Annotated in this window: 63 protein-coding genes, 1 tRNA gene and 6 pseudogenes (2 of these 70 cut by a window edge); 30 read left to right on the plus strand and 40 right to left on the minus strand. The window is 63.4% G+C overall.

What is annotated here, in order from left to right; all coding sequences use genetic code 11:
- On the plus strand, window positions 1-607 hold the end of the coding sequence (locus J0I42_RS09815; RefSeq protein ID WP_291654647.1) for a hypothetical protein. 617 nt of this gene lie to the left of the window's left edge; 607 of the gene's 1,224 nt are visible here — the last part of the coding sequence; the start codon falls outside the window, past its left edge; its stop codon occupies window positions 605-607.
- Between the two features lie 341 nt (window positions 608-948).
- Here J0I42_RS09815 and J0I42_RS09820 read toward each other — a convergent pair whose 3' ends face one another.
- The 9 genes from J0I42_RS09820 to J0I42_RS09860 all read right to left on the minus strand — a co-directional run bounded on the left by J0I42_RS09820 (window position 949) and on the right by J0I42_RS09860 (window position 6,942).
- Window positions 949-1,413: a hypothetical protein gene (locus J0I42_RS09820; protein WP_291654648.1), complete on the minus strand. Its 465-nt coding sequence runs from the start codon at window positions 1,411-1,413 to the stop codon at window positions 949-951.
- Entirely contained in the window at window positions 1,410-1,856 is a 447-nt protein-coding gene (locus tag J0I42_RS09825) for a hypothetical protein (protein WP_291654649.1), read from the minus strand. Before J0I42_RS09825 ends, J0I42_RS09820 begins: the two co-directional genes overlap by 4 nt.
- 1 nt (window position 1,857) lies before the next feature.
- Window positions 1,858-2,298 (minus strand): hypothetical protein, encoded by a 441-nt coding sequence (locus tag J0I42_RS09830; RefSeq protein ID WP_291654650.1) that lies wholly within the window; start codon window positions 2,296-2,298, stop codon window positions 1,858-1,860.
- A gap of 238 nt (window positions 2,299-2,536) precedes the next feature.
- Window positions 2,537-3,250, minus strand: coding sequence for a hypothetical protein (locus tag J0I42_RS09835; RefSeq protein WP_291654651.1), 714 nt, complete (start codon window positions 3,248-3,250; stop codon window positions 2,537-2,539).
- A complete protein-coding gene (locus J0I42_RS09840; RefSeq protein ID WP_291654652.1) occupies window positions 3,247-3,729 on the minus strand; it encodes a hypothetical protein in 483 nt (160 codons plus the stop codon). Before J0I42_RS09840 ends, J0I42_RS09835 begins: the two co-directional genes overlap by 4 nt.
- On the minus strand, window positions 3,726-4,751 hold the full coding sequence (locus tag J0I42_RS09845; RefSeq protein ID WP_291654653.1) for a hypothetical protein: 1,026 nt from the start codon (window positions 4,749-4,751) through the stop codon (window positions 3,726-3,728). Before J0I42_RS09845 ends, J0I42_RS09840 begins: the two co-directional genes overlap by 4 nt.
- A 220-nt stretch (window positions 4,752-4,971) precedes the next feature.
- A complete protein-coding gene (locus J0I42_RS09850) occupies window positions 4,972-5,532 on the minus strand; it encodes a hypothetical protein (protein ID WP_291654654.1) in 561 nt (186 codons plus the stop codon).
- Between the two features lie 115 nt (window positions 5,533-5,647).
- Window positions 5,648-5,863: a hypothetical protein gene (locus J0I42_RS09855; RefSeq protein ID WP_291654655.1), complete on the minus strand. Its 216-nt coding sequence runs from the start codon at window positions 5,861-5,863 to the stop codon at window positions 5,648-5,650.
- A 425-nt stretch (window positions 5,864-6,288) separates the two neighbouring features.
- Complete coding sequence (locus J0I42_RS09860; protein WP_291654656.1) at window positions 6,289-6,942, minus strand: hypothetical protein; 654 nt, start codon at window positions 6,940-6,942, stop codon at window positions 6,289-6,291.
- A 460-nt stretch (window positions 6,943-7,402) separates the two neighbouring features.
- On the opposite strand from J0I42_RS09860, the gene mobF reads away from it, so the two are divergent.
- The 3 genes and pseudogenes from mobF (at window position 7,403) to J0I42_RS09875 (ending at window position 11,748) form a co-directional block, all read left to right on the plus strand.
- Window positions 7,403-10,012, plus strand: coding sequence for a MobF family relaxase (gene mobF / locus J0I42_RS09865; RefSeq protein WP_291654657.1), 2,610 nt, complete (start codon window positions 7,403-7,405; stop codon window positions 10,010-10,012).
- Window positions 10,013-10,507: 495 nt separating this feature from the next.
- Window positions 10,508-10,678, plus strand: a pseudogene (locus J0I42_RS09870) (ATP-binding protein); the annotation flags it as partial.
- 29 nt (window positions 10,679-10,707) lie between these two features.
- Window positions 10,708-11,748: pseudogene (locus J0I42_RS09875) on the plus strand (IS110 family RNA-guided transposase).
- 447 nt (window positions 11,749-12,195) lie between these two features.
- Here the strand turns inward: J0I42_RS09875 and J0I42_RS09880 are convergent.
- Together J0I42_RS09880 and J0I42_RS09885 are read right to left on the minus strand one after the other, a co-directional pair.
- A complete protein-coding gene (locus tag J0I42_RS09880) occupies window positions 12,196-13,044 on the minus strand; it encodes an IS3 family transposase (RefSeq protein WP_366509823.1) in 849 nt (282 codons plus the stop codon).
- Complete coding sequence (locus tag J0I42_RS09885) at window positions 12,993-13,343, minus strand: transposase (RefSeq protein ID WP_291654658.1); 351 nt, start codon at window positions 13,341-13,343, stop codon at window positions 12,993-12,995. Before J0I42_RS09885 ends, J0I42_RS09880 begins: the two co-directional genes overlap by 52 nt.
- A 180-nt stretch (window positions 13,344-13,523) precedes the next feature.
- Here J0I42_RS09885 and J0I42_RS24105 point away from each other — a divergent pair.
- The 4 genes and pseudogenes from J0I42_RS24105 to J0I42_RS09905 all read left to right on the plus strand — a co-directional run.
- Window positions 13,524-14,326 (plus strand): annotated as a pseudogene (locus tag J0I42_RS24105) (IS110 family RNA-guided transposase); the annotation flags it as partial.
- 1,068 nt (window positions 14,327-15,394) lie between these two features.
- Entirely contained in the window at window positions 15,395-15,757 is a 363-nt protein-coding gene (locus J0I42_RS09900) for a hypothetical protein (RefSeq protein WP_366509824.1), read from the plus strand.
- A 49-nt stretch (window positions 15,758-15,806) separates the two neighbouring features.
- On the plus strand, window positions 15,807-15,941 hold the full coding sequence (locus tag J0I42_RS23985; RefSeq protein ID WP_366509816.1) for a hypothetical protein: 135 nt from the start codon (window positions 15,807-15,809) through the stop codon (window positions 15,939-15,941).
- A gap of 321 nt (window positions 15,942-16,262) precedes the next feature.
- Entirely contained in the window at window positions 16,263-16,559 is a 297-nt protein-coding gene (locus tag J0I42_RS09905; RefSeq protein WP_291654660.1) for a hypothetical protein, read from the plus strand.
- A 146-nt stretch (window positions 16,560-16,705) separates the two neighbouring features.
- Here the strand turns inward: J0I42_RS09905 and J0I42_RS09910 are convergent, their stop codons facing one another.
- From J0I42_RS09910 to J0I42_RS09940, 8 genes are all read right to left on the minus strand, one after another.
- Entirely contained in the window at window positions 16,706-17,464 is a 759-nt protein-coding gene (locus J0I42_RS09910; protein WP_291654661.1) for a metallophosphoesterase, read from the minus strand.
- A 194-nt stretch (window positions 17,465-17,658) separates the two neighbouring features.
- Window positions 17,659-17,955: a SemiSWEET family sugar transporter gene (locus J0I42_RS09915; protein WP_291654662.1), complete on the minus strand. Its 297-nt coding sequence runs from the start codon at window positions 17,953-17,955 to the stop codon at window positions 17,659-17,661.
- A 9-nt stretch (window positions 17,956-17,964) separates the two neighbouring features.
- A complete protein-coding gene (locus J0I42_RS09920; RefSeq protein WP_366509818.1) occupies window positions 17,965-18,141 on the minus strand; it encodes a hypothetical protein in 177 nt (58 codons plus the stop codon).
- A gap of 372 nt (window positions 18,142-18,513) precedes the next feature.
- The gene (locus J0I42_RS09925) at window positions 18,514-18,699 is read right to left on the minus strand and encodes a hypothetical protein (protein ID WP_291654664.1); all 186 of its coding nucleotides are present in this window, start codon (window positions 18,697-18,699) and stop codon (window positions 18,514-18,516) included.
- A gap of 380 nt (window positions 18,700-19,079) precedes the next feature.
- Entirely contained in the window at window positions 19,080-20,060 is a 981-nt protein-coding gene (locus J0I42_RS09930; RefSeq protein ID WP_366509819.1) for a cysteine desulfurase family protein, read from the minus strand.
- Between the two features lie 294 nt (window positions 20,061-20,354).
- Complete coding sequence (locus J0I42_RS23990) at window positions 20,355-20,606, minus strand: PilZ domain-containing protein (protein WP_366509825.1); 252 nt, start codon at window positions 20,604-20,606, stop codon at window positions 20,355-20,357.
- Between the two features lie 109 nt (window positions 20,607-20,715).
- Window positions 20,716-21,093, minus strand: a complete 378-nt coding sequence (locus J0I42_RS09935; RefSeq protein ID WP_291654666.1) for a response regulator — start codon at window positions 21,091-21,093, stop codon at window positions 20,716-20,718.
- A 279-nt stretch (window positions 21,094-21,372) separates the two neighbouring features.
- Window positions 21,373-21,618 carry a hypothetical protein gene (locus J0I42_RS09940; protein ID WP_291654667.1) on the minus strand — a complete coding sequence of 82 codons (246 nt, stop codon included), beginning with the start codon at window positions 21,616-21,618 and terminating at the stop codon, window positions 21,373-21,375.
- Between the two features lie 125 nt (window positions 21,619-21,743).
- Here J0I42_RS09940 and J0I42_RS09945 point away from each other — a divergent pair, with 125 nt between their 5' ends.
- A complete protein-coding gene (locus tag J0I42_RS09945) occupies window positions 21,744-21,953 on the plus strand; it encodes a cold-shock protein (protein WP_291654668.1) in 210 nt (69 codons plus the stop codon).
- Window positions 21,954-22,024: 71 nt separating this feature from the next.
- Here J0I42_RS09945 and J0I42_RS09950 read toward each other — a convergent pair whose 3' ends face one another.
- From J0I42_RS09950 to J0I42_RS09960, 3 genes are all read right to left on the minus strand, one after another.
- Complete coding sequence (locus J0I42_RS09950) at window positions 22,025-22,174, minus strand: hypothetical protein (RefSeq protein WP_291654669.1); 150 nt, start codon at window positions 22,172-22,174, stop codon at window positions 22,025-22,027.
- 540 nt (window positions 22,175-22,714) lie between these two features.
- Complete coding sequence (locus J0I42_RS09955; protein WP_291654670.1) at window positions 22,715-23,176, minus strand: DUF3597 domain-containing protein; 462 nt, start codon at window positions 23,174-23,176, stop codon at window positions 22,715-22,717.
- A 2-nt stretch (window positions 23,177-23,178) separates the two neighbouring features.
- On the minus strand, window positions 23,179-23,682 hold the full coding sequence (locus tag J0I42_RS09960; RefSeq protein ID WP_055728249.1) for a YciE/YciF ferroxidase family protein: 504 nt from the start codon (window positions 23,680-23,682) through the stop codon (window positions 23,179-23,181).
- A gap of 146 nt (window positions 23,683-23,828) precedes the next feature.
- On the opposite strand from J0I42_RS09960, the gene J0I42_RS09965 reads away from it, so the two are divergent.
- Together J0I42_RS09965 and J0I42_RS09970 are read left to right on the plus strand one after the other, a co-directional pair.
- Entirely contained in the window at window positions 23,829-24,128 is a 300-nt protein-coding gene (locus tag J0I42_RS09965; protein ID WP_055728248.1) for a PepSY domain-containing protein, read from the plus strand.
- A 36-nt stretch (window positions 24,129-24,164) separates the two neighbouring features.
- Window positions 24,165-24,731: a hypothetical protein gene (locus J0I42_RS09970; RefSeq protein ID WP_291654671.1), complete on the plus strand. Its 567-nt coding sequence runs from the start codon at window positions 24,165-24,167 to the stop codon at window positions 24,729-24,731.
- Between the two features lie 223 nt (window positions 24,732-24,954).
- On the opposite strand, the gene J0I42_RS09975 is transcribed toward J0I42_RS09970, so the two are convergent.
- From J0I42_RS09975 to J0I42_RS09990, 4 genes are all read right to left on the minus strand, one after another.
- Entirely contained in the window at window positions 24,955-25,701 is a 747-nt protein-coding gene (locus J0I42_RS09975) for an exonuclease domain-containing protein (protein ID WP_291654672.1), read from the minus strand.
- A gap of 68 nt (window positions 25,702-25,769) precedes the next feature.
- Window positions 25,770-29,033, minus strand: coding sequence for an error-prone DNA polymerase (locus tag J0I42_RS09980; RefSeq protein ID WP_291654673.1), 3,264 nt, complete (start codon window positions 29,031-29,033; stop codon window positions 25,770-25,772).
- A complete protein-coding gene (locus J0I42_RS09985) occupies window positions 29,030-30,553 on the minus strand; it encodes a Y-family DNA polymerase (RefSeq protein ID WP_291654674.1) in 1,524 nt (507 codons plus the stop codon). Before J0I42_RS09985 ends, J0I42_RS09980 begins: the two co-directional genes overlap by 4 nt.
- A complete protein-coding gene (locus J0I42_RS09990; RefSeq protein WP_291654675.1) occupies window positions 30,468-31,220 on the minus strand; it encodes an ImuA family protein in 753 nt (250 codons plus the stop codon). The genes J0I42_RS09985 and J0I42_RS09990 overlap by 86 nt, the downstream gene beginning before the upstream one ends.
- 146 nt (window positions 31,221-31,366) lie before the next feature.
- Between J0I42_RS09990 and J0I42_RS09995 the strand changes: the two genes are divergently transcribed.
- The 3 genes from J0I42_RS09995 to J0I42_RS10005 all read left to right on the plus strand — a co-directional run bounded on the left by J0I42_RS09995 (window position 31,367) and on the right by J0I42_RS10005 (window position 32,921).
- Window positions 31,367-31,684 carry a hypothetical protein gene (locus J0I42_RS09995; protein ID WP_291654676.1) on the plus strand — a complete coding sequence of 106 codons (318 nt, stop codon included), beginning with the start codon at window positions 31,367-31,369 and terminating at the stop codon, window positions 31,682-31,684.
- Window positions 31,685-31,830: 146 nt separating this feature from the next.
- The gene (locus tag J0I42_RS10000; protein WP_291654677.1) at window positions 31,831-32,445 is read left to right on the plus strand and encodes a hypothetical protein; all 615 of its coding nucleotides are present in this window, start codon (window positions 31,831-31,833) and stop codon (window positions 32,443-32,445) included.
- Window positions 32,446-32,627: 182 nt separating this feature from the next.
- Window positions 32,628-32,921, plus strand: coding sequence for a PRC-barrel domain containing protein (locus J0I42_RS10005; protein WP_291654678.1), 294 nt, complete (start codon window positions 32,628-32,630; stop codon window positions 32,919-32,921).
- A gap of 4 nt (window positions 32,922-32,925) precedes the next feature.
- Here the strand turns inward: J0I42_RS10005 and J0I42_RS10010 are convergent, their stop codons facing one another.
- Window positions 32,926-33,102 (minus strand): hypothetical protein, encoded by a 177-nt coding sequence (locus J0I42_RS10010; protein WP_291654679.1) that lies wholly within the window; start codon window positions 33,100-33,102, stop codon window positions 32,926-32,928.
- 561 nt (window positions 33,103-33,663) lie between these two features.
- On the opposite strand from J0I42_RS10010, the gene J0I42_RS10015 reads away from it, so the two are divergent.
- Entirely contained in the window at window positions 33,664-34,041 is a 378-nt protein-coding gene (locus J0I42_RS10015) for a hypothetical protein (protein ID WP_291654680.1), read from the plus strand.
- Here the strand turns inward: J0I42_RS10015 and J0I42_RS23995 are convergent.
- Entirely contained in the window at window positions 34,013-34,549 is a 537-nt protein-coding gene (locus J0I42_RS23995) for a phosphatase PAP2 family protein (RefSeq protein WP_366509820.1), read from the minus strand. The genes J0I42_RS10015 and J0I42_RS23995 overlap by 29 nt on opposite strands.
- Window positions 34,550-34,557: 8 nt before the next feature.
- Entirely contained in the window at window positions 34,558-34,770 is a 213-nt protein-coding gene (locus J0I42_RS24000; protein WP_366509821.1) for a DUF2934 domain-containing protein, read from the minus strand.
- A gap of 474 nt (window positions 34,771-35,244) precedes the next feature.
- Between J0I42_RS24000 and J0I42_RS24005 the strand changes: the two genes are divergently transcribed.
- The 4 genes from J0I42_RS24005 to J0I42_RS10030 all read left to right on the plus strand — a co-directional run bounded on the left by J0I42_RS24005 (window position 35,245) and on the right by J0I42_RS10030 (window position 37,618).
- A complete protein-coding gene (locus J0I42_RS24005; protein ID WP_366509822.1) occupies window positions 35,245-35,520 on the plus strand; it encodes a BrnA antitoxin family protein in 276 nt (91 codons plus the stop codon).
- 294 nt (window positions 35,521-35,814) lie between these two features.
- Window positions 35,815-36,258, plus strand: a complete 444-nt coding sequence (locus tag J0I42_RS10020; protein ID WP_291654681.1) for an acyloxyacyl hydrolase — start codon at window positions 35,815-35,817, stop codon at window positions 36,256-36,258.
- Window positions 36,259-36,364: 106 nt separating this feature from the next.
- Window positions 36,365-36,961, plus strand: coding sequence for an SH3 domain-containing protein (locus J0I42_RS10025; RefSeq protein ID WP_291654682.1), 597 nt, complete (start codon window positions 36,365-36,367; stop codon window positions 36,959-36,961).
- A gap of 102 nt (window positions 36,962-37,063) precedes the next feature.
- A complete protein-coding gene (locus tag J0I42_RS10030; RefSeq protein WP_465247669.1) occupies window positions 37,064-37,618 on the plus strand; it encodes a lipocalin family protein in 555 nt (184 codons plus the stop codon).
- A gap of 399 nt (window positions 37,619-38,017) precedes the next feature.
- On the opposite strand, the gene J0I42_RS10035 is transcribed toward J0I42_RS10030, so the two are convergent.
- Window positions 38,018-38,176, minus strand: a complete 159-nt coding sequence (locus J0I42_RS10035) for a hypothetical protein (RefSeq protein WP_291654683.1) — start codon at window positions 38,174-38,176, stop codon at window positions 38,018-38,020.
- A gap of 1,060 nt (window positions 38,177-39,236) precedes the next feature.
- Here J0I42_RS10035 and J0I42_RS10040 point away from each other — a divergent pair.
- Complete coding sequence (locus J0I42_RS10040; RefSeq protein ID WP_291654684.1) at window positions 39,237-39,638, plus strand: MOSC domain-containing protein; 402 nt, start codon at window positions 39,237-39,239, stop codon at window positions 39,636-39,638.
- Between the two features lie 173 nt (window positions 39,639-39,811).
- On the opposite strand, the pseudogene istA reads toward J0I42_RS10040, so the two are convergent.
- The 3 genes and pseudogenes from istA to J0I42_RS10055 form a co-directional block, all read right to left on the minus strand.
- A pseudogene (gene istA / locus J0I42_RS10045) lies at window positions 39,812-40,825 on the minus strand (IS21 family transposase); the annotation flags it as partial.
- A gap of 538 nt (window positions 40,826-41,363) precedes the next feature.
- On the minus strand, window positions 41,364-41,693 hold the full coding sequence (locus J0I42_RS10050; RefSeq protein ID WP_291654685.1) for a hypothetical protein: 330 nt from the start codon (window positions 41,691-41,693) through the stop codon (window positions 41,364-41,366).
- 69 nt (window positions 41,694-41,762) lie between these two features.
- Entirely contained in the window at window positions 41,763-41,984 is a 222-nt protein-coding gene (locus tag J0I42_RS10055; RefSeq protein ID WP_291654686.1) for a hypothetical protein, read from the minus strand.
- 145 nt (window positions 41,985-42,129) lie between these two features.
- On the opposite strand from J0I42_RS10055, the gene arr reads away from it, so the two are divergent.
- The 3 genes from arr (at window position 42,130) to J0I42_RS10070 (ending at window position 43,795) form a co-directional block, all read left to right on the plus strand.
- Window positions 42,130-42,540, plus strand: a complete 411-nt coding sequence (gene arr, locus J0I42_RS10060) for an NAD(+)--rifampin ADP-ribosyltransferase (RefSeq protein ID WP_291654687.1) — start codon at window positions 42,130-42,132, stop codon at window positions 42,538-42,540.
- Window positions 42,541-43,134: 594 nt separating this feature from the next.
- Window positions 43,135-43,467, plus strand: coding sequence for an antibiotic biosynthesis monooxygenase family protein (locus tag J0I42_RS10065; RefSeq protein ID WP_291654688.1), 333 nt, complete (start codon window positions 43,135-43,137; stop codon window positions 43,465-43,467).
- Window positions 43,457-43,795 (plus strand): hypothetical protein, encoded by a 339-nt coding sequence (locus tag J0I42_RS10070; RefSeq protein ID WP_291654689.1) that lies wholly within the window; start codon window positions 43,457-43,459, stop codon window positions 43,793-43,795. The genes J0I42_RS10065 and J0I42_RS10070 overlap by 11 nt, the downstream gene beginning before the upstream one ends.
- A gap of 264 nt (window positions 43,796-44,059) precedes the next feature.
- Here J0I42_RS10070 and J0I42_RS10075 read toward each other — a convergent pair whose 3' ends face one another.
- Window positions 44,060-44,233, minus strand: a complete 174-nt coding sequence (locus tag J0I42_RS10075; RefSeq protein ID WP_291654690.1) for a hypothetical protein — start codon at window positions 44,231-44,233, stop codon at window positions 44,060-44,062.
- Between the two features lie 20 nt (window positions 44,234-44,253).
- A complete protein-coding gene (locus tag J0I42_RS10080) occupies window positions 44,254-44,430 on the minus strand; it encodes a hypothetical protein (protein WP_291654691.1) in 177 nt (58 codons plus the stop codon).
- A 457-nt stretch (window positions 44,431-44,887) separates the two neighbouring features.
- On the opposite strand from J0I42_RS10080, the gene J0I42_RS10085 reads away from it, so the two are divergent.
- The 4 genes from J0I42_RS10085 to J0I42_RS10100 all read left to right on the plus strand — a co-directional run bounded on the left by J0I42_RS10085 (window position 44,888) and on the right by J0I42_RS10100 (window position 47,070).
- Window positions 44,888-45,064: a hypothetical protein gene (locus J0I42_RS10085; RefSeq protein WP_291654692.1), complete on the plus strand. Its 177-nt coding sequence runs from the start codon at window positions 44,888-44,890 to the stop codon at window positions 45,062-45,064.
- Window positions 45,061-45,273 (plus strand): hypothetical protein, encoded by a 213-nt coding sequence (locus tag J0I42_RS10090; protein ID WP_291654693.1) that lies wholly within the window; start codon window positions 45,061-45,063, stop codon window positions 45,271-45,273. The genes J0I42_RS10085 and J0I42_RS10090 overlap by 4 nt, the downstream gene beginning before the upstream one ends.
- Before the next feature lie 638 nt (window positions 45,274-45,911).
- The gene (locus J0I42_RS10095; RefSeq protein ID WP_291654694.1) at window positions 45,912-46,472 is read left to right on the plus strand and encodes a PRC-barrel domain-containing protein; all 561 of its coding nucleotides are present in this window, start codon (window positions 45,912-45,914) and stop codon (window positions 46,470-46,472) included.
- 280 nt (window positions 46,473-46,752) lie between these two features.
- On the plus strand, window positions 46,753-47,070 hold the full coding sequence (locus J0I42_RS10100) for a DUF1236 domain-containing protein (protein WP_291654695.1): 318 nt from the start codon (window positions 46,753-46,755) through the stop codon (window positions 47,068-47,070).
- Window positions 47,071-47,129: 59 nt separating this feature from the next.
- Here the strand turns inward: J0I42_RS10100 and J0I42_RS10105 are convergent, their stop codons facing one another.
- The 3 genes from J0I42_RS10105 to J0I42_RS10115 all read right to left on the minus strand — a co-directional run bounded on the left by J0I42_RS10105 (window position 47,130) and on the right by J0I42_RS10115 (window position 48,890).
- A complete protein-coding gene (locus J0I42_RS10105) occupies window positions 47,130-47,459 on the minus strand; it encodes a hypothetical protein (protein WP_291654696.1) in 330 nt (109 codons plus the stop codon).
- A 798-nt stretch (window positions 47,460-48,257) separates the two neighbouring features.
- Complete coding sequence (locus J0I42_RS10110; RefSeq protein ID WP_291654697.1) at window positions 48,258-48,518, minus strand: hypothetical protein; 261 nt, start codon at window positions 48,516-48,518, stop codon at window positions 48,258-48,260.
- A 78-nt stretch (window positions 48,519-48,596) separates the two neighbouring features.
- Window positions 48,597-48,890, minus strand: coding sequence for a hypothetical protein (locus J0I42_RS10115; RefSeq protein ID WP_291654750.1), 294 nt, complete (start codon window positions 48,888-48,890; stop codon window positions 48,597-48,599).
- On the opposite strand from J0I42_RS10115, the pseudogene J0I42_RS10120 reads away from it, so the two are divergent.
- Together J0I42_RS10120 and J0I42_RS10125 are read left to right on the plus strand one after the other, a co-directional pair.
- Window positions 48,816-49,547 (plus strand): annotated as a pseudogene (locus J0I42_RS10120) (UvrD-helicase domain-containing protein); the annotation flags it as partial. The gene J0I42_RS10115 and the pseudogene J0I42_RS10120 overlap by 75 nt on opposite strands.
- Window positions 49,547-49,980 (plus strand): annotated as a pseudogene (locus J0I42_RS10125) (Mu transposase domain-containing protein); the annotation flags it as partial. The pseudogenes J0I42_RS10120 and J0I42_RS10125, both read left to right, overlap by 1 nt.
- Before the next feature lie 334 nt (window positions 49,981-50,314).
- Here the strand turns inward: J0I42_RS10125 and J0I42_RS10130 are convergent.
- Both J0I42_RS10130 and J0I42_RS10135 read right to left on the minus strand, forming a co-directional pair.
- Window positions 50,315-52,237, minus strand: coding sequence for a site-specific integrase (locus J0I42_RS10130; RefSeq protein ID WP_291654698.1), 1,923 nt, complete (start codon window positions 52,235-52,237; stop codon window positions 50,315-50,317).
- A gap of 118 nt (window positions 52,238-52,355) precedes the next feature.
- Window positions 52,356-52,431, minus strand: a tRNA-Glu gene (locus tag J0I42_RS10135).
- Between the two features lie 322 nt (window positions 52,432-52,753).
- Here J0I42_RS10135 and J0I42_RS10140 point away from each other — a divergent pair.
- Window positions 52,754-53,502: the 5' portion of a ComF family protein gene (locus tag J0I42_RS10140; protein ID WP_291654699.1), read on the plus strand. 133 nt of this gene lie beyond the right edge of the window; the window shows 749 of its 882 coding nt (coding positions 1-749); the start codon lies at window positions 52,754-52,756; the stop codon falls past the right edge of the window.

The following is a 53,502-nucleotide window of genomic DNA, read 5'->3' on the forward strand; positions in this document are numbered from 1 at the left end:
GTGGTTCTTCCGGTTCGACCTCGTGCCGCGCGAGCTGCGGATCGCCGGCTACCAGATGTGGCAGCGCCGGCGCCTGGCCGGCATCCGGCCGTTCACCACGGACGGGCTCGTCTTCGGCTTCTGGGACGACGTGATGTCGGCCTATGACGTGGGGGCGCTGTCCTTCCGCGGGTACGACGCGGCCCACCTCGCCGTCGTCGTGGCGCTCGCGCGGGACCTCTGCCTCGCGATGGTCGCGGCCGAGGTCTCCGGCGCCGGGGCCTGGGACATGGGGGAGGAGGACCTGCACTGCGCCATGATCCACGCCAGCGTGGTGAACGGGGTCCGCTACGACGACCCGCGCGGGATGGGCGATCCCGACCTGCGCAGCGTGGGCGGCGGCCTCGCCGAGCTCTACCGCAGGCTTGAGGCCAAGCCGGGCGCCGTCTGGTCGCGGGCATCCGTGAGGGAGCGACCCGAGGGGACGATCGCGGGGGACGGCGGCTTCCGGTTCGTGGGGGACCTCTCCGTCGTCCCGCCGGAATGGCCGGTGCCTGGGAGCTACGTCCCGGGCGGGCCCGTCCCGGAGGACGAGGTGGGCTGGGTCTCGCGGTTCGCCTCGGCCTGAGTGGCGACCGCCCCATGTGACGGCCTCCCTGGTGCCGGTCCCCAGTGGCCGGCATCTTTGCGTTTGGGAGGCTGCCTGCATGGGCCGTCCCCTCTGGGGCGGAGACCGTGGCGAGCTTCTGGTATGGGGAGGCGGTGACCGCCGGACCTTGCGAGCCTCGGGCCTCGGAGCTCATCCGGCGTGGGTCTCCCTATGGGGGGAGCGCGAGGAGAGGATGGCTCCCGGTCGAATGGCCTTGGCGAACGCCGTTCGCCCATGGGATTGGCCTTGTCTCGGGACTCCCGGGAATAGGGCCTGTCTTTGAGTTTGGGGGATTGCCCCTTATTCCCGGAGGCGACCGTTCACGTCCAGGTTTCCTTGGCCTGCCTGAGCAGGGCGTTGGCGATCTTGGGCCTCCCGATCCATTTGAGGTGGTCGGCCGTCTCGGTGACCAGCGCGATCGCCTCGGCCCTCCGGTGGGAGAGGTTGAGGGCGCGTATCGTGGCCGGTCCGCCTTGGCGGTTGAACCTCACCTCCTCCTGGAAGTGGCGGTGTCCGGGCGACAGGGCGCCGCGCATGCCGGCGGCGTAGGCGACGAGCGCGCGCCTCGTCACGTCCGTGATCGGGACGTTCTCGTCCTGGACGGTCGTGACGACGACCTGCCGGGTGATGGGGGCGATGCCGACCAGCATGTCGAGGGACCGATTCGGCAGGCACTTCCTGACGATCGGGTCGCTCAGCATGATGCGCGACGCGTGATGGCCCTCGATGACGCAGCTCGGCCAATCTCGGGGATCGGGCTCCTGCTCGTATCCGGTCGCAATCATCTCCCGCCTTGCGTTCCGGCGCGCCTTGCGGCGAGCCACTCCGGGAACCGGACCGGCGGGATCCATGGGATCTGCCGCCCCGCCCGGGTGAAGCCCGGATAGACGTCGACGCTGTCGTAGCTGTCGAGCCGCGGATTGGAGTTGAACGCCTCGACCGCCTCGCCGGCGTAGGCGTTCCACGCCAGGCGCTCGGCGTCCGTCGCCTGGTAGTAGGCGATCTTGTCGCCATCCTCGTAGATGCGCCGGGGCGGCGCCTTGCCCGCGGCGAGCGTCTCGAGCTGCGCGTCGGTCCAGTCGCCCGGATCGGGGACGTCGACCGGGACGGGCGGGACTCCCGGGTCCGGCGCACTCGGCGCCGTGCCGACCAGGCCCTGCGGCGCTGGCTTGGTTCCGGTCATCCTGCGGATGGCCGTCCGGATTGCCACCATGATGCTCTTGGGCACGTCAGCCTCTCCTCGCCTGCGCCTCGACCTGGCGGGCGAGGGCCTTCCAGCCGTAGCGCCGCAGGTGCGCGGCCGCTCTGCCGGCCGCCTCCCTCGGCTTCCTGCCGGGGTCCGCCGCCTCCGCGGCGCGCAGGGTCGCCGAGGCCTGGGCCGCGGGTACCGTGGCGACGATGTTCCGGATCTGGTGGAGCGCATTCCCCGGCTTCCGGGTGCGGGCGCACGATGCGATCGCCTTGGCGGTGAGCGGCGTGACGGGGACCGCGTCTCCGCCTGCGATCCTGACGGTGGCCGTCATCTCCAGGATGTCGGCCTCGATCACGAGCGTCTCTCCCGGGACGATCCCCCGCGATAGCGGGTCGGCCTCCAGCAGCGCGGCGGCCGCCGCGTTCACGTTGTCGGTGTCAAACATCTTGTTCATGACGCCGGCGATGATGGTGTACATCTTCCCCTCCCTCCTCCGGTCCGGGATCCGGTGGGTCCACCCCGCAATCCGATATCGCCAAGGCCCCTTTCCCGCATTCGGGTGCGCAGGCCCGACAGGGCCGGGAGCTCCTCCGTTCCGTCGTACGTCGGAACAGTCGTCGCTGGTCTCTGATGTCGGGCTCCCCCAAGGGGAGGGCGCGAGGAGGAGGCAGGAGATCCCGCCTGGTTGCCCGAACGGCGCTCGGGCTTTGGCGATCCTACGGGATGGCCTCTCGCTCGAGCTCCCCCGCCTCCTGGTCGAGTCCGGCCGACTTGAGGAACGCGGCGACGGACGCGGCGTCGGCCGGGAGGCGCCCCTTGAGGCCGTTCCTGAATATCGCCCGCGCCGAGGCGCTCGCGGGGAGGTCCAGCGTCTGGTGCCGCTCCTTCGTGGACTGGGAGGCGAGCGCGAGCGCGATCGCGGCGCGCGCCAGCGGCCGGCCGGTGGTGGCGTCCCTCGCCTGGCGTCCCTCGCCCGCGAGGACGATTTGCCCGCAGAACACCCGCGGTCCGTAGCTGTGGTCGAGGTCCGCCGCCCCGATCGGGTCGAGGCCTACGATGAGTCTCCCTCCCGCGATGGCGGGATCGGATGCCGCGATCCTGAGGATCGCCTCCGCGAGCGCCCGTGCCCGCCGCTCCGGCATGTCGGGGCGCCCTGGGTCCGCGACCCGGCGCATCGCGTCGAGGGCGGTCCACTCGAGGTTGAGGAGTTCGTCGGCGCCGCCTTCCGCGCTGGTGCCCTCGGGCGCCTCCGCGGCCCAAGTCCAGGGTTGCCCCTCCCGCCCGGTCCGGATCAGCCATGCCGCCCTGACGAGCCTGTCGAGGATGGCCCTGGCCTGGGCCGCCGATTCGGCGGGGCCGAGCCATCCGGCCACCTCCTGCCCGGCGTCGTCCCTCAGGGTCGCGCGCCAGGTGCGCCTTGCCTCCGTCACGTCCCGGTCCCCCGGCCGTCCTCGTGCGCCGGCGCCGCGATGCGCGCGCCATGGGCGAGGCCCATGAGGATGCCGGCGTCGCGCTCGAGCGTCCTGACCACGGCGACCTTGCGGGCGTCGTCGGGATCGGGATCGCCGCCCTGGGCGGTGCGGGCTATGGCCTCGCCCTCGAGGCGCCCGGCCTCGGATCCGGCCGCGAGCGCGATCGCGGACAGCGTCGCGATGGCGTCCCCGAGCAGGTCGGGCTTCACGTAGAGGTCGTCGGCCCGCTCTGAGTAGGCGATCCGGTCCCGGATCGCGGCCGCGATCATGGGGTCGGAGCTGCCGAAGGCGGCCGTCCTCGCGGCCCGCCCGGCCTCGGCCGAGAGGGCCATGCGTTTGATCTCGGCGCGCGCCGGGTGCCCCTCGAGCAGATGGGACTGGAAGAGCGCCACGACGGCGGCCTGGGCCGGGATCCGGACGGTTCCGGTGAGGCTCATGCGGCCGTCCTCGCTCCAGCGTCCGATAGGACGGCGTAGTGCCGCAGGCCGTTGACCTTGAGCGTCTGGCCCAGCGCGTGGCGGCCGCTCGCCGCGTAGGCCGCCGCGATCCGCGGCAGGTCGGCCTTGCAGTGGGCGATCTTGTCCTTGAAGGTCCTGCGCTCGGCGCGCGATTCCGCGAGGCGGCGCAGGCCGCGCTCGTCCTTCGGGTCGCGCTCGAGGGCCTTGCGGGCCCGCGCGCTGTCCTCGGTGGCGGCCCTGAGGCCCCGGCGGTAGCTGGCGAGCGTCTCGCCGATCAGGTCGCCGCCGTCGGCGACGAAGAGCGCGTGGTTCGGGAACGCGGCCGCGAGGCGGTCGAGCACGTGCTCGGTGAGGTTGCGCGGCAGCTTGAACATCCAGCGGTTGCCGGTCCGGGACTTGGCCTGGACCTGCTGCAGCAGCAGGCGCCGGCCCGCCATCAGGGAGAAGCCGACCGTCAGGACGTGCTCCCCCTTGTAATGGACGAGGAACGCCAGGGCGCCGTCGAGAAAGGTCCGGCTGTGCTCGGAGTAGCCGCGCTCGTTGTAGCCGGTCGAGTGGTCGAAGGTCGCCTCGAAGGCCGGATGGCCGATCTCGAACGAGCGGATGCCCTCGTAGGCGTCGACGGTCTCGTTCCAGCCGCCGCGGCCGCAGCCCCAGCGCCACATGCTGCTGCCGACCTTCTGGATCAGGCGCAGCGTGGGGTCGGCCTTGAAGGCCTCCTCGACGGAGTGGTCCATCATGAACTTGCACTGGTGCTTGACCTTGCAGAGCTCGTCTAGCGAGGTCCGGGCCTCGAACACCCGCATGGGGATCGAGGACGACAGCTCCAGGACGTCTGCGCCGGCCTTGAGCCCGCGGTCGTCGCGCAGCCAGGCGCAGACCCTCTCGCCGAGCCGCTCCGCCAGGTCGAAGGACCGGGCGGGCTCCTGGTCGAGGTGCTCGGGGACCTTCGCGAAGGTGCCCGCGGCGTAGGTCGTCAGCTGCATTCCGGTGAGCGTCATGGCAGGCTCCGTCTCGATGGGGTCTTCTTCCCCATCTGCTCGCAGATGGATCTCCCCCGAGATCCCGCCCCGAACGGGGCGGGCACGGGATTGCCCTTTCGGGCCGTCTGTTGCTTCCCGTTGCCGTGGGAGCGCCGTCCCGTCGCCGTCCCGCGTTCCTGGGCCTCCCAGTGCCGTGAGAGGTCCTTCCCGGTTCCTTCCCGGCGCCGTCCCGCTCCCCTCAGGGTGCGGCGCACTCCCTCAAGAGGTCCGATGCCTCGGCCATCAGGCCCATTTTCTCCAGGAGCGCCGCCAGGATGCGGGCGTCTTGCTCTCGCGTTGAGAGGATCTCGATCCGCCTCGCGGCGCGCCCCGTCGCGCTCTTTCCAAGACTGACTGTCACGATCCGGCGCTGGTGCGCGGATCCGGCCAGCGAGAGGGCGACTGCCGCTGCCGCGAGCGCGGGCGGGAGAGCGATCCGCTCCGTCTGTCCGCCGGTCCCCTCGGCAATGGCTCCGCCCCTGTGCGGGGCCCTTGCCCCTCCGACCATGATGGGCGCGGTCTCGACCTCGGTCAGGACCGCAGCCGGCGCGCAGGGCACCGCGAGGCGGGCGAGCGCCCGGGCAGCGGTGACGACGTCGTCGGCCGACGGCTTGCCCTGGATGGTCCCGGGAAAGCCGGGGAAGGCCCGAATCAGCTCGAGTTTCTCGGTTTCCGATGTTCCGGGCCGCGCCGGGCCGATCTCGAATGGCGGCCTCTTGGCGGCCCCGCCCGTCCGGACCCGCCAGGCGATCTTCAACAAGGCCTTGGCCCTTCCCTCCGCCTCCGCAGGTCCCCGGCCAGGATCCTGCGGGCGGCGACGGCGGGCTCCTCCCCGAAGAGGCGGTCGATGGCCCTCCAGGCCAGGGTCGCGAGGGTCATTTCGCCTCTCCGTTCTCTGCACGGAATGCCATGGCGACGTCGGCCAGGTCGAATGCCTCGAGGAACTCGCATGCGGTCGCGAGGTTCTGTGGCAGGGCCGCGATCAGGGGAGCCACTAGGGCTGCCCGCCCGCTCGCGGTCCCCTGCCACAGCAGGAGCTCCTCTCCGGAGCCGGAAAGGACGATGGCGCGGTGTGGGATCACGCTTTGCATTCTCATTTGGCCAAATGAGAGTTGTGGTCGCCGGCGCGTAGCGCCCGCGCCAGGTCCGCCATGGCCTCGGCGTGCGGAGCGAGGCGGTGCTTGGCAGGTGGTCATGGATCGCCCTGACCGTGGCGCTCTCGGGGAGATCGACAGTCGCCCTCAGGAAGCGCCCGCAGCTGTCGCAGGAGCACGACAGCGCCATGAGCGCCCGTCTTAGGAACCTGCCCATGGCGAGGGGCTCCGTCTTTCCGGAGTTCGGCGGATTGTGGCTCGCCCGCCCGTAGAGGGCGAACTGGCTGACCGCGATTGCGGCTGGCAGCTGCCTGTTCGGGAAGCGGCAGGGCCGCCCGCCGGTGACCCATGGCGCCAGGTCGCCGCGCCGCGAAGTCCAGCCGCTTTCGCAAGCGCCGCCAGAGCTCCCCAGACCTTACGCGTCAGGCTTCGACGAGAACGGGCACACCGTTGCGGTCGAAGCGGCGGATGGCGAGATCGCACGAGAAGCTGAACGCGAACCGGAGCGCCATACGAGCTTTAGCCGAGACGTCGAGCGCAGCCTCGGTCTGATTGGTGTCATCCTCACCGGCGAAGAGAGCTTCGCGCACGCACGCGACATCGCGGTGGAAGCCGAAGTAGTCCGAGAGCGGGAAGCGATCGCCGCCGCGATCGGGATCCCAGGTCCGGATCGCGGCGAGCGAACCGACACCGCTGCCGTCGACCATGGCGGCGAGGCCGACGCGCCCGGCCTGCTCCGGCCCCACTTCGAGCGTGAACTCGATGGGGCCGTTCGCCATGTCGGTCGGGTCTTCCGGATAGAGCCGGCTTGCGGCGAACCGGACCTTCCGGCGAGTCTCGTGGCTGTCATCGGCGAGCAGCGCCGCGGCGAGGTCGGCGCCGATCAGCAGGTATGCGAGACGGCAGGCCTCGCGATCGGCTCGGGGGAGCCGGCCGCGATCGGCCGCAGTCAGCTCAGAGAGAACGCCGAGCCGGGTGAGTGCCCGTGCGACGTAGCTGTCGGCGACGGCAGCGCCTTGCAGGCTGTTTGCGGCCAGGGCCTGGGCAGCGGCGCCGAGAGGAGCCTCCGCCAGCATGGCGCTGAGCGCGTCGGTGAGGCGCGATGCGGACGGCGTGGCAACGTAACCGAAGATTGTCTTCATCTGAGGGTCTTCCTTTCCTGGGGGTGTTCTTCCCTTGGTCCCAAAGGAGCTCTTCCTCAGTCTTCCCTTCGGTTTCGGTTCTCGCGCGCATCTACCGGCAGGGCTTGACCGTGACGTGGCTTGCCCTGTTCTGTGCCGGTGTCGCCGCGTCGCCGACGCCACGAGGCGTGGCGAAAAAATTTCACGCTCCGCCGCGTTGGTTTGCAATGGTGGATAGTAATATGCACCGCCCCCCCGACCGTTCCGGTGCACGCTGCAACACGTCGGCAACCATGACCGCAACTAGGTATCGGCGGCTCGGCGGAAAGCGTGCCCTCGCTCAAATTTTAGCGACGCCGTTCGGCGAAATCCCTACGAGGATGTGCTCGGTTGCGCCGGAGCGGGGGGCTTCGACATGGCCGTTTCTGACAACAAGGCGTTCTCGCCGGCGTATTACTATCAGGATGCGGAACTTGTGGCGGTGCCACGGCTGGCCGAGGGGCAATGGTACGCGCCCGACGAGCGGATGCGCGTGCCCGACGGCGTCCGCGTCGATGAGGGAGACCTGGACGCGGTGATGCACAGGCGCCTGCCCTGGACAGGAGAGGTCTGGGTCACGGCGGGCAAGCCAGGAACTGGCAAGCCTTCCGCCAGGGACATCGTCTTTTCGGTTCCGAAGACCGTCAGCCTGCTCTGGGCCCTGGGGAATGCCGATACGCAGGCGCGCATCGAGCTGGCGCAGGATCGTGCCGTCAAACAAGCGATGGACCTGTTCTTCCGCCACGTCGTCGTCGAACGTTTCGGCAATTCGAAAAAGGAGCAGATCCGCCCGGCGGTCTCTTTTTGTGCGCTGTTCATGCATGGCACCGCGCGCAACGTCAAAGGCGAAGGCCGCGGGCATCCGGACCCAAACCTACACACACACGCGATCGTTCCCGACATCGTCCGCTCGCAGGATGGCCAGCTCAAGCTCCTTTATGATCGCAAGCTACGCTATTGGAAGCTCGCCCTGTCGGCTTGGCACTTTTCGGCATTGGCCTACGAGCTGCGCGACGCCGGGTTCGACATCGAGCGGGTCGAGAACGATGGCCGTTTCCGGGTCGCCGGCGTTCCCGGCGAGGCCACGCGCCGGTTCAGCAAGCGCACAGCCGCAGCCCGGGACTTCATGAACCGGGGCACGGCGCGGCTTCGCTCCGGCTTGACCGAGAGATTCGCGCTGTCGCTGACCCGGGGAGCGTGCGAAGCGAAGCAGCTCGGCGAGCTACGCCAGGCCTGGAGGGACGAGGCCCAGGCGGCCGGGATCGACCTGTCCGAAGTCGAGGCCAAGATCCTGGGTAAGAACGCGAGGCCCCGAAACGCGACGCCGCAGCGGCGCGAGAAAACGGTTGTCCGGGCGATCGCGCGCGCGACCGAGCATGAGGCCGTCTTCGGCCACCAGCGGATCGCCCAGGTCCTCGCGTCGCAGTTCGTAGTCGACGGCGTCCACGACAGGCCGGATATCGACCTGCTGGACCATGTCACGGAAGCTTCCTCACAGTTGCAGCGGGTCACCACCCTGCTCAGGTACGGCCTTCCACAGTGGACGACCGTGTCGATGCTGGCACTGGAAGCCGAGGGCTTCGAGCTGGCCCTGACCCTTTCGCAAACGCCCTTTGCCTCCGCGCCTGCGATCACGGCCATGATCGAGGAAGCGCCCGGACCGCTCGCCGATGAACAGATCAAGGCCGCGAAGACGGCCTGCTCGAGCGCCCGCCTCGTCCTCATCCACGGCGCGCCGGGAACGGGGAAGACGACCTTGCTGAAGCCCGTCGTCGCCGCCTATCGCGAGGCGGGCTTCAAGGTGATCGCGACCGCGGAGGCCTGGCGGGTCTGCGGGGCGCTAGGATGCGATTGCGGCGTGCCGTTCGCGGCGCTAGCGGCGATCCTGGGGCGGGGAGAGCTCGACATCGACGACCGGACGGTCGTGCTAGTCGATGAAGTCGCGCTGATCGGCACCGAACGCATGGTGCAACTGCTGCGCTTTGCCAAGGAGCGCGGCGTCAAGCTCATCATGGCCGGGGATCCCGACCAGTTGCGCCCGATCGCGGCGGGTTCCGGCTACAAGCTCGTTCAGAAGGCAGCCGCGCAGGCAACACTGAAGACGACCCATCGACAGGTGGGTTGGTACAGGGACGTCATGGCTCACCTGGTGGAGGACAATGTCGCGGCCGCCTTCACGGAACTTCTCAGTCAGGGACGACTCGCTCACGCCGCCACGCCGGCGGAGGCGGTCGACCAGGCCGTAGCGTGGTTGAACAAGCGCTACGACGGGGGCGGCGGAGGTCGCGCTGTGGCGATCGTCAAGACCAACGACGAGATCTACGAGATCAGCCGCCGATTCCGTAGGGAGCTCGTCGCAGCCGGCCAACTGACGGGCATCAGTCATCAGGTCGCGACGGTCAGCCCAAATGGCATCCGGCGCACGATCGCCTTATGTGTCGGCGACCATGTCCGCTTCCTGCGCCGCTCGCGCATCCATCCGGCGATCGTCAACGGCACGGTCGCGCGGATTGCCGAGATCAACGTCCTGGAAGATGGAGATTTCGCGATACGGGTGACCATCCCTCTCAAGGTCCAGGGCACGGAGAAGGTCCGCGAGCTGCGGGTGAGGCTCTCGGAATGGCACGACGACAACGGCAACGCCCATATCGTCCATGCCTATGTAAGTACGTTGTTCGGTTTACAGGGCGCGACTGTCGACCGGGCGCTCCTGCTTCTGGACTGGCAAGGACTCGACCAGCGCGACCTCTATGTCGGGCTAACCCGCGCTCGGGAAGAGACGACGCTCGTGCTGCGCGCGGACCGCCGGCGGCCCTGGTACAGCGCGAAGGGAATGGCCGAGATCCCCTTCACGGAACAGCTTACGAGGCGCTACATGAACGCAATATCGCGCTCGCCTGGTAAAGCTCTGGCGAGCGACAACGCGCTGCTCGCCAAAGAACCGGATGGCTCGACGCGCATAACGGAGAAAACAGCCACAGCTTGATATCGGTCGCTTTCGAAGGCTGTTGATCTGCGGGCACGCCGCCGAAGCAGCCCGGTACCCGTCCGGTGCTAGGCGAATTGAAAGCGCGCAACGGGGCGCCTTTCCGCTCATCCGCGAGGAAGGGGTTGTTACACCGCGGCAGCTTCTCGCCTTCGAACATCCGGAACAGCTTCCCTTCCTCGACAATCTTGCGGTCGGTGAGATAGCAGAGGCCGATTCTGATCGCCCGAGGAAAGCGTGGCGATCGCCGATCGCGCGCCCATCATCTCACAGAATTTCGACGCGGGATTCGGCAGCGCGTCCGCGGCTGCGGGCGCTAACATCGCGAAGACGATTGCGCGGATCGCTCGCGGCGGTCTCATGACATCGGCTCCGGCTTCAGTTCCAACATCTGTGTCCGATTCCGCTCCGAGAGCTGACCCTATTGGGGATCAGAGCGCCTGTAGGTCTTCCAGCGGCGCCTTGAACACTGCGAGCACTCTCGGCGTCGCGAACGTCTTCGGCGACGCCAAGATGACCACCGCGCTCCTCGACCGGCTCATCCATCACTGCGACATCGTCGAGACCGGCAACGAGAGCTGGCGCTTCAAGAACAGATGGGGTGATTGGGGTCTCAACCTGAGGGTGGCTGCTCCGTTCGGGATGTTGGAACGTGGTCCGTGTTGAGCGGCCCCCAGCATCGGGAAGGAGCAGCCATGGACTACTATGCCGGACTGGACGTGTCGCTGGAAGAGACCGCCATCTGCGTTGTCGACGGAACGGGTCGGATCGTGAAGGAGGCGCGAGCGGCGAGTGAGCCTCCCGCTCTGGCCGCGGCCTTGAACCAGCTCGACCTGCCGCTGGAGCGCATCGGGCTTTAAGCGTGCTCGCTGACGGCCTGGCTTCACGACAGGCTGTGCGCTGCGGGGTTGGCTGCGATTGCATCGAGACACGCCAGGCCAATGCTACGATGAAGACCATGCCCAACAAGACCGACCGCAACGACGCCCGCGCTCTGGCGCAGATCATGCGGACGGGCTGGTTCCGGCAGGTGCACGTCAAGAGCCGTCAGTGCCGGTTGTGGCGTTCGCTCCTGGTGGCGCGTCGCACGGTTCTCAACGAGATGCGCTCGATCGAGAACGTGGTGCGAGCGATCCTGCGCGAGGCCGGTCTCAAGCTCGGTACGCCGGGACGGGCAGCCTTCGCCGACCGGGTACACAAACTGGCAGGTGACGATACCCTGGTGATGCCGCTTGTCGAACCGCTCCTGTCGGTGCTGGCCGCCATGCTGACGGCCCTCGCCAGGCTGACGAAGCAGGTCATGGATCTCGTCAAGAAAGAGACGGTCTGTCGGCGCCTGATGAGCGTGCCGGGCGTGGGACCTATCACCGCGCTCGCCTTCCGGGCGACGATCGACCGGCCTGATCGGTTCAGGCGGTCGCGGGATGTCGGCGCCCATCTTGGCCTGACACCGGCGCGCTACCAGTCGGGCGAGACCGGCATCCAGATCAGCCGCTGCGGCGACGAACTCGCCCGTACCGCGCTCTACGAGGCGGCGCACACCTTGCCGGTGCGGAGCCAGAAATGGTCGAGCCTGCGTGCCTGGGGAATGAAGGTCGCGAGGGCTCGCGGCATGGCCCGCGCCCGCGTCGCGGTTGCCCGCAAGCTCGCCGTTATCCTCCACCGGATGTGGAGCGACAGTGCCGAGTTCCGTTGGGGGCAAGGACCCCGCTAATGGCGCCACGGCCACAGCATGACGCCGCCGTGCCGAAACGGGAGGACCAAATACGACGCATGATCCCGAAAGGGTGAACCGGATCGTTCCCGTGGGGACGATGGGCCAGGCGATCTCGTTGAGAGTCCAGAACCTGCGGGCGCAAACCTGCAAGGTCGTGAAACAGATTGAGACGCCGCGCCCTCCTGATCCCATCATGCGGCGGCCGGCCTTCAACGAGGCTCGCGCCGACCGCCAAGAGAAGCGTGTGATCCACGGGGCGACACGAACCGGAAAGCCCAGAATGAGCAGCTTGACCTCAACAACCCCAATCAGAGAAGGCTCTGAGTTCCCCGCACACCACCGATCCCGAGCCGGCGCGGCTGCGCAATCCAGACCAGCTCCGCCGCGCCGCCTCCTCGCCGCCAAGCATACTCAAGGGGTCAACATTGGACGCCGATCTGGAGTGCGCCCTTGCGGGTAGACAGGATCAGGCTGCGGATTTGACCATGAGCCGGGCGTGTTGATCCTCGAACTGCTGCGGGCTGAGATAGCCGATTGCGGAGTGCAGTCGGCTGGCGTTGTAGACCTGATCGATGAAGCGTGGAAGGTCGGCAGCGACGTCCTCGAAGGTTTCATAGGCCATCGGATAGACGGCTTCGACCTTGAGCGTCTTCATGAAGCTCTCGGCCTTGGCGTTATCGTAAGGATTGCCGCGGCGCCCCATCGATCCGACGAGACCATGGTCGGCACGCGTCTGCCGGTAGAGCCCGGCGGCATATTGCGACCCGCGGTCTGTGTGATGCACGCAACCGGGTGGCGGTCTTCGGCTTTCGATGGCCGAGCGCAGAGCGGCCAGCGTCAGCCTGACATCGATTGAGCGGCCGATGGCATAACCGACAACCCTGCGCGACCAGGCGTCGAGGATGACGGCGACGTAGACGAAGCCTGCGGTGATCGCGACGTAGGTGATGTCGGCCACCCAGAGTTGGTTCGGGCCGTCCGGGACCATGTTCTTCGCCAGGTTCGGGAAGATCGGCAGTTCGTGATCGCTATCGGTGGTGGCGACATAGCGCCGCCGACGACGCGGCTGAAGACCATGCTCGCGCATCAGGCGTCGGATTTTCTTGTGATTGACGACAAAGCCGCGGTGCCGCAGCGCTGCCTGCATCCGACGGTAGCCATAGGCCTCGAAACGATCGGAGATCGCCGCCATCGTCTCGACGAGCGCTGTGTCGTCGATGCTGGTGGCCGGCTTGTCGTAATAGGTCGAGCGCGCGATCCCCATCAGCCGACATCCTTCTGCGACGGAGATGCCGCGGGGCCGGTGATGACGGATGTAGTCGCGCTTCTCGGCCGCGGTCCGTGCTTTAGAGCCCCCTTTAGGAACTCGATCTCCAGAGTCTGTCTGCCAACGAGCCGCTCCAGCGCGGCGATGCGCGCCTCATAGGTTTCAATCGTATCGGCGGCCGCCGCCTCGTCGTCGAAGGCGCCGGCTTCGAACTTCTGGATCCAGATGCGGATCAGGTTGCGCGATAGATCGTGTCGCCGAGCGAGGCTGTGGAGCGTCTCGCCCGCCAGGTAATCCTGGGCCACCTGGCGCTTGAACTCGACGCGGTGAGAACGATGTCGAACCATGGCTTTCATCCTTCGAAAGCCCGGCTCTCCGGTCAATTACTCACCGTCACGCTGTCCGCCTCAAGGGGCGCACTCCAATCGGGGGGCAACTTTGCGGACGATGACGTAATTGCTGTCGTTGCGCCTTTCGGCAAAGCATCAGCGACGGCCCCGGCCGAGGAGGATCGGAAGGAGCTCATCGTGAAACATTATGTCGGACTGGATGTGTCGCAAAAGGAGAACAGCGTCTGCGTTGTCGATGATGCTGGGAAGATTGTGTTCCAGGGCAAAGCCAAGTCCGACCCCGGAGCCCTGGCAGAGTTGCTTCGCAAACGCGCGCCGCATGCTGAGAGGATCGGATTCGAGACGGGTGCCATGTCGAGCTGGCTATGGCACGAACTCCAGCGAGTAGGTCTGCCTGTCGTTTGTATCGATGCCCGCCGCGCGAAAGCGGCATTATCTGTTCGCATGAACAAGAGTGACGAGAACGATGCCCGGGGTCTGGCCGAACTGGTTCGTGTCGGCTGGTATCGGGAGGTCAAGGTCAAGAGCGGCGCGACCAGGCCATCCGCTCCGTGCTTGTTGCTCGATCGAGGTTGGTTGCCATCCGCCGCGATCTCGAAAACCAGGTTCGATCGATGCTCAAGGAATATGGGCTGCAGTTCCGCCGATCGATAGGAGCTCAGTTCCGGCGGTTTGTTCGAGAGCTGCTCAGCGGTGGACACCGGCTTACGTCGGTTGTGGAGGCGCTGCTGGCCGTTCACGAGCAAGTCTGCGAGGAACAGGACAAGCTGGACCAGCAGGTTCGGTCTCTCGCTCGGGAGGACGTAACGACCCGGCGGCTGATGTCAGTCCCGGGTGTCGGGGTCATCACCGCTCTTACGTTCCGCCACACGATCGATGACCCCTCGCGCTTCCACTCCGCCAATGATGTCGGCGCCTATCTCGGCCTGACACCCCGACGAAAGCAATCCGGGGAAACCGACGTCAACCTACGCCGATGGCGCGGCGCAAGCGAAGCGAGACGGGCGAGGCTGGCGCGCCATCTTATGGCGGCCAGTGAGTCGCCACCGAGAACTGCGAAAGGCTGCGGCGGTCGATGTCATTTTGCCGTGGACTTTCTCAGCATAGAATTACATCACCTCACCGCCACCCCGCTAGGCATTGGACCGATACGGGGTCCATGTCCTCCATGAAGAGATACAGCGCTGTCCCGAGCTGCCGGAGGGCCGCCTCAACATGAAGATATGCAGTAGCTCGTTCATCTTCGCATGGCTCCCAAAATCGATCGCGCAGGCGACGGTTCGCGAATCCCCGCCGCGCTCGGAGTAATTGCAGCGGAAGCGCACGGCGACCCACGGATATTCGATGAGCGGTGTCCCAGGCCCCGGCGGGGGCTTGATCGTCATGCCCCGGTGAGAGCGCTTATGTCCGCTGGGATGTTGCCGTATCGAGCAAGAATCACGCGCGGATGGCCTGATTACCGCCCCCGGTCGCTCAGGTCATCACGAGAGGCGTCAGCCGCCAATCGACCGCTTATTACCCGAAAGTCAATTGCCGGTTGCCAACCTCTGGCACCACGGTCCGATTGTTGAGGGTAACTGAGCGAAGACAAGTGGGAATGAAGAATGCAGATAAGCACGCAGCAGGAATACACCGAAGCGGCCACGAAAATACATCGCCTGGCTGATGCCCAGGAAGGCACCCCGGAGGCTGCCGAAATGGCGAAATTGGTCGCTGCAGTTCGAAATTGGTCGCTGCAGTTCAAGAGTGGGAGGATGATCATGCTTCGCCGCTAGCGCAGGGAAATGCTTCCGCCCCAGGGTATTTCCATATTGCTCAACGGGCGGGGCAGCCCGGAGGAGAGGGTCAACGGCGGCCCGGGCCGAATCCGCGATCTCCGAATTCCACGGGTCCACACGCTCCCTTCGACCAGGCTAACCCGTCGGGGCTGGCGGCGGAAAAGCACCGATCCCGCGATTAATGGGTGACCTGGGAGAAAACGAGCTTTGGCGGCGCACGGCCTGGTACACGGTCCGCTCGGTGAAAACTGCATCCACCTCTGCGTCGACATGCAGCGACTTTTCGGCCCTGGTTATCCCTGGGCCATTCCGTGGCTGGAACGTATTCTCCCATCAATAGAGCAAATAACGCGGCTGCACACGGAACGAACTTTGTTCACTCGGTTCATTCCCGCCCAACGGCCGGGCGAAGGGGCCGGCGCATGGTCTAGATACTATGAACGGTGGGCGGACGTAACGCTTGAGAAGGTTAGTCCCGAAGCCGTTCGCCCTCACCCGGTGCTTGAGCGCTTCGTTCCGCCCGCGATGGTCCTAGACAAGCGCGTTTATTTCCCTTGGGCCGAGGGCGCGCTGGATCGGTGGGTGTCCGACAAGCACGTAAACACCGTCATCATATCCGGCGGGGAAAACTGATGTTTGCGTATTGGCAACTGTGTTGGGAGCCGTCGATCGGGGCCTTCGCGTGATCCTCGTTACCGACGCGCTTTGCAGCTCAGCCGATGCGACCCATGAAGCCCTAATGGAACTGTGCAGAAACCGCTTCAGCGAGCAGATCGAAGCCACTAACACGGCGGGAATGCTGACTAACTGGCGATAAGCCGTCAGTTGGAAAGCGGATCTGCAATCGGTCGACCCGGCTGATGGCGCAGCATCGATGCAATTGTCGCCCGGTACTCCGACCAGGAAGCTAGCCTTCGCGAGCAGCCCCCGCAGCAGACATCGCTATTGGGTCCGAGATTGTTGGGAATACGGACGCTCGCCGCTCCGCAAGCGTCACATACAAAGCCTTCCTGACGCATGCTGAATCTCCTTGTTTCCGGTGGAGCGAAAACGCCTTCGACACAGCTCTGGTTCCGTCGTGTCCCTGGAACAATGAGGACCGGCGCAAATTTGTCTGGGAAAGCGATAGGAGCCAACTATGACCTCGAACGACAAGCACCGCTTAGACGCTGCACCTGCTGATGCCTTGCGTGATTTAGTGCCGGATCCCATCGAAGCGGGCCATGGAACCGAACCGTCAGATAACAGGCGCGTGTCTGATCGTACCAACGTCCATGATGCGGGAAGCGATGCGAACGATACCACGGACGGATTAACTGAATCGGAGGAAGCCGTCCGCCAAGCGGCCGAGGATATTCCGACAGGCGCCGATCCTGCGGGATCGATCGATAGTATACCGGTCTTTGACAGAGCCGGTCTGCCACCGAAGATATGACCGCGGTCTGATCAAGCGAACAATATCCGAGCTCTGCCGATGGATCGTTTCAAACTCGGCGCCGTCGCGACCGACGGCCGTGCCCGTCGCCAGGAGCAGCCGGATAAATCCAGATGCTTCGAGTTACTGCTGGGGCGCAAGCCAGGCTAGATCATCCAGCAGCGTGCCATCCCCGCTGTCGCGTTCCACAGAATCGATTTTGACGATCGATCGGCTGTCGCCATCGATCTGGAAGAACGATAGCTCTTGTTTCGCCCTGATCGATTACGAGAACCGACAATCGGCCCGTCCAGCAGGCGCCCGTGTCCATGGATATCCGATTCTCTGTGACCACCGGCAGCGGAGGATTCATGACCGAGTCGCCGTGGACGATGACCCGAGGCAGCTTGCCGTGATGGTTTGAGAAACGGCTCGCGGATCCACATCAGGTCCTCAGGCGATTGCGCCTTTAGGACAATGCCCGGCTGAATGCCCGCGTGCACGAAGAGAAGCGCGCCCTCCTCGACCATGAAAGTGGAGCGGCGAAGAAGGTCGAGATGGCCAGGATGCTGGCTCAGGATGAATCGACGTGCATCGTCGATATCGAGGTCGCAGTAGGAATCTACGGTTTCCCTGCCACCATCATGGAACCAAGTGCGGAGCTGGCGCCGGTCATTTTCCAGGAATCGGAGAAACCAGTCGTCATGATTTCCACGCAAGAAAACCGAAGCAGGATAGTCCGTTAGGGCACGGCCGACAATTTCGAGACATCCCTTTGCATCTCGACCACGGTCGACAAGATCGCCGAGGAAGATAATCCGCGGCGTGCCGCCGCTGCGAGCCCCATCTTCCTCGCAGAATGTGATGACTGTCTGAAGGAGGTCAGAGCGACCGTGGACATCGCCTATGGCGTAGGTGAGAAGCATGCATACCCACCCTTTTCGCAATCCAAGGTGTCGAGCCCGCCGGCCGTCTCGTGACGAATGTTGCAGAGGGATGGCGTCGCTCACGGTCGCGTCGACGAACAGCATGCATCTTCGGATCACTCAGAGACGAAAACGGCATGATCGAACAATCATAGGCACTGCCGACGGCACGACATAGCGAATTACAGCGCGGCTCAAGCAGCAGGATCGATCGTTTCGGCCACCGCCTCCTTCTTTGGGCGCCGCAGGAGCGTCCTGATCAGGATGAAGGCGGAGAGGACGAAACAAATGCTGTTGGTGATGATCAAAGGCCATTCGCCCAAGCCGAGGCCGTAGGTGGTCCAGAGCGCAAAACCGGTCACTGTGAGACTGTAGGTCAGCGGAGAGATCGCCTTCGTATCGCGCGTCCTGACGATCCGCCACGCCTGAGGCACGAAGCTGATTGTGGAGCACAGTGCGGCCAAAGTGCCCGCGACAGCGATCCAGTTCATTACAGGAATCTATTTCGACAAACGACGGACGTTCGCCCGCACCTTGCGCCGATAGCCGCGGGCGATGCCGACGGGACCCGTGCCCGTCGCCGCCTTTATGGCAGCCGTCTGAGCAGCCGCGACCTTCTCCTTCACCATCAACTGGGCCTCGCGCTCGCCGGCTGTGCCGCCGGCGGCAATCTTCATGCTTCTGAGCCAGATGGCCTGTTGCGACTCGAAGGCTAGCATCGACATTTCAAGGAAGAGTTTAAGCATCTGGCGCCTTTCGGCCTGCGGAGGTCTGTCGCTTTGCGTTCGGTCGCGTGCGCCGAGACGCTGGCTTTCCGCGTGAGGGTGCCGGCCTAGCGCGGCGTTTCGGGGTAACGTCCCTTGCCGCCATGGCCTGCGCTTCCAGGTTTAGGCGATAAAGCCCGTAGCCGATCGCTCCCGCAACGATGACCGATGTCGGGAGCCGGGTCGCGAGCAGGGTCAGGGGAACCGCGAACCGTTCGGGGATTTCACCCTGTTGGACATTCCGTGCGATCCATGCGCCGGCCAGACTGGAGAATGCCGCCCGGATCATTTCTGCTCCTCGGCACCGCCCGGTGTAATCGGCACCTGCTCAGCCACCGGATCGCTCGCGGGAAAGGTATCCTTGAGCGCTCTTTCGAGCTTTTGATCGGGGGTCAGCTCGCGCTCTTCTTTGCGTTGGATCTTCTGTTCCTGCCGGAGGCTTTCGACCGCCGGGTTTTGTTCGTTCGCCATGCAATCCTCCTTCGGCCTTCCCGCGAGGCTGAGATTGAACGCCCGGGGCTGGGCGCTCGTTCCCGGCGCCGAGTTCGCTGGCTGCTAAAATCTTGCGGGAACCGAAGTGGCGCTTATCTCGTTGTCAGCGCGGCATCCTCGGATGCCTGCCTGCTCTCCAGTTGGATGCGTCGTCGCGGATGTACCGGCCGCAACCGACGGGAGGGCAAAGCCAGTTTCCCGGCGATTGCCGGAACCGCGTAGTCCTGACAGAAGTCAGAGGCCCGTCGCTTCCCAAGCGGCGGGCTTATCATGTTATCAAGCTGGCGGAGACGCCCCTTGGCGCAGCGGTGAGTCGAGCAGAGTTCACGAAGTATCGTTTTCGACGCGCGAGTCCTCGTTCAATCCCGACCGAACGGAACGGCCCCCGACTGCGATAGCTTGCTGTCGAGCCGAGAAACTTTGCCTGGGATCGCCTTTCCTGAGGGTGCTGGCTTGGTGTTCTGACCCGCCAGCGTCCAATAGCCTTCGATCAGTGCGGCCGCGGCGGAATCGATGTCGGCATCGCTACTCCCGCGACCGAGCGAAAGCCTGACGGCGCCGAGCGCCCTGTCGGGCGAGATGCCGAGCGCGAGGATGACTGCCGAGGGTTTCGAGCTTCCGGCGTGGCAGGCTGAACCGGTGGATGCCGCGATCGCGGGCGTCGCCTCGAGCAGGTCGTTGCCGACCGTTCCGGGAAAGAGCACGCTCAGCGTATTCGGCAGGGTATGTGACCCACCCAGGCGCTTCAGCTCCGGCACGCCCCCGGCAAGCGCTTGCCACAGCCGCTCCTTCAATGCGGCAATCCGTGTCGCATCCCCCGCCAACCGTTCGCAGGCCATCCGGCAGGCTTGTCCGAGCCCGACGATATAGGGGACGTTCTCGGTCCCCGGTCGGCGACCGCCCTCCTGCCCTGCCCCGTCGAGAACGCTCGGGATGGCGTGTCCGCTTCGCAGGTAGAGAGCGCCGATCCCCTTGGGCGCGTAGAGCTTATGTCCGGCGAGCGTCAGCGCATCGATGCCCCAGGCGGCCACGTTGGGCGTGGTGGAACGGCGAGGATAAGGCCTGGCAGGTCCCGTTCCGATCGATCGAGGAGCTTCGTAAGAGATGGCCGGCGATCGAAGCTGACGCCGAACGCAGCGAGCCGGAAGCTCGAAGGCAACGGCGCGAGGCCGCGAAATCACAGCCCGAATATGAAGAGGTAAAGGCGACTGTGGCCGAACGCCGGCGCCGGCGGTATCCCGTGCCCGCGAGCGAATTCCCCCGGCCGACCGAGTACTGATGTCGCATGAACGACCATTAGTCGTCCTTGAGATGCCCGGCGAACTCGTTCCCGCGGACACCGCCCGGCAGCACTATTCGTGGTGCTCAGGACAGCCGGATGACCTGGGCTGGGCTTTGTGGCGGCGTCCAACTCACGAAGAACTGGTCAGGACCTGGGCTGGACGACGCCCTACCCCGCCGGACGCCCTTCTCCGCGAATGGTGGCAACCCACCCTCGAGGAACTGCGTTCCGCGCGGCGATCGGCGAAATCCCTGGAGCGTGCTCAGGAAACGCGTCGCATGCCCCGCTCATCCCCAAGCTGAAGCCGTATGCCTGACGCCGTTGGTGGGACGACCGCAACCCGCTGTCGCAGTCACTCGAAAGCTATGCCGATCGAGGTCTCATTCCGCCAAACAACCTGTGCTGGCCTGTCCGTGCCGATTGCGAGAGCGGTAATCAGAACCCTTCCGTCCGGCTCGAAGCCACGCGGGAGCCGCAAGCGCGCACCACCAGGTGAGATTTCGCGGATCATGCAGCTCCACGCCTGCGCGGCCCCTGGCAGGCGCAGCTTCGCCGCCTGAACCAGGTGGGACCTTTCTTCGCGACGGGGCTGGAGCGCTTGCATCACAAACGACACGTAGCTCACGTCAGCTTGCGGAAGAGCTCATTTCACAGCTCAAAGTTTATGGATGGTTGGCGAGATGCTAAATCAGATCGGGTCACCGCTGGCCTTCTTATGAAACCAGTCGTCGCATCGCCGCGGTCATGGCGTGGCGGCTATAGGGCTTGGAAAAGAAAAGCCCCCGCTCCGGCATCTCCTCGGTAGGAACCGTGCGATGGCCAGAGACGATAATGATCTCGATCGGGGGCCAACGACCGCGAACATACTGGGCAAGCTTCAAGCCATCCATGGAACCCGGCATATCGATATCGGTGAGAACGATCCGGATGTCGGCTCGCGATGCCAGAATCTCGATCGCCTGGTCAGCATTCGACGCCTCGAGAGCCTCAAATCCTGCCTCCTCGACCATGTCGACCGCATCCATCAGCAGAAGCGGCTCGTCTTCGACGATCAGGATGGTCTGTCGGACGTGCGGGCTCTCGTTGACCATTCCGCTCTCATCACTTCGGGCCCGTTGGTAGCAGAAAACCTGGAATCCGGGCCCATCTGGTCGCAACGGAAGACGATCTTCCGGGTTCCTCACTGAGAGAGACGATTTGCCGTGAACGCCGTTCCGGACGTGTCGAGTTCGCGAGGAGCGCGCCCATAACCGGGGCATTCAAAGACAGGGTCCCTTGGCCGATGCGGTGCTATTACTCGCGGCAGGTCGGCCCTCCTTACTCCGGCTTCGTCTCAGACGCATTGCGCCCGCAACGGGCGTGCTAAGAGATCACCCGGCCATATAGTGGACCACGATCCAAGCAAGCCCAGCCAAAATAAGGCCCCCTACGAGCACCGCCAGCACCGGGCGGCCCAGAAATCCCTGACGACCTTCAACCGGCGTCTCCACCGCCGGGTCGGTGGTCGTATGCGGATCTGGGTGCATTGGTGCGACAACCCCGCCGCCCGAGCCTTCCGTCTGCCTATCGGCTCGGGCGTTGGCCTCGCGAATATCCCGGTCCTGGCTGTTGGTCATGGAGCTGCTCCAATTGATCTATGCTGCTAGGGAGACTGCGCCGAGATCCAGAAGTTCCTCCGTCGTCCATACCTTGCCGAGAAACTGACCTTGGCTCATGCTGGCCGTCCACTTTGGAGACGAATATGGCTAGCGGCACTGTGAAATGGTTCAACGAGACCAAGGGTTATGGCTTTATCACCCCGGATGGCGGCGGAAACGACGTTTTTGTTCACATCAGTGCGGTGGAACGAGCCGGTCTACGAGGCCTGAACGAGGGCCAGAAGGTCTCTTACGAACTCGTTGCCGACAAGAGGTCTGGCAAGCAGTCTGCGGATAACCTGAAAACGGGATAACGGTCGACGAGTTTGGCCATGTGCGCACGCGTCCGCCGCCATTGAGTGGCGGGCGCTTTCTTTTGCAAATGTCAGACCGCCGCTCGCTGATCAAGACTATCGAACGAGACGATGCGATTTCGCCCGAGACCTTCGGCCGCATAGAGCGCCTTATCGGCACGAGCATGCAAACTGAGGGCGACGTCATCGCCTTCGGCCTGAGAGACGCCTGCCGAGAACATGCAGTTGAAATCCGGGCGGCCAGGAAGGGGGTACGATCGTCGAACCCTTGTGAGAAAGCACAACCCGCAGCCGTCTGACGGCGATCGAAACTCGCGCTCTCCCAAAGCCGGAGCGCGTTAATGCGGCGTTTCCCATATCGGTTGCATTTTATCGAAAGCTGGAAACTGCGCGTCCACCTCGGACATTTCTCTCCGACAAACGGAGGTATGACCCGATGCGGTATCTCGTCTCGCTCGACTTCTGGCTCTGGATCGGCGTCTGGATGAGCGTGAGCCTCATGGCCGTCGCGATGCGGCCGCTCGATTGGATGAGCTGACCGCGGCTCGAAATCTCGTGGTCCAGCCGACTTCGACCACACGGCTCAATCTCGCCTTGGAGATGATCCAGCAGGAAAGAAGTGAGGAGCTCAGAAGGCCTTGGGCGAAGGCAACGACGCTGTGAAGACGTTCGACAAGCCTTGGAACAGGCCGATCTCGGGAAGCCTGCTTTCGCTTGTTGATTGACGATCCCCGACGGCACGTCGCCGGGGACCTCTGCGCTCAGTCGAGCAAATCAGCCGGGACCTTGCCGCCGTTCTCGGAGAGCTTCTTGATGACTGCCTTGTGCAGCCAGACATTCATCGTCGCCGAGTCGTTGGTATCACCCGTGTAACCGAGTTCTTGCGCCAGTTCCTTGCGGGCGGTCAGGCTGCTGTCGATCTTGAGTGCCTTGAGCAGGTCGACAATGGACGTCTTCCAGTTCAGCTGCTGGCCGCTGTCCTTGACCGCCTTGTCGAGGATCGGCGCGACGTCGACCTGCTGCGAGGCCGCCGATCCAGGCGCAGTGCCGATGTTTGCCGTGGTCTGACCGACGGTCGTCCCTCCCGGCGACGAGGCCGGTGCGGTGGAAGTGCCGGACGATGGGACAACCGCACCGGGTGCGGGAGCAGACGTTGAAGTGGCGACCGTATCGGCCTTGGCCTCGCCGAAGATGGCCTTCTTGATGCTGTCGAAAATTCCCATGATCAGGCTGCCTTCTTCGTCGCGGCGGTGTTGGCGGCGCCGCCGAGCTGCGTCAATGTCTTGTCGGTCTTGGTCTCCTCGGCGAGCGTCGCGTCGAGCAGCGTGACCGCATCCTTGTGGCCGAGCTGCTGAGCCCACGCTTTGAGGGTGCCGTAGCGGGCCATCTCATAGTGCTCGACGGCCTGTGCCGAGGCCACCAAGCCTGCGTCGATCGCCGGGCTGTCGCCGTAATCCTCAATGACCGCCTTGCCTTCCTCGATGATGCCCAGGATGGCGTCGCAGGTCTTGCCGCGCGGGGCCTTGCCGATGAGCTCGAACACCTCGCCGAGGCGCTCGACGTGACCTTCGGTCTCCTCGCGATGGGTCTCGAAAGCCTTCTTGAGTTCGGGCGACTTGGCCGCCTTCGCCATCTTCGGCAGCGCCTTCAGTATCTGCTTCTCCGCGTAATAGACGTCCTTGAGCATGTCATGGAACAGGTCGTCGAGCGGCTTCGGTTCGGTCGCCATCTAATCCTCCAGCGATTTGGGTGGTCGATGGCTGCTGAACGAACCCTGAGAGCCCATGTTCCATTCCGCTCCGCTGGAACTTTTGGAGGCAATCTGCCGTTGGATTGTGCATCGCGGCATCGGCCGCACGCCCACGGGAGACCATCATGAAGAAGCTGCTCATTGCCACCTTGATCGCCTCCGCGACATCCTTTGGCGCGATCGCACAGACGTCGACGACGTCGCCGATGCCCGCCCCAAAGGCTGACGCCGACAAGAATGCCCCGCTGCCGGGCGCCAACAGCTTCACCGAGGGCCAGGCCAAGAGCCGCCTCGAGGCCAACGGCTATTCAAACGTTGGAGCCTTGAAGAAGGACGACAACGGCGTTTGGAAGGGCACCGCGACCCACTCGGGGGCGCAGGTCAACGTCTCGGTCGATTATCGCGGCAATATCACCCGCAACTGATCCGTGCCTCTCGCACCGCAAAAACTGGAGAACGACATGACCCGTACGCTGACCCGTTCCTACGATAGCCACGCCACCGCCCGCTCGGTCGTGGACCAACTCGAGGCCGCCGGCGTTTCCAGCAGCGCCATCAGCATTGTCGGCAGCGACGGCAAGACCGACGAGACCAACGCCGCCGAAGGTGCCGGAATCGGCGCCGGCGTCGGCGGCGCAGCCGGCCTGCTGACCGGCCTTGGCATCATGGCGATCCCCGGCGTCGGCCCGGTTGTTGCCGCAGGCTGGCTTGCCGCCACAGCCGCAGGTGCCGTCGCCGGTGCCGCCGCCGGTGGTCTGGTCGGCTCATTCGTGAAGGAAGGCCACGATGAGGACGAGGCGAACTACTACGCCGAGACGGTTCGCCGCGGCGGATCGGTCGTATCCGTCCGCACCGAACCCGAGCACGAGGCCACCGTTCAAGCTATCCTTGACGGCGCTACTCCGATCGACCGTGCGACCCGCGAGGCCGACTATCGAGCCGGCGGCTGGTCGCGCTTCGACGAAAATGCCGATCCTTACGTTCGGGATGCCACCGCGTCCGGCCGAGTGCCGCCTGCCGTGATCTGACGGCACGCGCATATTGAACAACGGCCTCGGGCGACCGGGGCCGTTTTCTGTTGGGCGGTGAGAGAAGCGCGAGAGCTTCTTTGCATGTTTCGCGGCGGCTTGATTGATCGATCAGGCAGAGGCTCTGAGAGTGATCGAGAGGCAGGTCATCACGCGACGATCTCTACCTCGGTCGGCAAAAGCGCGCTTTACCAAGAAGCGCAGCAGACGGAGCATGGGAGCGTCAGAGCAAGCGTGCCTGTGCAGGTTCGCGGTCGACTTCGTTCTGGCCATTTCGCCGCTCAAGTTCGGTCTTAGCACTGAACCGAAGATCGACATCACGACTGGCGGCAAGTTCGGAGAGCTCCGGCGCGCTGAGCTGATCCCATGTCTTCCCTCGATCAGGGCCAGTCGGTACGCGGGGCAACAAGCCGGGCTCTATGCTCCACGCAAGCAATTGGTCGATCGAAGCTTCATTCAACATGTCGCGGAGATGGTGCGCAGTCACGTACGCATCGGGCATCGCGCGATGAGCGGGCAAGCCAATCTCGTGCACGAGGCCCGCCGGCTTCCGCTGATACCGAAGCATCTGATTTGAGAACCGGGGCAGCTCCGGCCAGAGGCGCAAGGCGCATTTCCAGGTGCAGATCCATTGAGCACCCGCGCTCAGCCGCGGTCGGCAGTATCGCTGTTCGAACGCCGCTCGGTGCGCCGCCAAAGCCAATACTCCGCGCTCCGGCTTCAGGATAGACGGCGCTATATCCTTCCAGTACGGCGCGCCAGCAACGTCCTCATCCCGAATATGGTGCACTGCCATCGTATCGGCGGAGATGGCGCGGCCGGGATTGACGAGAAGCGCGCCGCGTTCCTCGGTGACTCCCCAGCGTCCATCGGCTCCTAGCGAGACGTCCTGCCAACCGATTTCACAGACATCATGGGGGCCGTCCCCGGCCGTCTCAAGGTCGATGACCCGAACGCGATTACTGAGCATGGATTGTAGATCAGCATTTCCGCTGGTCCATACAAGGCAGGAGCCTTTCGATCCCACCGGCAGCCGGATCACCGAAAATCCCTCGTCTTCACCTTGATCGTGTCGATGTGCAGGTCCGGGATGTAGATGTCGCGCGTCCGCATTCCTTTCGGCGGTAGATCGCGCGGGTCCGGAGTTGGCGAGCCATGGTGAAACTCATCGCCGCGTCCGTGAGGAAGCGGGAATGGCTGATCCCGTTTGCCGACGCCGGCAAGATTGACAGATAGGTCCGTGAGCCTCTGTGCCACCAGGTGCACGACCTCTCCCTCGCGCTGAATGCGCCCACGCACCGCGATCATCCCGGCCGACAGGATCGTTCGGCGAAAGCGCTCGAACACCTTCGGCCAGACCACGAGGTTGGCGATCCCGCTCTCGTCCTCGAGGGTAATGAACATGACACCCTTGGCCGAGCCCGGCCGCTGCCTTACCAGCACGATGCCGGCGGCTTCGAGCCAGCGTCCGTCGCGCGCGTCCATTGCGGCCTGACAGGTGACGATGCCCCTGCGCTGAAGATCCTGCCGTAGGAATGAGACCGGATGATCGCGAAGCGACAGCCCGACATGGCGATAGTCCTCGACCACATCTCCTCCGGTCGCCATCGGCCGGAGTGCGATGACAGGCTCAGGCGTTTCATCGGCTTTCCGATCCGCCGCAGCCGCGGCGAACAGGGGCAGCGGTTCGTCGCGCAGGACGCGGATCGCCCAGAGCGCCTCTCTCCGCGCCAACCCAAGGCTGGGCCGAAACCCATCGGCTTCGGCGATCTGCGCCAACGCCGCCAAGGGCACCCGAGCCCGGCGCCAGAGTTCCTCGATCGACTCGAACGGAAGGCGGGCTCGGGCCGTGGCGATCGCGGCAGCGTGAGCATTGGACAACCCCTTGACCATCCGGAGGCCCAGGCGAACGGCAAACCGCCTCTCGTCTCCGGTCTGCTCCAGCGTGCAGTCCCAGCGGGAGGCGTTTGCGCACACAGGCCGAACCTCGACGCCGTGATCTCGGGCGTCGCGCACGATCTGTGCAGGAGCATAGAAGCCCATGGGCTGGCTGTTCAGCAGCGCGGCGCAGAACACGTCCGGATGCCAGCATTTCAGCCAGGCGGAGGCGTAGGCGATCAGAGCGAAGGAGGCCGCGTGGCTCTCAGGGAAGCCGTAGGAGCCAAAGCCTTCGAGCTGTCGGAAGGTCTGCTCGGCGAACTCGGCCTCGTAACCGTTGGCGACCATGCCGGCGACGAGCTTCTCCTTGAACTTGGACACGCCGCCCGTGAACTTGAAGGTCGCCATGCTCTTGCGCAGCATGTCTGCCTCGCCGGGCGTGAAGCCGGCGCATTCGATCGCGACCCGCATCGCCTGCTCCTGGAAGAGCGGCACGCCGAGCGTCTTGCCCAGAACCTTCTCCAGCTCGGGCTTGGGATAGTGGACCGGCTCGCGGCCCTCGCGTCGGCGCAGATAGGGATGGACCATGTCGCCCTGGATCGGGCCTGGCCGGACGATTGCGACCTGCACGACGAGATCATAGTACGTCCGCGGCTTCAGCCGGGGCAGCATCGACATCTGCGCGCGGCTCTCGATCTGGAAAGTCCCGATCGTGTCGGCCTTGCGGATCATCGCGTAGGTCCGTGGGTCCTCGGCCGGAATCGAGGCCAGGTCGAGCGCGATACCCTTGTGATCCGCGAGCATGTCCAGGCCGCGCTTCATGCAGGTCAGCATGCCCAGCGCGAGAACGTCGACCTTCATGAACTTCAGTGCGTCGATGTCGTCCTTGTCCCATTCGATGACCTGACGATCGGCCATTGCCGCTGGCTCAATCGGGACAAGGTCGTCGAGGCGGTCATGGGTCAGGACAAACCCGCCAGGATGCTGTGAGAGGTGTCGCGGAGTGCCCTGAAGCTGGCGGGCGAGATCGAGCGCCAGGCGCAGCCGTCTGTCAGCCAGGTTGAGGTTGAGCTCCTCGATGTGTCGCTTCTCGACGCCCTCCTCGGACCAGGCCCAAACCTGCGACGACAGCGTCCCGATCAGATCCTCGGGCAGGCCCAGCGCCTTGCCAACATCGCGCAAGGCACCTTTGGTTCGGTAGCGAATGACGGTCGAGCACAGGGCTGCGTGATCACGGCCATAGGTGTCGAACACCCACTGCATGACGATCTCGCGGCGCTCATGCTCGAAGTCGACATCGATGTCTGGCGGCTCTCGACGCTCCTCCGAAACGAAGCGCTCGAACAGCAGGTCGTTGCGACCCGGGTCGATCGAGGTGATGCCAAGGACGAAGCAGACGGCCGAGTTGGCCGCCGAGCCGCGCCCCTGGCAGAGGATATCCCGCGAGCGGGCGAAGCGAACGATCGAATTCACCGTCAGGAAGTATGGGGCGTAGCCGAGCCTCTCGATCAGTGTCAGCTCGTGATTCAGGCTTGCCCGGACGCTTTCGGAGAGCCCCTCGGGATAGCGTTGCTCGGCGCCCTCCCAAGTCAACTTTGCAAGAGTCTCCTGCGGTGTCAGCGTGGGATCGTCGCGCTCCTCCGGGTACTGATAGGCGAGCTCGTCAAGCGAGAACCGGCATCGATCGGCGATCTGCAGGGTCCGGGCCAAGGCCTCGGGATAGCGGGTGAAGAGCCGATGCATTTCCTCCGGCGGCTTTAGGTAGCGGTCGGCATGGCGCTCGCGCCGATCGCCGAGGGCGTCGATCGTGACGTTGTGGCGGATGCAGGTGACGACGTCCTGCAGGATCCGCCGCGCCGGCTCGTGGAACAGCACATCGTTGGTCACAATCGTGGGGACTTGCATCCGCGTCGCCAGGTTCGACAGCTCATGAAGGCGAAGCTGGTCGTTCGGTCGGCGCCGCAGCGACAGTGCGAGATAGGCGCGGTCACCAAAGACTTCGCGAAGTCGACGCAGGCGAAAGGCACAGTCCTCGTCGGCGAAGTCCGGCACGAGCACCGCGACCAGGCCATCGCAATGCGCAACGACGTCCGACCATTCGAGATGGCATCGCGCCTTGCCGCCTCGCTTTTTGCCGATGGAGAGCAGCCGGCACAGGCGGGAATAAGCCGGCCTATCTGTCGGATAGACCAGCAGCGACATGCCGTCAGCGAGATCGAGGCGGCAGCCAACGATCAGCCTGACGCCGGTTGTCTTCGCCGCCTCGTGCGCCCGGACGATGCCGGCCAGCGAGTTGCGGTCGACGAGAGCGAGCGCCTCGATGCCGAGCAGCGCCGCCTGCGCGAACAGCTCATCGGCCGAGGAGGCGCCGCGCAGGAAGCTGAAATGGCTGGTGACCTGAAGCTCAGCATACCGGGCGCTCATCCGAAAACGCCATGCAGGAACCAGCGATGCGACCCCGTGGCGACGTCTTCGCCGTCGCCCGCGCGATAGAGCCAGTAGCGCTCGCCGGCATCGTCCTCGACCCGGAAGTAGTCGCGCACGGCGACCATCTCCGCCTCGCGCTTCCACCACTCACCGAACACACGCTCTGGGCCATCTGCGCGCCGGACCCGGCGGCGGATGCCGCGCCAGCTGAACCAGGCCGGTGGATGGTCCGGCAGCAGCGCCATGGTCTCGACCGGTTCCGGTCTGGGTAGCAGCCTCGCCGGGCGGGGCCAGTGACCTGGCCAGACCGCTCCGGTCTCCTCAGTCAATGCCGCGACACGGCGCACAGAACGCTCGGGTACATCGCTGGCAACCGGAGCCATGCGATAGACCGCCCGCTCACCAACACGATTGGCGAGGATGTCGATGAGGCCGGACACGTCCGCGCTGGTTTCCTCCACCAGTGAGCTGACCGCCTGCTTTCGTTCGAGGGGCTCAGCTAATGTCGCTGCCAGCGTCATGATCTCGATGCCGAGGCCAGGCTCGATCGCCTCGATCTTCTCGCAGAGGAGCCGGGTCAGTCGTTTCACGTCACAAACAGGCTTGGCGAGCCCAACGCGGACTGTCTGAAGTCCGCGGTCGACGCGATGGCAGATGAGATCCAGGCGCCGAGCGCCAAGACCGCGCGCCTCGAGGCGATCGCAGAGCTGGACGACCAATTTGCCGATGTAGCGAGCGATTGTCTCCGGCGCGCCGATCGGCTCGGCGAAGGCGCGGCGAACTTCGATGAGATCAGGCGGGCGGATAGCGATGATGGGCTCGGCCACCTCTCCGAGTGCCTGGGCCAATCGGCGGGCGATTTCCGGCCCAAAGCGCAGCGTGAGCGGCGAGCGCGGCTGGGCAATTATGTCGCCGGCTGTCTCGAAGCCCAGAACGCGCAGATCATTCGATATCTTGGCGGGCAACCGCAAGCATTCCAGCGGCAACGGCATTAGCGGCTGCGCCTGATGCCCAGCCATCGTAACGACAGTCGACTGAGATACGTATCGGGCGAGTGCATGGGCGGCGCCCCAGCTATCGGCAATTGCGGCCCGGGCCTCGACGCCGGACATCGCCAGGCGCCCGACGATGGCATCGAGCATGTCGCCCTCACCGCCATGGAGATGGTCGGCACCGGTCGTGTCGATGACGATGCCATGGGGCGGATCTGGCGCAACGATCGGGGCGACGCGCTGGTGCAGCCAGATCGCCAGCCGCTCAAGCTCTAGTGCGTCGGCGGCTGTGTCCGCTTCCTCGACCAGCAAGCCAGGCACGAGCGCTTGCGCCTTCGTAGCCGGCAAGCCGACGCGAAGCCCGGCGGCCTGCGCAGCGGCGTTCGCCGCCTGCACTAACCTCCTGCTTCCGTCGCGAGCGATGAGGACGAGCGGGACCTCAGGCGGAGGCGCCGCGTCGCCAGCCATCCGCCGGAACCGATCGATCGACCAGTTCGGGAGGAAGACCGAGACGACCCGTGTCATCGCATGCCTCCAACTCGAAATCCGCACTTTCGCCCGCCCGGGCCCTGATCAGTTCAACAAGCCAGCGTGACCGCCCTACCCCCGGCACCGGCAAGGCCGTCGATGGAAGAACCGAGACACGCCATCGGGTCATCGCCGCTGTAGGCTGGCCGAAGTCAGCGGCGTCGACCTCGCGCCGCCATCGCCGTAGCGCGATGCCGATCGAGCCAGTTCCTTCAGCTGCCAGTTGAAGGCGCCGAGAGGCGGTCATGGAGAGGCGGGCTACCTCGCCGACGACGGAGCCCAGCCCGCCATGGCGCAGGCCCTCTTCCATGCAGGCGAGCACCGTCTTGTCATCGCCGGCCTCGACATAGATCACGCGGTCAGGGAACAACCCCGCCTGCGCCATCGCCGGCGCGAACAGATCGGCTCGGGTGAGGCACCAGAGCACCTTGCCGCGACTCCTCGCGGCAACCCCGGCGCTGAACAATGCCGCCGCTGCACCGTCAATCGCGCCGTTGCCGCCGCCCGCGACCTCATGCAGTGCTCCTAGCGCGAGGCCTCCACCAGGCAAGCGTGAGTCGACCGTCGCGATACCGAACGGCAGCACTGTCCGACCGCGGGCGCCTCGGCCCTCGATCCGCTCGATCTGGTCGCGGAGCGACTGAAATAACGGCTGTGGCCGCAACGGACTTTACCTGCTAGAACGACACTTGATGTTCCTCTTATGTTCTCAGCGAGAGGCTGAGAGTCAAGCTCGGTGTTTGGCGGGAACACAGCAACGCGACGGGAGGTTGCCGAGAAGCAGCCTCTGCATCCGAGCAGGAGAACCAAATGTCCGAGGATCCAACCGAAATCGTCCAGCAGTCATACGAGGTGGTCGCTTGGCGAGGGCTGGCGCTAGCCCTTCTGGCGCAGATCCTGGTTCCAGCGCCGGAGAACGAGGAGGAGTGCTCCCAGTTCCTTCACACCGTGCTGGCAGATATTCTCGATCAGACAGTCAACAGCGAGGCAATGCCAGCCGAACTCGAGCTAGGCGCGTTGCGGGCCGAACTGGAAGGTGTGAACGAGCGCCTTCGCGAGGAACTCGCTGAAGCGCGGCTCGATCGGAAAAAGCTCCGAAATGAATGGCTGAAATCGGGAGCCAGCTGATCGCCCACCGAGTATCGGCCACCTTCAGGACGCCCACGCACTAGGGAGCAACCGTACGTGCCGCACGACAAGGAGCGTAGAAGCTGGGAACACGCGATCGATCCGTGCAATTAGTCCCAGACCCGCAAACCTGAACAGAGCATTATGTGAAGCGCACCTCAACGCAGCTCGCTGAGTGGCCTCTTCCATCAACGGCCACCCTTGGATCGTCGATCCGCGCCAAGGGAATCGAGCGGGAAATCAAGCGGCGGCTTCCTTGGTCGACGCGGAAGCACCTGACGGTCGAAACTGGCAAAGCGATCCTTCACATGCCGGACGCCGAAACTGCTGAGTTTGACGCTCTATCTGCGATCGTAGCGGATATGTTGGCCGAAATTGCCGAATTACCCATCCTCCCCAGCGAGGCTGAGGATATTCTCTCCATCTCATCTCGCGAGCGCCACAAGTGGCTCGACGACGGCCGGCTCCAGAGCGCGGGGACAAAGACAGTTAAGCTACGTGGCCGGGCCAAGGCGGTCACTTTCCACGTGTTCACCCCGCGTTTCATTGAACATGTCCTCGACAGCGGCCTGCCCGAAATCTGGCGGGAAGAGGATATCGCGACGACAGCGGAGAACCGGCGGCGAGCAGCTGGAAAAGCGGCTTTGACGCGCGCGGGAAAGCGCTCAGCCAAACCTCGTGAGGCAGCGCCCGGCCCGGACGAACAGGAAACTGGCCTCGATGGCTGGGACGAGTTTGAGGCTGAAGGTCTGCTTCGGTGAGGTATGCCGTCCGAACGGGCGGGAGAATCGGCTGAACCTGTCGACATGGCAACACGCTGTCTGTTCAAAGCCTCCATGGGGCAGGATCGCAGTCTCTTTCACGGAGCGCCCCGGAGCCATGTCCAACCGAGGTCGGCCGGAACGGTTAGTGATGAGGAGCGTTTTCCTAGCGAGGAAAGCACATGGCAGAAAATGAAACGAAGCAGCGTCCGGACCTGGGGGGCGCAATCCTGGATGGAGCGCCGCTGTTTGGGTCTGGGGACACAAGGGTCGGCACCATCGTCCAAATCCACGGTGCCGGGCCATCCATGCAAGTGATCGTTAGCATGGGAGGCATTCTTGGAATCGGCGAGACGGTTGTCGTCGTCACTCACGAGCACATTAAATTTACTCGGGCCGACGATGGCTCTTTGCGAGCGACAACCACGCTTTCAGTGGGCGAGCTCAAAACGATGACCCCGCATTCCCCCGAATGAGCGTTCACTCATCCAACCGTTTTGCTGCCTTCATAAGGTTGCGAAGCTGCTCGAAAAGCGCAGGCCCTGAATGCTGCTGCAGTGAAAATCCTTCCGCAGAATGGGCGCGCTGCAACTGCTTCAGCGTCTCAAATTTTCCCGATCGTGCCAGCTCAAAAGCTCGCTCCAAAGTCGTCTTCATCGATCGATAAGAGCACCTCAGTCATCGTAGCGCGTTAGCATTTGACGGGTCGGCTCGATCAGGAAGTAGCCCTCGTCCTCAGAATGTACGGGCGTTCCTGTCTTCCAAGGTGTAGCAGATCAGGCTTGTGCCGGGCGCCTCCCCCCAAACATGACGGTGTAGGGGTTGCCATTTTCGTCGCTGCATCGCTTCGATATTGGCTAGGCATCGCTGCGTTGCCTGTTCTCCTCAGCGAAGCTGAGGATATTCTAGCCATCTCTCTCGCGAGCGCCACAAATTGCTCGACGACGGTCGCCTTCAGAGTGCGGGAACCAAAACGATCAAGCTGCATGGCCGCGCCAAGGCCGTCACATTCCACGTATTCGAGCCTCGCTTCATTGAGCATGTCCTTGACAGCGGCATGACAGAGATCTGGCGGGAAGAGGATATCGGCGCGGCAGCGGAGAACAGGCGGCGTGCCGCGGGAAAGGCGGCGCAGACCCGCGCGAGCGAACGGTCTGGCAAAGCGCGGAAGGCCGCTCGGAGGACAGGAACCTCGTCCTCGCCTTGAGGCGCGGCTGCGTGGGCGAACGAACTCCAGCCCATCGAGATTGCGGCGAGAAGAAGAAGCGATTTCATGCGGAGACCTCGAAGGCGGGACAGATCACAACCGGCCGCCTCAGTCAGAGTTCCCCTCGCCCGTCAGCAGCATCCGCCGCGGCTCGAAAATTCGTCTGCGGGCTCTGGGAACCAGCGTTTTCCCGCCGCGTTCATGCGCTCAAAGCGGAGGCAAAAATGTTGCGTCTTTCGTTTCTTTCGGCGCTGTTCTCCATAGTCGGCATCACCTCGGTCCTGGCATCCCCCGCGATGCGCGCTCCTTGGGTCGGCGATCTGGCGTGGCTTATCATCGCGGCGACTTGCGTCGTCGCCGTTATGGCTTCCGAGAGTGAGAGCGCGTAACCCACCTGGTGCAACGCTCGACAACCACGCCGCCGACGAACCCCAGCGCTACGCCCGAGGGCCAATGCGCGAGCATGCCCACCCGGGCTGACGCCAAACCCAAAGCAGCTGACCACAGAGAAGCGGGATAGGCCACGCGGTCAGCGAAGAAGGCCGCCATCGCACCGGCATGCATCGCATGGCCCGAAGGCATCGCGTCAAGCGCTCGGCCGGTCTTCAATCGCCCGGATCCAATCACCCGGTCAGGCCGTATCTGGTCGACGATCTGCTTGATGCCGTGATGCAAGGTCGTCGTGGCCGCAATAGTCGACAGAAAGCGAACAGCATGACTGCGGGCAGCGCTTTGGCCCGGCGTCGTCAGAAGCCAAAGTGCACCCCCTCCCAGCAGCACGCGCGCATCGGCTACCCACCCGAATGAGAACGCGACACGCGCACCCGGCGAAGGCAGACGGGCGGCTCGCGTGACTGCGCGATCAATCTCAGACACTGGCAGTGCAATGCGCCGCACCTGGCGACTCAGCTCTTTTTCGTACGCGGCTTGCGAATGGGCGTTTCAGGGTCGGCACCGGCTTGCTGCTCGCTTACAGCGTGCAGCCCGTGCCTCTGCATGGCCCACGCAGCTTTTGCTGCGGCCCAGTGTTCTCGGTCTCGCCCGTCTGGCTGCCCCTCCTTCAACCAAATTTGGTAGGCCAGTCTGCGGATTTCTGCGTGGTCAGCGTCGTGGTTCATCGGTGTCGTCTCCGGGGGCTTCGCGGCGGAAAACGCCCTCGGTCGACCTGCAGTTCCGCCTGCGTTGCCCACTTGCCGACCAGTTGCGAATGCAGCGCGCCCAGGTGCTCCCCAGATCTTCCTTACCGCGCTTCACCTCGCGCGTCCCTGACGGCCATCTGCCGGGACTGCCTAATCCCGCTCGCGGGGCGCCCGTCGTTTCGCGCCCGGCGGCCTTGTCGAGCGACGGTGGCGGACGGCGACCCTTTCGCTAGGCTCTAAGCAGACCGGAACTGGAGCGGAACGGCGACAGTTGACCTGTTTCAGGGGATCGAACGATTCCCGGAGCATTCGGCCGCCGCCAGGACACCAGTGAGGACCATCGAATTGGCCGAGGAAGAAGCCCCAAAACTGCCCAGAGACCTTCATTGGGCGGCCCGCGATTTTCCCCTCTGCGTGGCGTGCTGAAATTGCTCGTCGAGGCAGACGGTTCCCGTGTGGGCTGAGCCACCTGCGAGCGGCCACCATTTTGGTCGCGGCTCTGTCGGTCTTTGCATTCCTCGGATACCAGCCGACCTTTTTCCACTGCAAGCTCGTGGTCGTCGACGACGCCTGGGCCTCGGTGGGCTCGACAGCGATGTCTTGGCCCATTTCCCGCATGGAGGGCTAGGCTATCAGAATCGGATCAACGAGGCGCTTCGGAAGGGGATGCCGGCCCCGGCAGACGAAGGGCTTAGGCCCGAGGATCTCAACTCGTCGAATGACGGTTGATCGCGGCTCCCCGATCTTGGAGCGCTTCGAGGCAACGTGAGGCGGCGGCGCCACAGCCGGCAAATTTTACGGCGCGAATATGGTTAGCGATTTCCTAATAATCCGCCCCCGATAACCTGTAGCGGGGGAATCGCTGGGAACGCTGCCATGTGCCGTGCGCTGACTTGCCTTGCCTTCGCCCTGTGTCTTCTGATTGGCGCTCCTTGGGAAGCGAGCGCGGCTGACCTCGCCAACCCTCTCGCATATGCCCCGCCCGTCGTAGCCCGTTCTCTAATCTCCGAAATTCGCGGAGGAGTGTTCGCCCATGCCGTTGGGACTCGCGAGGATGGATCAGTCGACATCAACGGCGAGATCCTGTTCTCGAAGCCGCTAATGCCGGCCGACCCGCTCATGGCTTTTCTTGTGCCGCGGCTCCACCTTGGCACCACGATCAACACCGCCGGCGATACGAGCCAGTTTTACGCCGGTTTCACCTGGACCTACGACCTCACGTCCAAGGTCTTCGTCGAGGCCAGCATTGGTGCGGCCTTCCACACCGGGGAGACCGGGCGCTTCCGTGTGCCAGATCGACTGAGCCTCGGCTGCTCGCCTTTGATCCGAGGGACTGGCTCGGTCGGCTACCGCTTCAACGAAAATTGGTCGATCATGGCGACCGTCGAGCACATCTCGAACGCCAATCTCTGTCATGCCAACCAAGGCATGACGAATTACGGCGTCCGCGTCGGCTATACCTTCTAGACCGGGTTCGTAACCATTCGTCGCTAGGCTTCGTATCACAGCGCCAAGGCGCAGGGAGATGGCAATGGTTATGGCGTCGAGCGTAGCCGCACCCATCTTCGGAGCCATGCTCTGCATCACCGCAGGACCAGTGAGCGCTCAGCAGGCGCCACTCCCCGCGGGAGCTCAAGCCTGCAAGTTTCACGCATTCATCGTCGATGGCGAAGGCAAGACAAATGTGCGATCGGCGCCGTCCGCTCGGGCGGCCGTTGTCGGCACGTTGCCGGCTGCAAGCAAGCGCCTGCAAAGCCCGAACGAGGGCGCGCAGGTCGACGTCATCGCGACCAGGGACGGCTTCTTCCTGATCGAGAATGCCAACGTCGATGACATCGAGACCGCCGACGAGAAGCGGAAGCTGGGGAAATGGCATCGAGGCCGAGGCTGGGTGCATGGGTCGCGGCTCGACTTCCACATTCAATCTGGCGACGGCCTGCGAGACACTCCCTCAGCAGAAGCCCGAGTCTCAGTTCCCTTCCCGGGCGGAGATGGCGAACCAGGCATTCATGTCGCCGTCATTCACGCTTGCCGAGGGAAGAACGTCGATGTGACTATAAACGCCCTCGAAGGGAAGCCGCTCGGGAGGGGCTGGATTGTACCCGGTGCCGCGTCCGGCAGCTCTCCGCCCATCACTATCTGCTCGGCGCAGTTGACCACTTGCAGCTGATCTAGCCACACGCGGCGAGTTGAAAGGGATCCGAGCTGCGCTCTCACACGTAATGCTCGTGAGGCGCCGCGAGAAAGGCCGCCCGGCGCCAGGGAGGCCACTATGAAATCTGTGCTGCTCGTTGCCGTCGCCACCGTTTCGCTCGCCGGTTGCGCTGGTCCCTCGTTCACTGAGACGCAGAAGGCGCCAGAGCCGCGCAAGCGGATCGATGTTCAGCGCTTCTATACGGGGACTTGGCACGAGATCGCGCGGCGCCCCATGACGATCACGGATGGCTGCGTCGCCGGCGCTACGGAATACTGGCCGATCGGGACCGGCGGCATCCAGGTTCTTGACTCCTGTCGGATGCGTAGCCCGGGCGGCGAGCTGAAATCAGTCGGCGGGCCCGGCACGATCCTCGATCCCGGCATCAACGCCAAGCTTCGGGTCGACTACAAGCTCTACGGCTTTGTGTGCAGCGCGAATACTGGGTGCTGGACCGGGCGAACGACTACAGCTGGTTCATATCGGCCGACCCGACTCTGCGCGATCTGTATATCTTCACGCGCGATCCGCGGATTAGTCCGGCGCAGCGCAACCAGTTGGTCGCGCGGGCGATTGCGCTGGGATATGACGTTAGTAAGCTCGAATTTCCCGAGCAACCGCGGAACTAGTTGAAAAGGGGCAACCGGAAGTGCGGAGTCGGGCGAATTCGCGGCGACGCGGCCGTAGCCTACAAGCCGGGAATACCTTTTACGCCGCGCCCTGTCGCACCACTACAGCAGCCAGCGGCGCGAAGCGACCCAGGCGATCGCAGCTATCGCCATCATCCCCGCAGCAACGACGAGCGGGTCTTCCATCGGATCATTCCTGCGGATCGGTGATGTAAAAGCCGAAAGCCGATGCACAGGCCAGAACGACGCTAATCTCAAGCAATCCCATTGTTGCCTCCTACCTGACGATGGAGAAGCAACAAGCTGAGGGTTGCCATTGTTCCGCCATGAGTATGACCACGTCGCGGCTGGCTGTCAGGGCTGCCAATAGCGTTCCAAGCAACGCTCGATCAGCTCCTGCTCGTCATGCTGGCACCAGCGACGCGATAATGAAGGTGAGCCGGGCATGCTCGCGTTCCAGATCGGGATCATCGAGCAATGGCTTCAGAAGCCGCCAAGTGGCTTCGAGCGCACCCTGTGCGCGGGAGAGGTCAGCGGGTTCCTTGAACGAGAACAGCGGCATCGTGACCCCATGCATTACCGTTCGCGAGCCCTAGCGAAAGGCGCCTGACGAACCGTTGACGCAAGACCAAGTTCCTTCGCGAAGACAAAACCCGCCGGGATCTCCGACGGGTTTGTGGGCCTCCAGCCCTTTGCTCTGCCGCGAGGACGAGCACTACCGAATTTCGCGCCAGCCGTAGATCGGGAGCTGCCGGTACGTCCGCGGCTCGCTTTCCGATCGGGGCAGAAGAAGCGAGCCGGCCGGCTGGGGGAAGTTACGCCGGCTCGCTTCTGGTGGTCATCTTGGCATAGGGTCCACCGCTGTCGTCGATGGATGCAACGACGATCGCGGCTTACAAACCAGCTTGTGCGTCTTGAGTTCCGCCGCGTGGCAAATAGTTCGCCACCCAATGCGCCGGGCTGGCTTGGAGACAGGCTGAGACGAAGCACCTGCGCTATTGGCGCAGAGGAACGATGCCAAAGCGGCCGGCCACGGCACCGATGATGAGGAGCTTCAGCTATTACGCGGCAGGAAAACATCCCGGTCGGTAGACCGAATTCACCATCATGTGCAGGAGGCGGGAGACGTCGGCTTCGAAACTGCGGTTCTTAGTGGTGGCGGCGGTCGTTGGTACGGTCCAGGGAGGTTCCCGCGATGAGTGACGCGAATTTAGGTTCTGTGCCCGGGCGGCGAAAGTGGCATCCGAGCCAGACGCGGGCGACTGAGGGAGCGTCGGCGTGGAATTGCCCCCACCCCGAACCGGCGCCCCCCATCGAGCAGAGAACCAACGCAGCAGAGGAGCGTTACAAGCCGGGATGCGCCGCGACGCGCAAATTGCAGAGGTTTGATATGATCAGATTGATCTTGGCTGGCGCCGCTGGGTGGATGCTCGCGACACGCCCCGAATTCCGTGAACGGGTATTCGGCGTAGCGAGGGATATCTTCCAGCGACTAACCGCCCGCTGAGTGGCCAACTATCGTGCCCTTTAACCCCTCATCCTCGCTCACGAAGCTTCTGAATGCACAGGTGAGATCGGGGCAGGTTGTTTGGCTTGGTGTCCGCCCCGGCCGCCGAGAACCCATGCTGGCGATCGAGAGCGTAGATCTCCATGTCGAACGAGGGCTTGTCGGCGATCGTTACACTCGCCCGGCCGGCAGCCGCCAAGTTACTTTGATCCAGGCTGAGCACTTGGCAGCTATCGCCAGTCATTTGGGCCGCGATCAGATTCTGCCCGCAGATTTGCGGCGCAATATCGTTACCCGGGGTATCAACCTGTTTGCTCTCAAAGAGAAGTGCTTCAGGCTGGGCTCCGCCATTTTGGAGACGACGGGAGAGTGTCATCCGTGTTCTCGAATGGAAGAGATACTCGGCGTGGGCGGTTACAATGCTGTTCGGGGTCTCGGCGGTATCACAGCGCGGATCATCCAAGGTGGAAGAGCCGATGTCGGCGACGACCTCGTCGCTCTGCCCTCGGACACATAGGCAGCTTTCCACGCCGACGTGTTGCGGCCGATCACGCCTCAGGCGATTGTCGACATCAGGAACGTGGATCGACAGTGTCGGCCACCGCCTCCTTCTTAGCTCGGGCAGCAGCGTCATCATGAGGATGAAGGCTGACAGCACGAAGCATATGCTGTTCGTGACGATCAACGGCCACTCGCGATGACCGAGTACTTGTTGTTGTCGAAGCGCACGAGGCAGGTCTTCGATACCGAGGCTGGCAGTGAGTGGAAGCCATCGAACCGCCCCGCGTAAGGCACCAGGCTCGGGCGCTCGGCTTCGAACATCTCCCAGATCGTGCGGTCACGCTGTTCGGGATGGCGGTGGGCCTTGGCGTAGCGAAGCACCTGGTCCAGCAGCCAGGCGTTCAACTCGTCGTAGTTCTTGACCCGCAGGCGCGGGGCGAAGAAGCGCTCGCGCACGAGCCCGACCTGGTTCTCGACCTGCCCCTTCTCCCAGCCCGAGGCCGGCGTGCAGGCGACAGGGTCGACCAGGTAATGGCTGCACATCTGCTGGAAGCGGCGGTTATAGGCCCGCTCCTTGCCGACGAAGATCGTCTCCATCGCAGTCTTCATGTTGTCGTAGATGCCGCGCGTGCAGGCGCCCTTGAAGAAGGCGAAGGCCCGGTCATGGGCGTCGAAGACCATCTCCTGGCTCTCGCGTGGATAGGCCCGCACGAACAGCATGCGCGAGTGACAAAGCCGGACATGCGCCACCTTCACCTGGGTCGTGGCGCCATTGATGACGACGATCTCGTGGCTCCAGTCGAACTGGTAGGCCTCGCCGGGCGCGAAGCTCAAAGGCACATAGGCGTCGGCTGTAACGGCGGATTGCTCGCGGCGCCAGCCTCGCGCATAGCGACGAACGGCATCGTATCCGCCCTCGTAGCCGAGATCCCGCAGCTCTTCGAAAAGACGGATCAGCGTCAGGCGCTCGCGGGCAGGCTTGCCGTCGTTCACCATCAGCAGCCGATCCAGCTCAGGGCGCCAGGGCCCTATCTTCGGCTGCGGCTGAACCTTCCGCTCATACTCGAACGACGTCGCGCCAGAGCGCAGCACCTTGCGCACCGTGTTCCGAGAGACGTGCAGCTCGCGGGCGATCTCCTTGATCGTCTTCCCCCGGATCGAAAACTCGCGCCGGATCCGCGCAATCGTATCCACGCTCTTCATCCCCCGCCCGCCCATCCGAAACCAGGACGGGCAGTCTCACCGAAGCCGGCTCAAGGGGGTCAAAGTTGGACGCCGATCCCCCGCTTCACAGGGTCAAACTTGCACGCCGAAACACACGAAGATCGCCGCTCGTAGCCTTGTCGGAACCAAACCCGCGCTTATCTCGTTGTCCGCGCGGTGCCATCGGGGCACCGGCTGCTCTCCAGTCGGATGCGTCGCCGCGGATGTACCGGCCGCAGCCGACAGGAGCGCAAAGTCAGTTTCCCGGCGATTGCCGGAACCGCCTAGTCCTGACAAAAGTCAGAGGCCCGCCGTTCTCCGAGCGGCGGGCTTTTATTTCCCCTACACAGCCCAAATGCGATGCTGAACAGTAGAACCGATGGCGAACTGCGGGAAAGGCGGCATTGACGCGCGCTGGAAAGCATCCGGCTAAGCCGCGCAAGGCCGCCCCACCGGATGAAGAAGCGACCGGCTTGGAACGGTGGGAGGAGTTCGAGGCTGAAGGCTTGCTTCGGTGCGCCCGCCCAACCGCCACGAGTTACTCAGCTATCGCCTTGAGCGCCTTATCCATGCTGAACAGTACCAATGCCCCGGTTGGCGTCAAAACCGCGTAGGCTTTGACGGCTTGGGCGTAGTTTCCGCCCGGACGCTGTTTCTCATCCATGACTATCGTTACCTCGGCGGCGGCCTCAGCGGTGTGCCCAACCGCCAGACAGTACCTCTGGTAGATGTCGATGACGTCTGACCGTTCGGGCTCGGCTAGCAGAGATTTGAGCGGAGTGCGCTCCCTCAGCCCGCTGAAATAGGCCTTTGCCGACGTTACTGGCTTAAACTCACGCCCGCTCAGCAATATTACGCGCTTCGCCATTCGTATATCAATCCGAGGCGGGGCGCCGACAGCTGCACGAGATATCGCCAAGTCCGTGCCGATTGGACCTCAATGCCATGAAGTCGCATCGTCGTGAGCTCGGTCCCATTCCATGATCGCTTGGACCAAGCTTGCGAGCTCGGCGGCCTCGGGGGAGCCTTCAGGAAAATCTGCAAGCTGCCGCGCGCGCTCGGTCGCGACTTCATAATCATCCAGATTCTCGATACGAGCCGCGTCTTTCGTTCGGGGGAGCGCTGTTGGAAGCGGCGTTGTCACATGTTCGAACGGCATCGTTGATCTCCTTTCGCTGCTGATCCAACAGAGCTACGACACTCGCTGTTCCCGTGCGGCTCCACCCCGATCGCTATGCGCGATAGTTCATGATCGTGCCCTGCCAGCGAAAGTCGGACGGCGAATAGATTTGAGGAGGGTAGCGATGCCTGCGGAGGCGACCGTATTTGCCAGATCCTATTTTCACGGCACCAAGGCGGACCTGAGGCCTGGCGATCTGGTTGCCGTCGGGTATCAATCCAACTTCAAAGCTGGTCAGCTTTCCTGGGTTTATTTTGCAGGCACGCTAGATGCCGCGATCTGGGGTGCTGAGTTGGCGGCCGGTAACGGTCGGGAACGAATCTATGTGGTGGAACCAGGCGGACCGATTGAGGACGACCCAAACCTCACAGACAAGAAGTTTCCCGGCAACCCGACGCTGTCCTATCGATCTCGGCATCCACTGCGCATCATTGCAGAGGTCACGAACTGGAACGGGCACACGCCCCAACAACTGCGTGACATGAAAGATGGACTCGCCCGACTTTCCGCAGAAGGGGCCAGCATCCTCGACTGAGCTTGCTGCCGCGTCGGCGTCAGATAATCGCTTGTGCTACGGGTGATACCGTACGCATTCCGGGGGGGCGGTTAGCGGCAGGATGCCCCCGCGCGTGCCGGACGATGGCCGACAAGGTGGGACGTTAAATGGCTGGCGCGCTCATCTGCTGGAGCGCTGCCAGCTCTGCTTTGTTCGTTCCCCTGATTCCGCAAAATGGCTCGGGTCAGAGTTTCAAGGCAATCCAACCATGGTTGCAATTGCTAGAGCCCCCCTTTCGTTGCAGCTCCATCGCCCAGGGCTTTGGGAGAGGATGGGCTACTCGGTCCGCGCTCATTGCATGGGCTGGTCATCCAAATAGCGGATTGCGATTGTGGCTAAGCACTCCATATCCAGTGAACGGTTCGCTGGCCGCTCCGGCCCCCTCCCGTCGGTGTCTGATCGCATCCGTTCCCCTCGAGGCTTTTGGCGTATTGCCTAGGCTTCTCCTTGGCCGGCTCCCTCTGGGAAGCCGGCCTTTTTTCTGAATCGATTCCTGCCGCTCTGATCTCTGTGTGAACTCTTGCCGAGGCCGTTCGTTAAGTCGGCGTCCGCTGCTGGGATGGGAGATGCAGAGTGATCAAACCGAGCATCCTGAGACGTTGGGCGTCTAGAATCCGCACCAAGGATCGTGCCGCCTACGTCGAGTATGTCCGCTCGACCGGCGGAGATGACTACAGTAGCACTCCGGGCAACTTGGGCTTCCAGATGCTGCTTCGGGATGTGCCGGATGGAACCACTGAGATCGAGACTCTGAGCTGGTGGGCCTCCGTCGAGGCCATCATCGCATTCGCCGGCGAGGACTATAAGAAGGCCCGCTACTACCCCGAGGACGATCGCTTTCTGCTCACGAAGCCCGAGTTCGTGACGCATTTCGAAGTGATGGTCGACGCCCGCCATGACAGATAGGTCCGCCTATCCCACAACACCCGACGGCCGTTACTTTCTCGTCGGGGGCAGGCTCTGGCGCGCGACCAATCCGGCACTTCCAGAAGAGCAACGTCATCAGCTTGTCGCTGAACTCATGGATGCTCGGCGAGCTGTCAAAGATGCAAAGCGCGGACGCGGCGAACTGGATGTCGCCCGTGCTCGTGTCGATTCCGCCAAGGTGAAGCTGGGTGAGCGAGGTCCTGCATGGTGGACCGATGGCGCACCGGACCTCAATCGCCACCTCGTCAAAAACACCGGTTATGCCGAGTGGGCTTTGCGGTTGAAGACGGCGGAAAGGCAAGCGTAGCGTGAAGCGATCCGCAGCAAAGACCTTCGATCCTGACCATACAGGAGCTTCAGCGCCAGACCTCCGACCAGGGAGTGCACGACCAACGTAACCTCCCGAGGCCGCTAGACCGCCGACGATCTTTCGTTCCCGGCTTTGCGATAGGAACTCCGCGCCATTGCTAAGGTATCGAACAGGAGCGGCAACCGTTTGGCAAAATTACAAGATCGTCGATCAGCCACGGAAAGAGGCCATCAAGACCATCTGAAAGCCCTCGCTGCGCGGTCAATCGAAGAAGTGTTTCGCTACCCACGCCTCTTCGCTCATCGGGCGCGGCAGATCGAAAGGCTCGCGCTCGTCATCTTCCGGGAGATAACCGAGAACGACATAACGCACTCCGCCGTGACCATTTTTGACACGCTCTAGCGCCATGAGGCGGCGTTTCAGTTCAGGGCTCAAAGCGCGCCATCCTGGTCAAGTTAACTCAGCGTGCGATGCCCTTCCGGGTCATTGGTAGCCAACCACTGGCGCCAGCCTGGGTTATGCTCTTCCTCCAGCTTGGCATTGCACGCCCTGATGGCCGCCATCAGCTCGGCATCTGTCGTGCGCTCGATCTGCTTTTCTATGTTCCGGTCGGCGTGATGCTTTGCCTCCATTCTGGCCAGCCGTCGCTGCAGTTATCCCCTCACTCTGCAAGCGCCTGCTCGCCAAGCCGAACGATAACGCAGACGATGTGGAACGCGTCGGGGTCGAAAGCCTCAATCGCTGCCAGCCGTTCCGGCCGCTTAGCAGGAGCGCAGTTCACAACGTGACGCAGAATCCGCCGTAGGCATAGCTTGGCACCCGCTGCTCGCTCCAATTTCGCCACTCGCTCGCTCAGTCTTTATGGTGCTCCCAAGATTGCTGGCTGATAGCCGGCGGGCCAATTGATGCGGATGATGGATTCGCGTGCTGAGATGCGACCTCCAGCGAAGGCACGGAGGCATGCGGCTTCATTCTCCTCGGCTGTCGCGTAGAGGATCAAGCAGCGCAAAGGAACACGCGCGCGCAGCGCGGCCTCCAAGCGATTATCAAGCGCGTTCGCGAGATCGAAGCCTCGGCGAGGGCACCAGCATGAGCCCGATCAGGATCAAACACCGCCAGGACAGGGCCAAGCCCGCCCGCCGCACCTACAGCGTCAACCCGGTCACCCTCCCGACCTATTCGTTCTATCGCCACCTGCCGGTTGTTTGCGTAGATGGGGAACCGGTCATTGGCTGCCGCGTCATCCCGCTGGATCCGCGCCGATGAGCTTGACCGATCGGCCGACGGCCGATCTGTTCGGCCCGCTGGGCATACTGGACCACGATGACGGCCCATTCGGAGATGGCATTGCCCTGTCCGGGGTCGAGCGTCACGAGGTTCTTTCCATCCTCCTCAACGACGCCCAGCGCCTTACCGACCACGCCCTGTCTATCGACAGCATGCGCCGCCGGCTGGGGGCCCTCGGGAATTGCTAATCGGGGTGGCCAATGCGCTCGACGGAGACCCCGACCTTGAAATGGCGCCCGATCAGGAGGCCGCAGTGCGAGGACGAGGGAAGTCCCCACGACAATGGCTTGGCGGGTGCCGATCGCGCTGCCGAGCAAGGGTTCCTCTGCGGCGGCGTTTCTGCGAGGACGATTCCAAGAAGGTGACCGACATCACCGATGCCATTGCCGGCGGCGACCGCGCGACGATGCGCTAGGGCTTCGAACACTGGTCGATCCGAGAGAGGATTCGGTTGAACCGTTGTCACCCGGCTTGCTGGTCCTCGCGCTCAACCGGCTTTGGGTCGCCTTGGCTGAAGGCAGGGCGATGATGCCGGATGAGACGTGCGTTGCGCTCGATCTGTCGCCGGGCGGGGTGTGCTCCAAAGGCGCAACGCAAGCGAGACGCGACGGAGCGCGCTTAGCTCACCATATGATGACAAATTGAGAAGGCTTCAAAGCCTCCCGAGGAATCTGCATTCGCAAGCCTCGCCACATGCTTGGGAACTGATATCGAGGCGATACGTTTCATATATCTTCCTCGCCCGACAGAATGGTGAGCGTGACGCCAGGGTCGCCCTCGTCACGAATTTGGCTGCGTTAGCCTCCAAGGTAGCCGGAGTATTACCATGCCTCACCGCTACAAAATTGGCGACCGTGTCGGCTTGGCCTTTGGCTTTCATGATCAAGACGCCATAGGCCTCTACGAGGTGACAGCTTTACTGCCGACGCGCCCGGACGGGGAGCCGCAATATCGCGTCAAAGGTAGTGACGATCGAGAGCGCGTCATCGGAGAGAAACAAATCGGAGCTCCGAAGAAGTCAGAGCCTGAGACGCGCACTCACAGGCCGCATAATCCAATCACAAGGGAACTGGATCGGCTCCGGGAGGCGACACCTCCGGAGAACCGACCACTATCGCGCGGCGATTTGCCAACTGACAAGTTGTATGGGGCCCCCGTCTATGACGCATCGAACAAAAAAATCGGGGCGGTCGTTCAAATTCATGGTGTCCGTGAGACACTCGAGGTCATAATCGATATAGGCGGGTTTCTCGGAATCGGTGCCCGTTCAATCGCCCTTCGTTCCGATGAAATCAGCTTCAGCAGGGCTGATGATGGGTCCATTCGCGCGGTCACCAGGCTGGATGAGATCCAGTTGAAAGAACGGGCGACGCATATGGAGACCTGAGACTTCTGGAGTTAGCCTGCGTCTCAGCTTGTTTTCAAAAAGAGGCCCGATCGGATTGCGAGTTCACCGATCGGGCCGGCCCGTTTGAGCGACGAGAAGGCGGAGCCAAGCCTCGGGGCTTAGATGGACTCTAATACAAAAATTGTTCCAGAGAATTTCATGAACCTTTTCAACGTTATATACTGAAGGGTAGTACGTGATTTGAGGAGCTTGGAACCGATGAGTTCGTGGCCGAGTTGGAAGCCCATCGCACAACCTGTGCGCAACCGGAGGAACCAACATGAAACGGACGATTCTTGGAATGGTCGCGGCGTCTGCGCTGGTCGCCAGTTCCGCTGCTTTCGCTCAGAGCACCACCATCACCATCAGCCAGCCCGAGCGGACCAAGATCAAGGAATATGTGGTCAAGGAGAAGATGAAGCCCGTCATGCTCAAGGAGAAGGTCACGGTTGGCGCGACCCTCCCGGCCGACGTCCAAATCCATACTGCTCCCGCAGATTGGGGCACGAGCGTCAGCAAGTACAGCTACGTCTACACTGACAACCACGTCGTGCTGGTGGAGCCTTCCAGCCGGAAGATTGTTCAGATCATTGAATGATAGAGACGATCAGAGCCGGGAGTCCGTCCGGCTCTGATTCACGACCGGGCGAACACTATCTATTCAGCCGCAGCGCTTACCGCCGCCAGATCGCCGCTGCTACCGCCGCCTCGGGCTTTCTCCTCGACAAATTTCAGCCGTACAGCCGCGGTGTTCGGCAGTTGTCGCTCCTCAAGCCAAGCGAAGAACTCAGCAGTTCGGATCGTCACGATTTGCAGCGCCCGTCCGCGCGCGAGCCAGGTGGTCATCACTTCCACGGCGTTGGCATGCCAGTCCTCATAATTGCTCGGCATGTCATCTTTATCGTGGGCGAGTTCCCATATGCGCTGAAATTCCGCGCGCTCGTACCACGGCAGAACTGCCGTGTACGTCTCGATGGTCGGTTTCACTGTCTTGGCCGATCGTTCGCGTGCGACGCGAAAAGTGAGGGCTTGCGTCAGCAGATGGCTGACTTCGAAATCAGAGTGAATGCGCTCCAGCCCCGCACGTCAATCCGCCGCTTACTTATAAACCACCGTTTGAGCCTGCGAATCTGTCTTGAGGGGGCGGGCCGTATTTCAACGCGCTCGCCGTCGAGCAAGCAGAAATGCCGAGAGCGAGGAACGCAACCAGCTTCGGAGCGGTTTCAGCCTATCGTCGGCGCGCGCGGCATTTGCGTCGACTGTGCCAGCTGAACGATAATGCTCCTCTGCCTCGGCTGTCAGCTGAACCTGGCTTCCGACCCGCCGCGCCATCCGCTGGGCAGCCTCCACGACATCCGTAATATCGGTTGAGCGAGCGTACTCGGCGCCCGTCACATCCCGGAAGCACCACTCCGTATCGATGCGGCACACCGTCAAGATTTGAACCATTGTCGTTCCTGAGCGAGACGGCTTTGAACGCCATAAGGAAGCCGAGGTTACCGCGCAGTTATGAATGCAGGAAGCAGGCCGTCGATGGCAGAAACGACTCTCGCTTCCTCATCTGCAGTGGCAGGCAGTTGTGAGAGGCGTAGCTTCCAGTTGTCAAATACCCATTTCTTGAGCTTCGTATCATCCGCCAAACTCAATTCGTTCGGTGATATCGTCGGGGCGGCGGCTTTTTCGTTGAGATGTCTTGCGCAAGAAGCTCGCTTAACTCTTTCCGCTGCGTCATAACCCTACCGGATGAGAAGACGCGCTCTCCTCCCTCATCGCGCCTCTGGGGAGCTACCGCTTGTAGTCGGGGGACAGGCCCTCGTTGGGCTTCTTGCCCTCCGCCTCGGTCTCTTTCCCGTATTCGAGGTTCTGCTGGGAATTTGCGCCGCCCTGAGCCTCTGGGCGGCTTGCGTCAGGCTTTCGCTCTCGTTGTGTTTCCGGCGAGTCCGGCTTGGCGCCGAATCCTTCCCGCGTTGGCGGATGGATGGATTGAGCGACCACGCTTCCAACCATGAGCATTGAGGCCGCGATTGCCAGGGCAAGGTGTTTCATCTGCTGCTCCGTTGATCTGGAGCAAACGCAGGCCCTGGAGGTGGGGTTCCTCCGGCCTGAATCTGGTGGAGGTAGCATCTATTCCGAGCCCGTGCCGCTGGAGACGTCGTCGCTGGTTTTCTGCCTGCTCCGGCTAGCGGCCGTCGTTACGGCGAGCGATTGTTCGTAGAGCTTCACCGCGGCGTTGGTCGCCTCGAGCTCGCGCTGCTCTTCGTCACCCTTGTCGACGCCGGCGAGATAGATCGCGCGGTCCAGGGACGCGTTCAATTCGTCTTCATTGCGGATCACGAAACGGGCCAGATCGCGCGGAAGGTGCTTGGCGACGGTGAGGGTGTCCTGGCCGATGCCCTGACTTGGGCCGGCACCTTCCATGGCATCGGCGCGCGATTGTTGCGCGACTATGCCGAACAGCTAGGCCTCGATCCCGTTTTCACGATCCATGATCGCGAGGACTCGGCCGACCAGATGAACTTGGTTCGGCATGATCTCGGCTTCTCCAAGATAGAGGCGCGGTTTCCGACGAAAGGCACTTGCCTTGCGATCTGTTCGCGCTGCGTGAACGCCGAGCTGCCGATCGAAGAGGTTTTTCGTCTGTCCCACCCATGGTGTGCCGCCTGGGCGGCCGAGCTGAAAGAGCTCTTTGCGGCCTACGTCGAGGCCCAAGCAGAGCCAGAACGTCCTCGATTACGACGACCTGCTGTTCTGCTGGACGCAGGCCGTGACCGATCCCGATATTGCCGCGGACATTGGCGGTCGTTTCGACCACGTCATGGTCGACGAGTACCAGGACACCAACCGTCTCCAGTCCCGGATCTTGCTTGCCCTCAAGCCTGATGGCCGCGGTCTGACGGTCGTGGGGGACGATGCCCAATCGATCTATTCGTTCCGCGCAGCCACGGTTCGAAATATCCTCGATTTTCCCGACAGCGTTCGTGCCGCCGGCCGAAATCATCACACTCGATCAGAACTACCGCTCGACGCGCCTTTCTCTCTGCGGCGGACGCCGTGATCGACCTTGCAGCCGAGCGCTGAACAGCTGGCGGGCGGACTGCTGTATCACACACGCCAAGGCGACGCGGCATCCAGAATTCGGGATCGAACCGTCTGGGACGTCTATCAGGATGAGAAGCTCTCCCTGAGGCAGTTGCCAACCGTCGCCTTCGACGGCTTCCATGCGCTGCCGGCAGCGGTCTCCAAGACCCTGCTCGTGCGCTTCGACTACAATAAATACTCGGTCGAGGCTCGCGCGGAGGACCGGCCGGTGGAGATATGCGCCTATGCCGGTCGGATCGTCATCCGGCAGGAGCGCGAGATTGTGGGCGGACACCTGCGCCGCTTCGGGCGCAACAGCATCGTCTACGATCCCTGGCACTATGTTCCTGTGCTGCAACGAAAGCCCGGCGCGTTAAGGAACGGCGCCGCCTTCACGCAGACGGTGCTGCCACCCGCCGATGCCCGCGTTGCCTGACGCCTGCCGCTTCGCGTGGGACACGATATGCCATTGAGCGCTTCAACCCCCTGACAGACGATGATCCGAAGGAGCTCGAGGCCCATTTGGATACTCGGCCTATGGCTTCAACGCCGCCTGGCGCCGTTCGGTCGCCAACGAGATCTACTTCTTCTGGCCCAAGACCGACGACGTCGATCGCCTGATCCAAATCATCGAGGTCATCATCCACCGCCGTTTCACGCGGTCCGATGAGCACCAATGTGAACTGGCTGTCTCGCGGCCAAGGCCTTAAGAAAGAAAAGCCCGTCTGATCCGCGTAGGCGCTCAGATTCTGGCCGATACAAAACTATCGGCGCTGCCGCGGAGCAGCCGCAGAGACTATGGCACGGAGATGCTTCTCGATCTTCGGGCCATAGTCCAGCGCCTGGACTGCAGAGTTGAGCGTTGGCAGATCGAAGCCCGATCCATAGCCGCTGGTCGTGTCGGAAACATCGTGGCCGAGCACCTCCTGCATGACTGCGTAGAGCGGCTTGGCCTGGTTGCGGAACTGATCGGTGACGCGATGACGAAAGCTGTGAAAGGTCTTGTTTTCTTCCACGGGTACAAACTTTCGCGCGTAGCGTCCCCACCACTTGCTGAACCCGTGCGTGATCTTCCCGCGATAGGGAGTCAACAAGGGAAAGAGCCGAACCGCCCCGACCTTCCGTTGCGCAGCAACGTAAGTCAACAACCCAAGCTCGATCAGACGCTGGTGGACAGGGACCTTGCGCCGGGATGACTTGGTCTTCCGATGCGTCTCCTGGCCAGGCGTGTCGTCGATCGTCTCCATGTCGAAGTAGTGGATTCCGTCTTGGCTGCGGATATCGGCTGTCCTCAGCTGGCCGATCTCTTCCAATCGGGCTCCGCTGTACATCGAGATCAATGGCAGCCACTTCTGTGCCTCACCTCCGCCCGCTGAATATCGCTTCCCTTTCGCAAAGACGGCCGAAAGCAAGAGCTTCTCTAAATCTCGATCGGCATAGGGCTGACGCTCAATGATCTCGCCTTCCTTGAGCTTGAATTTTGTCCCAGCGCAGGGGTTAGATGGGATTTCATCGTGATTCAGCGCGACAGCGAGGATCGCGGAAATCGCACCAATTGCTTTGTCGTTGATCGTGCTCCGCGACAAGAGCTTCGCCCGTTTCTTCGCCGCCCATTCCTGGATGGCTTCGACATTGGCCTCCCGGAGGTCGGCCGGCACATTCCGCGGGAAGAGGCTCAACCCGTCGCGATAGGCAAGAACGTGCTTCTTCGTGATAGAGCGGGTCGACAGATTTCCGTTGATGGCGATGAAACGCTCGACATAGACGCCATATTCCTCTGCCGTCTTGTCGGCGGGCTTCTGCTGAACTTTCCAAGCCTTGTAGGCATCCCGCAACTTCGAACCTTCGTCTGGGTCGGGAAGCTTCAGAGGCGCGATCGGAACCGGTGTCTGGACGGGCTTGCCATCCAGTCGCGCGAGCACGTCCTGATGGGCTTCCATGCCTGACCTTAAGAGGGCAAGGACAAGCCGTCGGCGATCCGGATGCACGCGCGGGATGGTGACGCCGTTTTCGGCGAGAACGGCGTCGATCTCGTTCTCTCCGACAGCATCGTCGAGCATCTGCCTGATCGCGCGAGCGCTGGCCTCCGAATGCCCATCGGCGGTCAGCGAGGCGAGCCTCGGAACAAGAGACGAGCTGTCGTAGTCGAAGGCCTTCATGTCCTCCAAGCCGCGCGTTAGCGCTCCGAGTTCGCGCTCATGCGCTTCTCGCCGCGCCGCCCGGATGGCGCCCGGATCGGACTTCGACCAGCCAGCCTCCTCCAAGACGATCTCCGTCTGGTCGGCGAGCGTGTCGTCCCTCAACACCTCGTCATCATCGCGGCTCAGAATCTGCTGGTAGTACCGCTTCGCCATCGTCTCGATATCCGACGGGGACAGGCCAGTCACCGCGCGGGGCGTTTCGGGACGCTTCGATCGGACCTGCCGAAGGCGCGCGACCTCGATGATATCCTCGACTTGCGGATGAATGTCGAACCAGCGCTTGCGCGCGAGGGCGATGTCACGCGTGCCCAGCGCGATCTTGATCGTGGCGCGTCCGCCAACCGCACGTCGCTCGCCCGTCCATGGCAACGCGACCTCTCCCGCTGCAGCAGCCCGAAGCGCAGGCGGGATGTTGCGGAAATAGGTGAAACCGCCTTCGGCGCGTTCGACGAGGAATGGATTTCCGTTGGCGTTGATGCGGCCCATCCGGCACCTCCAGAGCGCCGGATTCTAACCAGGATTCTTACCAGAATTCCTACCAGCCGTCGCAACGAGGCCAAACCTCGCATAAAAACGCTGAAAATTCAAGGATTTCCGGCAAAAATGGCGCTCCCTAGGGGACTCGAACCCCTGTTTTCGCCGTGAGAGGGCGACGTCCTAGACCGCTAGACGAAGGGAGCAGCGCGGGCCGAGGGCGCCTATGTAGTCGGACAACCGCGCAGCCGCAACAGCTTTTTGCACTCCTCCCACATAAAGATGTCCGAGAGGCTCAAAAACCTCGGAAAGGCCGCCCAGTACCTTGATAAGCGCATGAAATCTCCCTTCTGGCGGATGTCCATGAGCGCTGGGGGCCCTGTCCCCCGCTTGCGGCACACGGCCTCGCTCGGAAAACAATCCCATCGCAACCATCTCCAGGTTGCCCTTCACGTTGCGAAGACCGATGCTCGCGCAATTCCGGCCGGCACGAGTTCGGCCGCTTGGGGGATCGGGCAGCGGCACACCATGGCGGAGTGGCGGATCGACATCCCGGAGGGCGAGGCCGCAACCGGATCCGGATGCGCCTCGCCTGCCGCCGGCACCACCGCGATCTCCCGATCGGCCGCGGCGCTCCTCCGAGAAGCCGCGACACGCACACGCCACTCCTTCCGAACCGGCCTGCGCGGATTGATCGGCATCGTCTATCCGCCAACCTGCATCGCCTGTCAGGCCGCAACCGGCGATGCACAGGCTCTGTGCCCGGCTTGCTGGCGTGGCATCGGCTTCATCGAGCGCCCCTATTGCGAAAGGCTGGGCACGCCCTTCCCCGTGGATCTCGGCGCCGGCCTGCTCTCGCCGGCCGCGATCGCCGATCCACCGGTCTTCGCCCGCGCGCGCGCCGTCTGCCGCTTCGATGGCACGGCGCGCGAACTCGTCCATCGCCTGAAATATGGCGACCGTGTCGAGCTGTCGCTGACGCTCGGCCGGATGATGGCGCAGGCCGGACGCGAACTCGCCGCCGATGCCGACCTTGTCCTGCCCGTGCCGCTGCATCGGACCCGCCTCTGGCGCCGGCGTTTCAACCAGGCCGCCGCCCTGGCGCGGGTCGTTTCCCGCGAAACCGGCCTGCCGCTCGCGACGACGCTCCTGACGCGGATCAGGCGCACCCGCCAGCAGGTCGGGCTGACGCGCACCCAGCGCGCCGATAATTTGCAAGGCGCCTTTCATGTGTCGACGGCGATGCGCGGACTGGTCGAGGGCCGGCGCATCCTGCT

Source organism: Allobosea sp. (assembly GCF_017308015.1).
GTDB lineage: Bacteria > Pseudomonadota > Alphaproteobacteria > Rhizobiales > Beijerinckiaceae > Allobosea.

Bases quoted from the DNA above. Each gene is read 5' to 3' on its own strand.
- J0I42_RS09820 (WP_291654648.1), bottom strand. From the start codon at position 1,413: ATGATTGCGACCGGATACGAGCAGGAGCCCGATCCCCGAGATTGGCCG.
- J0I42_RS09830 (WP_291654650.1), bottom strand. From the start codon at position 2,298: ATGTACACCATCATCGCCGGCGTCATGAACAAGATGTTTGACACCGAC.
- J0I42_RS09840 (WP_291654652.1), bottom strand. From the start codon at position 3,729: ATGAGCCTCACCGGAACCGTCCGGATCCCGGCCCAGGCCGCCGTCGTG.
- J0I42_RS09845 (WP_291654653.1), bottom strand. From the start codon at position 4,751: ATGACGCTCACCGGAATGCAGCTGACGACCTACGCCGCGGGCACCTTC.
- J0I42_RS09855 (WP_291654655.1), bottom strand. From the start codon at position 5,863: ATGCAAAGCGTGATCCCACACCGCGCCATCGTCCTTTCCGGCTCCGGA.
- J0I42_RS09860 (WP_291654656.1), bottom strand. From the start codon at position 6,942: ATGCTGGCGGAGGCTCCTCTCGGCGCCGCTGCCCAGGCCCTGGCCGCA.
- mobF (WP_291654657.1), top strand. From the start codon at position 7,403: ATGGCCGTTTCTGACAACAAGGCGTTCTCGCCGGCGTATTACTATCAG.
- J0I42_RS09885 (WP_291654658.1), bottom strand. From the start codon at position 13,343: ATGGTTCGACATCGTTCTCACCGCGTCGAGTTCAAGCGCCAGGTGGCC.
- J0I42_RS09900 (WP_366509824.1), top strand. From the start codon at position 15,395: ATGCAGCGACTTTTCGGCCCTGGTTATCCCTGGGCCATTCCGTGGCTG.
- J0I42_RS09905 (WP_291654660.1), top strand. From the start codon at position 16,263: ATGACCTCGAACGACAAGCACCGCTTAGACGCTGCACCTGCTGATGCC.
- J0I42_RS09910 (WP_291654661.1), bottom strand. From the start codon at position 17,464: ATGCTTCTCACCTACGCCATAGGCGATGTCCACGGTCGCTCTGACCTC.
- J0I42_RS09915 (WP_291654662.1), bottom strand. From the start codon at position 17,955: ATGAACTGGATCGCTGTCGCGGGCACTTTGGCCGCACTGTGCTCCACA.
- J0I42_RS09920 (WP_366509818.1), bottom strand. From the start codon at position 18,141: ATGAAGATTGCCGCCGGCGGCACAGCCGGCGAGCGCGAGGCCCAGTTG.
- J0I42_RS09925 (WP_291654664.1), bottom strand. From the start codon at position 18,699: ATGGCGAACGAACAAAACCCGGCGGTCGAAAGCCTCCGGCAGGAACAG.
- J0I42_RS23990 (WP_366509825.1), bottom strand. From the start codon at position 20,606: ATGCAAGCGCTCCAGCCCCGTCGCGAAGAAAGGTCCCACCTGGTTCAG.
- J0I42_RS09935 (WP_291654666.1), bottom strand. From the start codon at position 21,093: ATGGTCAACGAGAGCCCGCACGTCCGACAGACCATCCTGATCGTCGAA.
- J0I42_RS09940 (WP_291654667.1), bottom strand. From the start codon at position 21,618: ATGACCAACAGCCAGGACCGGGATATTCGCGAGGCCAACGCCCGAGCC.
- J0I42_RS09945 (WP_291654668.1), top strand. From the start codon at position 21,744: ATGGCTAGCGGCACTGTGAAATGGTTCAACGAGACCAAGGGTTATGGC.
- J0I42_RS09950 (WP_291654669.1), bottom strand. From the start codon at position 22,174: ATGTTCTCGGCAGGCGTCTCTCAGGCCGAAGGCGATGACGTCGCCCTC.
- J0I42_RS09955 (WP_291654670.1), bottom strand. From the start codon at position 23,176: ATGGGAATTTTCGACAGCATCAAGAAGGCCATCTTCGGCGAGGCCAAG.
- J0I42_RS09960 (WP_055728249.1), bottom strand. From the start codon at position 23,682: ATGGCGACCGAACCGAAGCCGCTCGACGACCTGTTCCATGACATGCTC.
- J0I42_RS09965 (WP_055728248.1), top strand. From the start codon at position 23,829: ATGAAGAAGCTGCTCATTGCCACCTTGATCGCCTCCGCGACATCCTTT.
- J0I42_RS09970 (WP_291654671.1), top strand. From the start codon at position 24,165: ATGACCCGTACGCTGACCCGTTCCTACGATAGCCACGCCACCGCCCGC.
- J0I42_RS09975 (WP_291654672.1), bottom strand. From the start codon at position 25,701: ATGCTCAGTAATCGCGTTCGGGTCATCGACCTTGAGACGGCCGGGGAC.
- J0I42_RS09980 (WP_291654673.1), bottom strand. From the start codon at position 29,033: ATGAGCGCCCGGTATGCTGAGCTTCAGGTCACCAGCCATTTCAGCTTC.
- J0I42_RS09985 (WP_291654674.1), bottom strand. From the start codon at position 30,553: ATGACACGGGTCGTCTCGGTCTTCCTCCCGAACTGGTCGATCGATCGG.
- J0I42_RS09995 (WP_291654676.1), top strand. From the start codon at position 31,367: ATGTCCGAGGATCCAACCGAAATCGTCCAGCAGTCATACGAGGTGGTC.
- J0I42_RS10005 (WP_291654678.1), top strand. From the start codon at position 32,628: ATGGCAGAAAATGAAACGAAGCAGCGTCCGGACCTGGGGGGCGCAATC.
- J0I42_RS10010 (WP_291654679.1), bottom strand. From the start codon at position 33,102: ATGAAGACGACTTTGGAGCGAGCTTTTGAGCTGGCACGATCGGGAAAA.
- J0I42_RS24000 (WP_366509821.1), bottom strand. From the start codon at position 34,770: ATGAACCACGACGCTGACCACGCAGAAATCCGCAGACTGGCCTACCAA.
- J0I42_RS10025 (WP_291654682.1), top strand. From the start codon at position 36,365: ATGCTCTGCATCACCGCAGGACCAGTGAGCGCTCAGCAGGCGCCACTC.
- J0I42_RS10030 (WP_465247669.1), top strand. From the start codon at position 37,064: ATGAAATCTGTGCTGCTCGTTGCCGTCGCCACCGTTTCGCTCGCCGGT.
- J0I42_RS10035 (WP_291654683.1), bottom strand. From the start codon at position 38,176: ATGCCGCTGTTCTCGTTCAAGGAACCCGCTGACCTCTCCCGCGCACAG.
- J0I42_RS10040 (WP_291654684.1), top strand. From the start codon at position 39,237: ATGCTGGCGATCGAGAGCGTAGATCTCCATGTCGAACGAGGGCTTGTC.
- J0I42_RS10050 (WP_291654685.1), bottom strand. From the start codon at position 41,693: ATGGCGAAGCGCGTAATATTGCTGAGCGGGCGTGAGTTTAAGCCAGTA.
- J0I42_RS10055 (WP_291654686.1), bottom strand. From the start codon at position 41,984: ATGCCGTTCGAACATGTGACAACGCCGCTTCCAACAGCGCTCCCCCGA.
- arr (WP_291654687.1), top strand. From the start codon at position 42,130: ATGCCTGCGGAGGCGACCGTATTTGCCAGATCCTATTTTCACGGCACC.
- J0I42_RS10070 (WP_291654689.1), top strand. From the start codon at position 43,457: ATGACAGATAGGTCCGCCTATCCCACAACACCCGACGGCCGTTACTTT.
- J0I42_RS10080 (WP_291654691.1), bottom strand. From the start codon at position 44,430: ATGGAGGCAAAGCATCACGCCGACCGGAACATAGAAAAGCAGATCGAG.
- J0I42_RS10085 (WP_291654692.1), top strand. From the start codon at position 44,888: ATGAGCCCGATCAGGATCAAACACCGCCAGGACAGGGCCAAGCCCGCC.
- J0I42_RS10090 (WP_291654693.1), top strand. From the start codon at position 45,061: ATGAGCTTGACCGATCGGCCGACGGCCGATCTGTTCGGCCCGCTGGGC.
- J0I42_RS10095 (WP_291654694.1), top strand. From the start codon at position 45,912: ATGCCTCACCGCTACAAAATTGGCGACCGTGTCGGCTTGGCCTTTGGC.
- J0I42_RS10100 (WP_291654695.1), top strand. From the start codon at position 46,753: ATGAAACGGACGATTCTTGGAATGGTCGCGGCGTCTGCGCTGGTCGCC.
- J0I42_RS10110 (WP_291654697.1), bottom strand. From the start codon at position 48,518: ATGAAACACCTTGCCCTGGCAATCGCGGCCTCAATGCTCATGGTTGGA.
- J0I42_RS10115 (WP_291654750.1), bottom strand. From the start codon at position 48,890: ATGGAAGGTGCCGGCCCAAGTCAGGGCATCGGCCAGGACACCCTCACC.
- J0I42_RS10130 (WP_291654698.1), bottom strand. From the start codon at position 52,237: ATGGGCCGCATCAACGCCAACGGAAATCCATTCCTCGTCGAACGCGCC.